General features: G+C 60.2%; 58 protein-coding genes and 1 pseudogene (2 of these 59 running past the window's edge). 40 read left to right on the top strand and 19 right to left on the bottom strand.

The genetic code is table 11. From position 1 onward, the window contains the following. The 17 genes from rplE to bfr all read left to right on the top strand — a co-directional run. Positions 1-36, top strand: partial view of a 50S ribosomal protein L5 gene (gene rplE, locus QYH43_RS16780; RefSeq protein WP_003210069.1) — the 3' portion only. 504 nt of this gene lie to the left of the window's left edge; 36 of the gene's 540 nt are visible here — the last part of the coding sequence; the start codon falls outside the window, past its left edge; it ends in the stop codon at positions 34-36. Positions 37-49: 13 nt separating this feature from the next. Next, positions 50-355, top strand: coding sequence for a 30S ribosomal protein S14 (gene rpsN, locus QYH43_RS16775; protein WP_003176414.1), 306 nt, complete (start codon positions 50-52; stop codon positions 353-355). 209 nt (positions 356-564) lie between these two features. Next, positions 565-957: a 30S ribosomal protein S8 gene (gene rpsH / locus QYH43_RS16770; protein WP_003186040.1), complete on the top strand. Its 393-nt coding sequence runs from the start codon at positions 565-567 to the stop codon at positions 955-957. Between the two features lie 12 nt (positions 958-969). Beyond that, positions 970-1,503 carry a 50S ribosomal protein L6 gene (gene rplF, locus QYH43_RS16765; RefSeq protein WP_003176412.1) on the top strand — a complete coding sequence of 178 codons (534 nt, stop codon included), beginning with the start codon at positions 970-972 and terminating at the stop codon, positions 1,501-1,503. Between the two features lie 10 nt (positions 1,504-1,513). Continuing rightward, on the top strand, positions 1,514-1,864 hold the full coding sequence (rplR, locus tag QYH43_RS16760; RefSeq protein ID WP_053162831.1) for a 50S ribosomal protein L18: 351 nt from the start codon (positions 1,514-1,516) through the stop codon (positions 1,862-1,864). 3 nt (positions 1,865-1,867) lie between these two features. Continuing rightward, on the top strand, positions 1,868-2,368 hold the full coding sequence (gene rpsE / locus QYH43_RS16755; RefSeq protein WP_003186035.1) for a 30S ribosomal protein S5: 501 nt from the start codon (positions 1,868-1,870) through the stop codon (positions 2,366-2,368). 2 nt (positions 2,369-2,370) lie between these two features. Next, positions 2,371-2,547 (top strand): 50S ribosomal protein L30, encoded by a 177-nt coding sequence (gene rpmD / locus QYH43_RS16750; RefSeq protein ID WP_003186033.1) that lies wholly within the window; start codon positions 2,371-2,373, stop codon positions 2,545-2,547. A 3-nt stretch (positions 2,548-2,550) separates the two neighbouring features. Continuing rightward, the gene (rplO, locus tag QYH43_RS16745; RefSeq protein ID WP_003228720.1) at positions 2,551-2,988 is read left to right on the top strand and encodes a 50S ribosomal protein L15; all 438 of its coding nucleotides are present in this window, start codon (positions 2,551-2,553) and stop codon (positions 2,986-2,988) included. Next, the gene (secY, locus tag QYH43_RS16740; protein WP_042610655.1) at positions 2,989-4,317 is read left to right on the top strand and encodes a preprotein translocase subunit SecY; all 1,329 of its coding nucleotides are present in this window, start codon (positions 2,989-2,991) and stop codon (positions 4,315-4,317) included. A gap of 27 nt (positions 4,318-4,344) precedes the next feature. After that, the gene (gene rpmJ / locus QYH43_RS16735) at positions 4,345-4,461 is read left to right on the top strand and encodes a 50S ribosomal protein L36 (RefSeq protein ID WP_002555468.1); all 117 of its coding nucleotides are present in this window, start codon (positions 4,345-4,347) and stop codon (positions 4,459-4,461) included. A gap of 130 nt (positions 4,462-4,591) precedes the next feature. Continuing rightward, positions 4,592-4,948, top strand: coding sequence for a 30S ribosomal protein S13 (gene rpsM / locus QYH43_RS16730; RefSeq protein ID WP_009045849.1), 357 nt, complete (start codon positions 4,592-4,594; stop codon positions 4,946-4,948). Between the two features lie 30 nt (positions 4,949-4,978). Next, entirely contained in the window at positions 4,979-5,368 is a 390-nt protein-coding gene (rpsK, locus tag QYH43_RS16725) for a 30S ribosomal protein S11 (protein WP_002555466.1), read from the top strand. An 18-nt stretch (positions 5,369-5,386) separates the two neighbouring features. Further along, a complete protein-coding gene (rpsD, locus tag QYH43_RS16720; protein WP_003176404.1) occupies positions 5,387-6,007 on the top strand; it encodes a 30S ribosomal protein S4 in 621 nt (206 codons plus the stop codon). A gap of 22 nt (positions 6,008-6,029) precedes the next feature. Next, on the top strand, positions 6,030-7,031 hold the full coding sequence (rpoA, locus tag QYH43_RS16715; protein ID WP_007970428.1) for a DNA-directed RNA polymerase subunit alpha: 1,002 nt from the start codon (positions 6,030-6,032) through the stop codon (positions 7,029-7,031). 42 nt (positions 7,032-7,073) lie between these two features. Then, positions 7,074-7,460, top strand: a complete 387-nt coding sequence (rplQ, locus tag QYH43_RS16710; protein WP_040071272.1) for a 50S ribosomal protein L17 — start codon at positions 7,074-7,076, stop codon at positions 7,458-7,460. A gap of 238 nt (positions 7,461-7,698) precedes the next feature. Further along, complete coding sequence (locus tag QYH43_RS16705) at positions 7,699-9,153, top strand: catalase (protein ID WP_301157483.1); 1,455 nt, start codon at positions 7,699-7,701, stop codon at positions 9,151-9,153. 148 nt (positions 9,154-9,301) lie between these two features. Next, positions 9,302-9,766, top strand: a complete 465-nt coding sequence (gene bfr / locus QYH43_RS16700) for a bacterioferritin (RefSeq protein WP_095059507.1) — start codon at positions 9,302-9,304, stop codon at positions 9,764-9,766. Between the two features lie 67 nt (positions 9,767-9,833). On the opposite strand, the gene uvrA is transcribed toward bfr, so the two are convergent. Then, positions 9,834-12,668 (bottom strand): excinuclease ABC subunit UvrA, encoded by a 2,835-nt coding sequence (gene uvrA, locus QYH43_RS16695; protein WP_301157481.1) that lies wholly within the window; start codon positions 12,666-12,668, stop codon positions 9,834-9,836. Between the two features lie 191 nt (positions 12,669-12,859). Here uvrA and QYH43_RS16690 point away from each other — a divergent pair, with 191 nt between their 5' ends. After that, complete coding sequence (locus QYH43_RS16690; protein WP_095152662.1) at positions 12,860-14,257, top strand: MFS transporter; 1,398 nt, start codon at positions 12,860-12,862, stop codon at positions 14,255-14,257. A gap of 9 nt (positions 14,258-14,266) precedes the next feature. Continuing rightward, positions 14,267-14,788 carry a single-stranded DNA-binding protein gene (locus QYH43_RS16685; protein WP_301157480.1) on the top strand — a complete coding sequence of 174 codons (522 nt, stop codon included), beginning with the start codon at positions 14,267-14,269 and terminating at the stop codon, positions 14,786-14,788. 96 nt (positions 14,789-14,884) lie between these two features. Here QYH43_RS16685 and QYH43_RS16680 read toward each other — a convergent pair whose 3' ends face one another. Continuing rightward, on the bottom strand, positions 14,885-15,433 hold the full coding sequence (locus QYH43_RS16680) for a cysteine hydrolase family protein (protein ID WP_095059458.1): 549 nt from the start codon (positions 15,431-15,433) through the stop codon (positions 14,885-14,887). 102 nt (positions 15,434-15,535) lie between these two features. On the opposite strand from QYH43_RS16680, the gene QYH43_RS16675 reads away from it, so the two are divergent. The 3 genes from QYH43_RS16675 (at position 15,536) to QYH43_RS16665 (ending at position 18,675) form a co-directional block, all read left to right on the top strand. After that, positions 15,536-16,528, top strand: coding sequence for a GlxA family transcriptional regulator (locus QYH43_RS16675; protein WP_095152664.1), 993 nt, complete (start codon positions 15,536-15,538; stop codon positions 16,526-16,528). A 289-nt stretch (positions 16,529-16,817) separates the two neighbouring features. Then, positions 16,818-17,927, top strand: coding sequence for a DUF3182 family protein (locus QYH43_RS16670; RefSeq protein WP_301157478.1), 1,110 nt, complete (start codon positions 16,818-16,820; stop codon positions 17,925-17,927). Then, positions 17,917-18,675 (top strand): S9 family peptidase, encoded by a 759-nt coding sequence (locus QYH43_RS16665; protein ID WP_095059455.1) that lies wholly within the window; start codon positions 17,917-17,919, stop codon positions 18,673-18,675. Before QYH43_RS16670 ends, QYH43_RS16665 begins: the two co-directional genes overlap by 11 nt. A 131-nt stretch (positions 18,676-18,806) precedes the next feature. On the opposite strand, the gene QYH43_RS16660 is transcribed toward QYH43_RS16665, so the two are convergent. The 4 genes and pseudogenes from QYH43_RS16660 to QYH43_RS16645 form a co-directional block, all read right to left on the bottom strand. Beyond that, the gene (locus QYH43_RS16660) at positions 18,807-19,793 is read right to left on the bottom strand and encodes a lysylphosphatidylglycerol synthase domain-containing protein (protein ID WP_301157476.1); all 987 of its coding nucleotides are present in this window, start codon (positions 19,791-19,793) and stop codon (positions 18,807-18,809) included. Beyond that, the gene (gene clsB, locus QYH43_RS16655) at positions 19,780-21,072 is read right to left on the bottom strand and encodes a cardiolipin synthase ClsB (protein WP_301157475.1); all 1,293 of its coding nucleotides are present in this window, start codon (positions 21,070-21,072) and stop codon (positions 19,780-19,782) included. Before clsB ends, QYH43_RS16660 begins: the two co-directional genes overlap by 14 nt. Beyond that, on the bottom strand, positions 21,069-21,866 hold the full coding sequence (locus QYH43_RS16650; protein ID WP_095152668.1) for an endonuclease/exonuclease/phosphatase family protein: 798 nt from the start codon (positions 21,864-21,866) through the stop codon (positions 21,069-21,071). Before QYH43_RS16650 ends, clsB begins: the two co-directional genes overlap by 4 nt. Then, positions 21,863-22,069: pseudogene (locus QYH43_RS16645) on the bottom strand (DUF72 domain-containing protein); the annotation flags it as partial. The gene QYH43_RS16650 and the pseudogene QYH43_RS16645, both read right to left, overlap by 4 nt. A 308-nt stretch (positions 22,070-22,377) precedes the next feature. On the opposite strand from QYH43_RS16645, the gene QYH43_RS16640 reads away from it, so the two are divergent. Continuing rightward, positions 22,378-24,501 carry a mechanosensitive ion channel domain-containing protein gene (locus QYH43_RS16640; protein ID WP_301157473.1) on the top strand — a complete coding sequence of 708 codons (2,124 nt, stop codon included), beginning with the start codon at positions 22,378-22,380 and terminating at the stop codon, positions 24,499-24,501. Positions 24,502-24,628: 127 nt separating this feature from the next. Here the strand turns inward: QYH43_RS16640 and QYH43_RS16635 are convergent, their stop codons facing one another. Then, entirely contained in the window at positions 24,629-28,951 is a 4,323-nt protein-coding gene (locus tag QYH43_RS16635; RefSeq protein ID WP_301157472.1) for a DEAD/DEAH box helicase, read from the bottom strand. Between the two features lie 234 nt (positions 28,952-29,185). Here QYH43_RS16635 and QYH43_RS16630 point away from each other — a divergent pair, with 234 nt between their 5' ends. Further along, a complete protein-coding gene (locus tag QYH43_RS16630) occupies positions 29,186-30,070 on the top strand; it encodes a sugar nucleotide-binding protein (protein ID WP_301157471.1) in 885 nt (294 codons plus the stop codon). After that, complete coding sequence (locus QYH43_RS16625) at positions 30,063-30,992, top strand: NAD-dependent epimerase/dehydratase family protein (RefSeq protein ID WP_301157470.1); 930 nt, start codon at positions 30,063-30,065, stop codon at positions 30,990-30,992. Before QYH43_RS16630 ends, QYH43_RS16625 begins: the two co-directional genes overlap by 8 nt. 183 nt (positions 30,993-31,175) lie before the next feature. Here QYH43_RS16625 and QYH43_RS16620 read toward each other — a convergent pair whose 3' ends face one another. The 5 genes from QYH43_RS16620 to QYH43_RS16600 all read right to left on the bottom strand — a co-directional run bounded on the left by QYH43_RS16620 (position 31,176) and on the right by QYH43_RS16600 (position 35,281). Continuing rightward, positions 31,176-31,874 carry an OmpW family protein gene (locus QYH43_RS16620; RefSeq protein ID WP_095152670.1) on the bottom strand — a complete coding sequence of 233 codons (699 nt, stop codon included), beginning with the start codon at positions 31,872-31,874 and terminating at the stop codon, positions 31,176-31,178. A gap of 198 nt (positions 31,875-32,072) precedes the next feature. After that, complete coding sequence (locus QYH43_RS16615) at positions 32,073-32,591, bottom strand: DUF3299 domain-containing protein (RefSeq protein ID WP_095152674.1); 519 nt, start codon at positions 32,589-32,591, stop codon at positions 32,073-32,075. Positions 32,592-32,602: 11 nt separating this feature from the next. Continuing rightward, positions 32,603-33,868, bottom strand: a complete 1,266-nt coding sequence (locus QYH43_RS16610; protein WP_095059446.1) for an ABC transporter permease — start codon at positions 33,866-33,868, stop codon at positions 32,603-32,605. A gap of 1 nt (position 33,869) precedes the next feature. Then, on the bottom strand, positions 33,870-34,580 hold the full coding sequence (locus QYH43_RS16605; RefSeq protein ID WP_095059445.1) for an ABC transporter ATP-binding protein: 711 nt from the start codon (positions 34,578-34,580) through the stop codon (positions 33,870-33,872). 131 nt (positions 34,581-34,711) lie between these two features. Continuing rightward, entirely contained in the window at positions 34,712-35,281 is a 570-nt protein-coding gene (locus QYH43_RS16600) for a DUF2796 domain-containing protein (RefSeq protein WP_301157469.1), read from the bottom strand. 136 nt (positions 35,282-35,417) lie between these two features. Here QYH43_RS16600 and QYH43_RS16595 point away from each other — a divergent pair, with 136 nt between their 5' ends. Then, a complete protein-coding gene (locus QYH43_RS16595) occupies positions 35,418-35,759 on the top strand; it encodes a hypothetical protein (RefSeq protein ID WP_301157468.1) in 342 nt (113 codons plus the stop codon). Positions 35,760-35,794: 35 nt separating this feature from the next. Here the strand turns inward: QYH43_RS16595 and trxA are convergent, their stop codons facing one another. Genes trxA through QYH43_RS16580 form a run of 3 tightly spaced genes read right to left on the bottom strand, consistent with a single transcriptional unit; the run spans position 35,795 to position 37,843 of the window. After that, positions 35,795-36,667 carry a thioredoxin gene (gene trxA / locus QYH43_RS16590; protein ID WP_095057323.1) on the bottom strand — a complete coding sequence of 291 codons (873 nt, stop codon included), beginning with the start codon at positions 36,665-36,667 and terminating at the stop codon, positions 35,795-35,797. A 58-nt stretch (positions 36,668-36,725) separates the two neighbouring features. Next, entirely contained in the window at positions 36,726-37,382 is a 657-nt protein-coding gene (locus QYH43_RS16585; protein ID WP_301157467.1) for a methyltransferase, read from the bottom strand. Next, complete coding sequence (locus QYH43_RS16580; protein WP_095057321.1) at positions 37,379-37,843, bottom strand: YbaY family lipoprotein; 465 nt, start codon at positions 37,841-37,843, stop codon at positions 37,379-37,381. The genes QYH43_RS16585 and QYH43_RS16580 overlap by 4 nt, the downstream gene beginning before the upstream one ends. A gap of 127 nt (positions 37,844-37,970) precedes the next feature. On the opposite strand from QYH43_RS16580, the gene nrdR reads away from it, so the two are divergent. From nrdR to QYH43_RS16520, 12 genes are all read left to right on the top strand, one after another. Next, positions 37,971-38,435 (top strand): transcriptional regulator NrdR, encoded by a 465-nt coding sequence (gene nrdR / locus QYH43_RS16575; RefSeq protein WP_003228656.1) that lies wholly within the window; start codon positions 37,971-37,973, stop codon positions 38,433-38,435. After that, positions 38,432-39,565, top strand: coding sequence for a bifunctional diaminohydroxyphosphoribosylaminopyrimidine deaminase/5-amino-6-(5-phosphoribosylamino)uracil reductase RibD (gene ribD, locus QYH43_RS16570; RefSeq protein WP_301157464.1), 1,134 nt, complete (start codon positions 38,432-38,434; stop codon positions 39,563-39,565). Before nrdR ends, ribD begins: the two co-directional genes overlap by 4 nt. 47 nt (positions 39,566-39,612) lie before the next feature. After that, a complete protein-coding gene (locus tag QYH43_RS16565) occupies positions 39,613-40,278 on the top strand; it encodes a riboflavin synthase (RefSeq protein ID WP_008059524.1) in 666 nt (221 codons plus the stop codon). Positions 40,279-40,294: 16 nt separating this feature from the next. After that, the gene (gene ribBA, locus QYH43_RS16560; RefSeq protein ID WP_095057319.1) at positions 40,295-41,386 is read left to right on the top strand and encodes a bifunctional 3,4-dihydroxy-2-butanone-4-phosphate synthase/GTP cyclohydrolase II; all 1,092 of its coding nucleotides are present in this window, start codon (positions 40,295-40,297) and stop codon (positions 41,384-41,386) included. A gap of 245 nt (positions 41,387-41,631) precedes the next feature. Next, the gene (ribE, locus tag QYH43_RS16555; protein WP_003228649.1) at positions 41,632-42,108 is read left to right on the top strand and encodes a 6,7-dimethyl-8-ribityllumazine synthase; all 477 of its coding nucleotides are present in this window, start codon (positions 41,632-41,634) and stop codon (positions 42,106-42,108) included. Next, positions 42,105-42,605 carry a transcription antitermination factor NusB gene (gene nusB, locus QYH43_RS16550; protein ID WP_095057318.1) on the top strand — a complete coding sequence of 167 codons (501 nt, stop codon included), beginning with the start codon at positions 42,105-42,107 and terminating at the stop codon, positions 42,603-42,605. The genes ribE and nusB overlap by 4 nt, the downstream gene beginning before the upstream one ends. Positions 42,606-42,623: 18 nt before the next feature. Next, on the top strand, positions 42,624-43,589 hold the full coding sequence (thiL, locus tag QYH43_RS16545) for a thiamine-phosphate kinase (protein ID WP_301157462.1): 966 nt from the start codon (positions 42,624-42,626) through the stop codon (positions 43,587-43,589). Beyond that, positions 43,586-44,089 carry a phosphatidylglycerophosphatase A gene (locus QYH43_RS16540; RefSeq protein ID WP_095057316.1) on the top strand — a complete coding sequence of 168 codons (504 nt, stop codon included), beginning with the start codon at positions 43,586-43,588 and terminating at the stop codon, positions 44,087-44,089. Before thiL ends, QYH43_RS16540 begins: the two co-directional genes overlap by 4 nt. A gap of 39 nt (positions 44,090-44,128) precedes the next feature. Next, on the top strand, positions 44,129-44,869 hold the full coding sequence (locus QYH43_RS16535; RefSeq protein WP_301157460.1) for an ABC transporter substrate-binding protein: 741 nt from the start codon (positions 44,129-44,131) through the stop codon (positions 44,867-44,869). 157 nt (positions 44,870-45,026) lie between these two features. Further along, positions 45,027-45,644 (top strand): GTP cyclohydrolase II, encoded by a 618-nt coding sequence (gene ribA / locus QYH43_RS16530; protein ID WP_150726901.1) that lies wholly within the window; start codon positions 45,027-45,029, stop codon positions 45,642-45,644. Beyond that, the gene (locus QYH43_RS16525) at positions 45,641-46,060 is read left to right on the top strand and encodes an MFS transporter (RefSeq protein ID WP_301157459.1); all 420 of its coding nucleotides are present in this window, start codon (positions 45,641-45,643) and stop codon (positions 46,058-46,060) included. The genes ribA and QYH43_RS16525 overlap by 4 nt, the downstream gene beginning before the upstream one ends. After that, positions 46,060-46,860, top strand: a complete 801-nt coding sequence (locus tag QYH43_RS16520; protein ID WP_301157457.1) for a cobalamin-binding protein — start codon at positions 46,060-46,062, stop codon at positions 46,858-46,860. The genes QYH43_RS16525 and QYH43_RS16520 overlap by 1 nt, the downstream gene beginning before the upstream one ends. Positions 46,861-46,898: 38 nt before the next feature. Here QYH43_RS16520 and QYH43_RS16515 read toward each other — a convergent pair whose 3' ends face one another. From QYH43_RS16515 to QYH43_RS16500, 4 genes are all read right to left on the bottom strand, one after another. Beyond that, complete coding sequence (locus QYH43_RS16515; RefSeq protein ID WP_301157456.1) at positions 46,899-48,785, bottom strand: TonB-dependent receptor; 1,887 nt, start codon at positions 48,783-48,785, stop codon at positions 46,899-46,901. Positions 48,786-48,915: 130 nt separating this feature from the next. After that, the gene (gene dxs / locus QYH43_RS16510) at positions 48,916-50,814 is read right to left on the bottom strand and encodes a 1-deoxy-D-xylulose-5-phosphate synthase (protein ID WP_301157455.1); all 1,899 of its coding nucleotides are present in this window, start codon (positions 50,812-50,814) and stop codon (positions 48,916-48,918) included. A 91-nt stretch (positions 50,815-50,905) separates the two neighbouring features. Beyond that, positions 50,906-51,793 (bottom strand): (2E,6E)-farnesyl diphosphate synthase, encoded by an 888-nt coding sequence (ispA, locus tag QYH43_RS16505; protein WP_095057309.1) that lies wholly within the window; start codon positions 51,791-51,793, stop codon positions 50,906-50,908. Next, positions 51,790-52,032, bottom strand: coding sequence for an exodeoxyribonuclease VII small subunit (locus QYH43_RS16500; RefSeq protein WP_007970180.1), 243 nt, complete (start codon positions 52,030-52,032; stop codon positions 51,790-51,792). Before QYH43_RS16500 ends, ispA begins: the two co-directional genes overlap by 4 nt. A 346-nt stretch (positions 52,033-52,378) precedes the next feature. On the opposite strand from QYH43_RS16500, the gene QYH43_RS16495 reads away from it, so the two are divergent. Together QYH43_RS16495 and QYH43_RS16490 are read left to right on the top strand one after the other, a co-directional pair. Next, the gene (locus QYH43_RS16495) at positions 52,379-53,170 is read left to right on the top strand and encodes a DUF2135 domain-containing protein (protein WP_301157452.1); all 792 of its coding nucleotides are present in this window, start codon (positions 52,379-52,381) and stop codon (positions 53,168-53,170) included. A gap of 36 nt (positions 53,171-53,206) precedes the next feature. Further along, a protein-coding gene (locus QYH43_RS16490) for a DUF2138 domain-containing protein (protein ID WP_301157451.1) crosses the window boundary here: on the top strand, positions 53,207-54,876 show its 5' portion. 28 nt of this gene lie beyond the right edge of the window; 1,670 of the gene's 1,698 nt are visible here — the first part of the coding sequence; its start codon is at positions 53,207-53,209; its stop codon lies beyond the right edge, outside the window.

The raw sequence follows: 54,876 nt of genomic DNA, 5'->3' as shown, positions 1-54,876 counted from the left end.
CTGCTGCGTGCGTTCAAATTCCCGTTCCGCAACTGATTGGAGTAGGACCATGGCCAAGATGAGCATGAAAAACCGCGAGCTGAAGCGTCAGCTCACGGTTGCCAAGTACGCCAAAAAGCGTGCAGCACTGAAAGCTATCATCGTTGATCTGAACGCAAGTCCAGAAGCGCGTTGGGAAGCTACAGTAGCTCTGCAGAAGCAGCCACGTGACGCAAGCGCTTCGCGCATGCGTAACCGCTGCCGCCTGACCGGTCGTCCACACGGCGTTTACCGCAAGTTCGGCCTCGGCCGTAACAAACTGCGTGAAGCTGCCATGCGTGGTGACGTACCGGGTCTGGTTAAAGCCAGCTGGTAAGTACTGTCAAAGTCTCGGTGTCCAGGATCGAAAGATCCTGACCACCGGTGGCCTTGAATCTGAAACAAGCCCCTTTTGGGGCTTGTTTCATTTCCGGAGTGTGTCTAGAATACCCGGCTCGCCTGAGCCCGTGTTTTTCATGCTCGGAGATTCTCGGCGACACGTAATAGCCGCAAGGCTAATTTTTTTGTATTAGGAGCGTCTAGCCCATGAGTATGCAGGACCCGTTAGCGGACATGCTAACTCGTATCCGTAATGCCCAGATGGCTGAAAAGTCCGTCGTAAGCATGCCATCTTCCACGTTGAAGGTAGCTGTTGCCAAAGTCCTGAAGGACGAAGGTTACATTGCGGGTTATCAGATCAGCAGCGAAATCAAACCACTGCTGTCCATCGAGCTGAAGTACTTCGAAGGCCGTCCGGTTATCGAAGAAGTGAAGCGCGTTAGCCGTCCAGGCCTGCGTCAGTACAAGTCCGTCGATGATCTGCCAAAAGTTCGTGGCGGTCTCGGTGTGTCTATCGTCTCCACCAACAAGGGTGTGATGACTGATCGTGCTGCGCGCGCTGCCGGTGTCGGCGGCGAAGTTCTTTGCACTGTGTTCTAAGGGGGGATAAGCATGTCTCGCGTCGCTAAGAACCCCGTTAAGCTGCCAGCCGGTGTCGAAGTAAAATTCGCAGGCCAACAGCTTTCGGTGAAGGGTGCCAAGGGCACTCTTGAACTGAACATCCATTCGTCCGTTGAGATCGTTGAAGAAGCCGGTGAGTTGCGTTTCGCTGCTCGCAATGGCGATCAACAAACTCGCGCAATGGCTGGTACCACTCGTGCGTTGGTAAACAACATGGTCCAAGGCGTAAGCCAAGGCTTCGAGCGCAAGCTCCAGCTGGTCGGTGTTGGTTACAAAGCGCAAGCAAAAGGCACAGTGCTGAACCTGGCTCTTGGCTTCTCGCATCCAGTGGATTACGAACTGCCGGAAGGCATCACCGCTGAGACTCCTAGCCAGACCGATATCCTGATCAAGGGCATCGACAAGCAGCTGGTAGGTCAAGTGGCCGCCGAGATCCGCGACTTCCGTCCACCAGAGCCGTACAAAGGCAAAGGTGTGCGCTACGCGGACGAAGTCGTCCGTCGTAAAGAAGCCAAGAAGAAGTAGGGCATAGCAAATGACCGACAAAAAAGTTACTCGACTGCGTCGCGCTCGCAAAGCACGCCTGAAAATGCACGAACTCGAAGTCGTGCGTCTCTGCGTGTTCCGCTCTTCGCAGCACATCTACGCCCAGGTCATTTCGGCCGACGGCAGCAAAGTCCTGGCAAGCGCCTCGACTTTGGATAAAGAACTGCGTGATGGTGCCACCGGCAACATCGACGCGGCCACTAAGGTTGGCCAGCTGGTCGCTACGCGTGCTAAGGCCGCTGGCGTCTCGCAAGTGGCTTTCGACCGCTCTGGCTTCAAGTACCACGGCCGCGTTAAAGCGCTGGCTGATGCTGCTCGTGAAGCTGGGCTGGAGTTCTAAGTTATGTCAAATAACGACCAAAAGCGCGACGAAGGCTACATTGAGAAGCTGGTTCAAGTTAACCGCGTAGCCAAAACCGTTAAAGGCGGCCGTATCTTCACTTTCACCGCGTTGACCGTGGTTGGTGATGGTAAAGGCCGTGTTGGCTTCGGCCGTGGCAAGTCGCGTGAAGTGCCTGCTGCGATCCAGAAGGCAATGGAAGCTGCTCGCCGCAACATGATCCAAGTTGATCTGAACGGCACCACTCTGCAGTACGCAATGAAGTCCGCTCACGGCGCTTCGAAGGTGTACATGCAGCCTGCTTCTGAAGGTACCGGTATCATCGCTGGCGGCGCTATGCGTGCTGTCCTCGAAGTTGCTGGCGTTCAGAACGTTCTGGCCAAGTGCTACGGCTCGACTAACCCGGTAAACGTGGTTCACGCCACTTTCAAAGGTTTGAAGGCTATGCAGTCTCCTGAATCCATTGCCGCCAAGCGTGGCAAAAGCGTCAAGGAGATCTTCTGATCATGGCTACCGTTAAAGTTACGCTGATCAAAAGCATGACCGGCCGCATCCCTAACCACAAACTGTGCGTTAAGGGTCTTGGTCTGCGTCGCATCGGTCACACTGTAGAAGTCCTGGATACTCCCGAGAATCGCGGGATGATCAACAAGGCTTACTACATGCTGCGTGTCGAGGGTTAATCGATGAAACTCAATGATCTGAGTCCAGCGCCGGGTTCCCGTCGCGAAAAGCATCGTCCGGGCCGTGGTATCGGTAGCGGTTTGGGTAAGACCGGTGGCCGTGGCCACAAAGGTCAGACCTCCCGCTCCGGTGGCACCATTGCTCCAGGCTTTGAAGGCGGTCAACAGCCGCTGCATCGTCGCCTGCCGAAGTTCGGTTTCGTTTCCCTGAAAGCCATGGATCGCGCAGAAGTGCGTTTGTCCGAGCTGGCTAAAGTGGAAGGCGACATCGTCACCGTGCAGTCCCTGAAAGATGCCAACGTGATCAACGTCAACGTACAGCGTGTGAAAATCATGCTGTCCGGTGAAGTGACTCGCGCTGTCACTATCGGCAAGGGAATCGGCGCCACCAAAGGTGCGCGTGCGGCTATCGAAGCAGCTGGCGGCAAGTTCGAGGAATAAATGGCTAAGCAAGGTGCTCTCTCTGCGCTCGGCAAAGGCGGTATGTCTGAACTCTGGGCTCGTCTGCGTTTTCTGTTCCTGGCGATTATCGTCTACCGAATAGGCGCACACATCCCGGTTCCAGGTATCAACCCGGACCGACTCGCGGACCTGTTTCGACAGAATGAGGGGACCATTCTTAGCTTGTTCAACATGTTTTCCGGCGGCGCGCTGGAGCGGATGAGCATCTTTGCACTGGGGATCATGCCGTACATTTCGGCATCGATCATCATGCAATTGATGACCGCCGTCAGCCCGCAGCTGGAGCAGTTGAAGAAGGAAGGTGAAGCTGGCCGTCGCAAGATCAGCCAGTACACCCGCTACGGCACTGTCGTTCTCGCTCTCGTTCAGGCTATTGGCATGTCCATTGGTCTGGCGGGGCAGGGCGTTGCGTTCACTGGTGACTTTGGCTTCCATTTCGTCGCGGTAACCACATTTGTGGCTGGTGCGATGTTCATGATGTGGCTGGGTGAGCAGATTACTGAGCGTGGTGTTGGCAACGGTATCTCGATGTTGATTTTTTCGGGTATCGTCGCCGGTCTTCCGAGAGCGATCGGGCAGTCTTTCGAGTCTGCACGTCAGGGCGATATCAACATCTTCGCCTTGGTTGCCATCGGTTTGCTGGCAGTAGCGATTATCGGTTTCGTGGTGTTCATTGAGCGTGGTCAGCGTCGTATTGCTGTTCACTACGCCAAGCGTCAGCAGGGCCGCAAGGTCTTCGCTGCGCAGACTAGCCACTTGCCGCTGAAGGTGAACATGGCCGGTGTTATTCCGGCTATTTTCGCGAGCAGCATTTTGCTGTTCCCGGCTTCGTTGGGTGCCTGGTTCGGTCAGTCTGAAGGTATGGGCTGGTTGCAGGACATCTCGCAGTCGATCGCTCCTGGTCAGCCGTTGAATATTCTGCTGTTTAGTGCAGGGATTATTTTCTTCTGCTTCTTCTATACGGCGTTGATGTTCAATCCGAAAGACGTAGCGGAAAACCTGAAGAAGTCCGGTGCCTTTATTCCGGGCATCCGTCCAGGTGAGCAGTCTGCGCGCTACATTGACGGCGTTCTGACTCGCTTGACCATGTTCGGTGCTCTTTACATGACGGCCGTGTGCCTGTTGCCCCAGTTCCTGGTGGTCGCAGCCAACGTTCCGTTCTACCTTGGCGGGACCTCGTTGCTGATCGTCGTCGTGGTTGTGATGGACTTCATGTCCCAAGTACAATCGCACCTCGTTTCGCACCAGTACGAATCCCTGATGAAGAAAGCCAACCTGAAGGGTTACGGCAGCGGCATGTTGCGCTGAGTACCCATAAGGTTCGAGGAGTTGGTGATGAAAGTTCGTGCATCGGTGAAAAAGCTGTGCCGTAACTGCAAGATTATTCGCCGCGAAGGTGTTGTTCGAGTAATTTGCAGCGCGGAACCGCGTCACAAACAGCGCCAAGGCTGAGTGTGATTGTGCTTCAAGCCCGGTAGCTAGTGCGCTACCGGGTTGATTATTTGTTATTACAGCGATATTATCTCGCGCCCTATTTCTTGGCTTCCGGGGCGTAGGTAGCTGTCAATTGGAGTCCCACTGAATGGCCCGTATTGCAGGCGTTAACATTCCAGATAACAAGCATACTGTTATCTCGCTGACCTACATCTATGGTGTTGGTCGCACTACTGCACAGAAAATTTGTGCAGAGACTGGGGTAAACCCAGCAGCAAAGATCAAAGATCTGAGCGACGAGCAAATTGAACAGCTGCGTGGCGAAGTGGCGAAGTTCACCACTGAAGGTGACCTGCGTCGCGAAATCAACATGAAAATCAAGCGCTTGATGGACCTCGGTTGCTATCGCGGTCTGCGTCATCGTCGCGGTCTTCCAGTACGCGGTCAGCGTACCAAGACCAACGCGCGTACCCGTAAAGGTCCGCGTAAGCCGATCCGCAAGTAATCGCCCCAGCGAATCGACAGGAATTTAATCATGGCAAAACCTGCTGCTCGTCCTCGTAAAAAAGTTAAAAAGACAGTGGTTGATGGCATCGCCCACATCCATGCATCTTTTAACAACACCATCGTGACCATTACCGACCGTCAAGGTAACGCTCTTTCCTGGGCTACCTCCGGTGGTTCGGGTTTCCGCGGTTCCCGCAAGTCCACCCCGTTTGCTGCTCAAGTAGCTGCTGAACGTGCTGGTCAAGCTGCGCTGGAATACGGCCTGAAAAACCTCGACGTCAATGTCAAAGGTCCAGGTCCAGGTCGTGAATCCGCAGTCCGCGCTTTGAACGGCTGTGGCTACAAGATCGCCAGCATCACCGACGTGACGCCAATCCCGCACAACGGGTGCCGTCCGCCGAAGAAGCGCCGCGTGTAATCCAGGAGATTGTAAAGAATGGCTCGTTACATTGGTCCAAAATGCAAACTCGCTCGTCGCGAAGGCACCGATCTCTTCCTGAAGAGCGGCGTGCGCGCGATCGAATCGAAGTGCAACATTGAAGCAGCACCTGGTATCCACGGCCAACGCCGCGGTCGCCAGTCCGACTACGGCACCCAACTGCGTGAAAAGCAGAAGGTCCGTCGTATCTACGGCGTTCTCGAGCGTCAATTCAGCGGCTACTACAAAGAAGCTGCTGGCAAGAAAGGTGCAACCGGTGAAAACCTGCTGCAACTGCTCGAATGCCGTCTGGACAACGTTGTATACCGTATGGGCTTTGGTTCGACTCGTGCCGAATCCCGTCAGCTGGTATCGCACAAGTCGATCAGCGTAAACGGTCAGACCGTTAACGTACCGTCCTACCAGGTTCGTGCTGGTGACGTGGTTGCTGTTCGCGAGAAAGCAAAAAATCAACTTCGCATTGTCCAAGCTCTCGATCTGTGTGCCCAACGTGGCCGCGTAGAATGGGTAGAAGTAGACACTGAGAAGAAGTCGGGCGTTTTCAAGAACGTTCCAGCTCGCAGTGATCTGTCCGCCGACATCAACGAAAGCCTGATTGTCGAGCTCTACTCCAAGTAAGGGCTAGAAAATAGGTGCATCCATGCAGATTTCGGTAAATGAGTTCCTGACACCCCGTCACATTGACGTGCAGGTTGTCAGTCCAACCCGCGCCAAGATCACTCTCGAGCCTCTCGAGCGTGGCTTTGGCCATACCCTGGGCAACGCGCTGCGCCGCATCCTGTTGTCCTCAATGCCCGGCTGTGCAGTAGTCGAGGCCGAGATTGACGGTGTGCTCCACGAGTACAGCGCCATCGAAGGTGTACAGGAAGACGTAATTGAAATCCTGTTGAACCTTAAAGGTCTGGCTATCAAGCTGCACGGTCGTGACGAAGTTACGCTGACCTTGTCGAAGAAGGGTTCGGGGGTGGTTACCGCTGCCGATATTCAGCTGGATCATGATGTCGAGATCGTTAATCCCGATCACGTAATCGCTAACCTGGCGTCTAACGGCGCCCTGAACATGAAGCTAGTAGTAGCTCGTGGTCGTGGTTATGAACCGGCAGACTCGCGTCAGAGCGATGAAGACGAAAGCCGCAGCATCGGTCGCTTGCAGCTTGACTCTTCGTTCAGCCCGGTTCGCCGTATCGCATACGTGGTGGAAAACGCCCGTGTCGAGCAGCGTACTAACCTGGACAAGCTGGTTATTGATCTGGAAACCAACGGTACCCTGGATCCTGAAGAGGCTATCCGTCGCGCTGCAACCATTCTGCAACAGCAGTTGGCTGCGTTCGTCGACCTCAAAGGTGACAGTGAACCAGTGGTTGTCGAGCAGGAAGACGAGATCGATCCGATCCTGCTTCGCCCGGTTGACGATCTGGAACTGACTGTACGTTCGGCTAACTGCCTTAAGGCGGAAAACATCTACTACATCGGCGACCTGATTCAGCGTACCGAAGTAGAGCTGTTGAAGACTCCGAACCTGGGCAAGAAATCCTTGACTGAAATCAAGGACGTTCTGGCCTCCCGCGGTCTGTCCCTCGGCATGCGCCTCGACAACTGGCCGCCTGCAAGTCTTAAGAAGGACGACAAGGCGACTGCCTGATCGTCGTAATCACCGAACGTAGTGTTTGGTAAGGAATGAACCATGCGTCATCGTAAAAGTGGTCGTCACCTGAGCCGCACCAGCTCGCACCGCAAGGCCATGTTTCAAAACATGGCGGTGTCGCTGTTCGAGCACGAGCTGATCAAAACTACTCTGCCAAAAGCTAAAGAACTGCGTCGCGTTGCTGAGCCGCTGATCACTTTGGCCAAGGTAGATAGCGTTGCTAACCGCCGTCTGGCTTTCGACCGTACTCGTTCGAAAGCTATCGTTGGTAAGCTCTTCAACGACCTGGGCAAGCGTTACGCTACCCGTGAGGGTGGCTACCTGCGCATCCTCAAGTGCGGTTTCCGCGCTGGCGACAACGCGCCTATGGCGTACGTCGAGTTGGTTGATCGTGCTACTGCCGGCGAAGCTGTATCCGCCGAGTAAGACGTCAGTCTGAAACAAAGGACCGGGCCTAGTGCCCGGTTTTTTGTGTCTGAAACAAATGTGTTGTTTGTTCAGGTCTCTTCTTCCTCCAAGCCGTCATGATGTAGTGGGGAGGATAAGTAGAAATTATCTATCGATGTCTGCGAGTTAATGAATTTGTAGGTGTCACATTGATGATCAATACTCCTCCTCAGCCGATTAGCCGGCAGTTCAAGACCGACAGAGGAAGGAAGATCGCATGAGTCAGAACACAACGCTTACAACCGCCAGCGGCGCTCCCGTTGCCGATAACCAGAATTCCCGTTCCGCCGGCCCCCGTGGCCCGTTGCTGCTCGACGACTTTCACCTGATCGAGAAGCTTGCCCACTTCAACCGTGAAAATATTCCGGAGCGTCGCGTGCACGCGAAAGGCTCGGGTGCATACGGTACGTTCACGGTCACTCGCGATATCAGTCAATACACCAGCGCGAAACTGTTTGAGTCGGTTGGCAAGCAAACCCCAACCTTCCTGCGGTTCTCCACTGTCGGTGGTGAACGCGGTTCGGCGGACACCGAGCGTGACCCCCGTGGTTTCGCGCTGAAGTTTTATACCGAGGAAGGCAACTGGGACATTGTTGGCAACAACACGCCGGTATTTTTCATCCGCGATCCGCTGAAGTTCCCTGACTTTATCCACACCCAAAAACGTCTGCCGCAAAGCAATCTGAAAAGCGCTCAGATGATGTGGGACTTCTGGTCGCATTCACCTGAGGCGCTGCACCAGGTCACGATCCTGTTTTCAGATCGGGGTATTCCTGACGGCTACCGTCACATGCACGGCTTCGGTAGCCACACCTATAGCCTGATTAGCGCGAGTGGCGAGCGTCATTGGGTGAAATGGCATTACAAAACCCAGCAAGGGATCAAGAACCTGGCTCCAGCGGATGCTGCGCGCCTGGCCGGCACTGACCCGGATTACGCCCAGCGCGATCTGTTCAATGCCATTGAACGCGGTGATTTTCCGAAATGGACTGTGTGCATTCAGATCATGACCGAAGCCCAGGCTGCCGCTCATCACGAGAATCCGTTCGACGTCACCAAGACGTGGTCGCAGAAAGAGTTTCCGCTGATCGAGGTGGGTGTTCTGGAGCTCAATCGCAACCCGCAAAATTACTTCGCTGAAGTTGAGCAGGCCGCATTTGGCCCCAGCAACATGGTGCCAGGCGTTGGTCTTTCACCGGATCGAATGCTGCAAGGTCGGGTCTTCGCCTACGCGGATGCTCATCGCTACCGTGTGGGGACCAATCACCAGCAGTTGCCGGTGAATGCGCCTCGTAGCCCGGTCAATACGTATCAACGTGATGGTTCGATGGCGTTTGGCGGCAATGGCGGCGCAGCGCCGAACTACGAGCCGAACAGCTATGTACAGTCGCCCAAACAGGCTCCTCATTTCGCTGAGCCTGCCTTGGCCCTGAGCGGCGCGGCCGATCGTTATGATCATCGCGAAGACACCGACTACTACAGCCATGCCGGCGCGTTGTTCCGCTTGATGACTGAAGAGCAAAAATCACTGCTGGTCAGCAACATCGCCGGTGCGATGGGCGGTGTTTCGAGTGATGTGGTGGATCGTCAACTTCAGCATTTCTACAAGGCTGATCCGGCGTATGGAGAAGCAATCGCAAAGCTGCTCAACGTACAGCTTAACGAAGTCTAAATGAGAAGCAGAACCGCCCTTATTTGGGCGGTTTTTGCGTTATTTAGGCTGGTTTTCTCTGAATATCTTCGCTTTTATTGCGTATTGCGAGTGACGTTATGGGCAGGGTGGTTCAAACTATAACTTTCAAGCAGGGAGATGTAGGGCGATGCAAGGCCACCCAGACGTAATCGATTACCTCAACACGTTGCTGACCGGCGAGCTGGCCGCGCGTGATCAATATTTCGTCCACTCGCGGATGTATGAGGACTGGGGTTTCACCAAGCTCTACGAACGAATCAACCACGAGATGGAAGAAGAAGCAGGGCACGCCGATGCGCTGATGCGCCGGATCCTGATGCTCGAAGGTACGCCGCGCATGCGTCCGGACGACCTCGATGTCGGCACCACGGTGACAGAGATGCTCGAAGCGGATTTACGCCTTGAATATAAAGTGAGAGCTGCGCTGTGCAAGGGCATCAAACTCTGTGAGCAGCACAATGACTATGTCAGCCGTGAGATGTTGCGAGTTCAATTACACGACACCGAAGAAGATCACACCTACTGGCTCGAGAAGCAGTTGGGTCTGATCAAGTTGATCGGTCTCGAGAATTACCTGCAATCTCACACCTGATTTGCAGCTCATACAAAAAAGCCCCTGTCACTGATGAAGTGACAGGGGCTTTTTCATGGGGGCCAGGTTAAGCCCGATCACGCTCCAGCAGCGGCTTGAGGTAGAAACCGGTGTGAGATTGCTTCATCTCGGCCACTTCCTCCGGGGTGCCGACCGCAATGATCTGGCCACCCTTGGAGCCGCCTTCCGGCCCCAGGTCCACCAGCCAGTCGGCAGTTTTGATCACGTCCAGGTTGTGTTCGATGACCACGACGGTATTGCCGTGATCGCGCAGTCGATGCAGCACGTCGAGCAATTGCTGGATATCCGCGAAGTGTAAGCCGGTCGTCGGCTCGTCGAGGATGTACAAGGTCTTGCCGGTATCGCGTTTGGACAGCTCGCGGGACAGTTTCACCCGTTGGGCTTCACCGCCTGACAGTGTGGTCGCCGATTGGCCCAGCTTGATGTACGACAGACCGACATCCATCAGCGTTTGCAGCTTGCGCGCCAGAGCGGGTACCGCGTCGAAGAATACCCGTGCTTCCTCGATGGTCATTTCGAGGGTTTCGTGAATGCTCTTGCCCTTGTACTTGATCTCCAGCGTCTCGCGGTTGTAGCGCTTGCTCTTGCAGACGTCGCACGGGACATAGATGTCCGGCAGGAAGTGCATTTCAACCTTGATCAGGCCATCGCCCTGGCAGGCCTCGCAACGTCCGCCCTTCACGTTGAAGGAGAAACGCCCCGGCCCGTATCCGCGGGAGCGGGATTCCGGCACGCCGGCGAACAGTTCGCGGATCGGCGTGAACAATCCGGTATAAGTCGCCGGGTTGGAGCGCGGTGTACGGCCGATAGGGCTTTGGTCGATGTCGACGACCTTGTCCAGGTGTTCCAGGCCCTTGATGCTGTCGTGCGCGGCAGCCTCGAGCGTCGTTGCACCATTAAGTGCCGTGGCGCTCAATGGGAACAGCGTGTTGTTGATCAGCGTCGACTTGCCCGAGCCGGACACGCCGGTGACGCAGGTCAGCAGACCAATCGGAATCTCCAGGTCGACATTGCGCAAATTGTTGCCGCGAGCACCCTTGAGGGACAGCGTCAGCTTTTTGTTGCGCGGCGTGCGGTTGGCCGGGACTTTGATCTTCACCCGGCCCGACAGATATTTGCCCGTCAGGGAGTCGGGGTGCGCCATGACTTCGGCCGGCGTACCTTCAGCGACGATATGCCCGCCGTGCACGCCAGCACCCGGCCCGATATCCACTACATAGTCCGCCAGGCGGATCGCGTCTTCGTCGTGCTCGACCACAATCACCGTGTTGCCGATGTCGCGCAGGTGCTTGAGGGTGCCGAGCAACCGGTCGTTATCGCGCTGGTGCAAGCCAATCGAAGGTTCGTCGAGGATGTACAGCACGCCGACCAGGCCGGCGCCAATCTGGCTGGCCAGGCGGATTCGCTGTGCCTCGCCGCCCGACAAAGTGTCGGCGCTGCGATCCAGTGACAGGTAATCCAGACCGACGTTGACCAGAAACTGCAGACGCTCGCGGATTTCCTTGAGGATCTTGTCGGCGATTTCGCCACGGCGGCCGGTCAATTTCAGCCCGCCGAAGTATTCGCAGGCATCGCCGATGGGCAGGTTGGTCACCGCCGGCAGGGTTTTCTCGCCAACCCACACATGCCGCGCTTCACGGCGCAGACGGGTGCCTCGGCAATCCGGGCAGGATTGGGTGCTAAGGAATTTGGCCAGCTCTTCGCGCACCGAAGCCGACTCGGTTTCGCGGTAGCGTCGCTCCAGGTTCGGCACGATGCCTTCGAACGGGTGCGACCGTTTGACGATGTCGCCACGGTCGTTCAGGTATTTGAAGTCGACGTTCTGTGAGCCGCTGCCGTGCAGGATGAATTTCTGCTGATCGGCTGGCAGTTCGTTGAACGGAACCTCCAGGCTGAACTTGTAGTGAGCAGCGAGCGACCCGAGCATCTGGAAGTAATAGACGTTGCGCCGATCCCAGCCGCGTATCGCACCTTCGGCCAGGGTCAATTCACCGTTGACCAGACGCTTGATGTCGAAGAACTGCTTCACCCCCAAACCATCGCAGGTCGGGCAGGCGCCGGCCGGGTTGTTGAAGGAGAACAGCTTGGGTTCCAGTTCGCTGATCGCGTGGCCGCAGATCGGGCAGGCGAAACGTGCGGAGAAGATCATCTCTTCGCCCGGCTCGTCGTCCATCGGCGCCACGAGGGCGATGCCGTCCGCCAGCTTCAGCGCGGTTTCGAAGGATTCGGCCAGGCGTTGTTGCAAGTCGGCGCGAACCTTGAAGCGGTCAACCACGACATCAATGGTGTGTTTTTTCTGTTTGTCGAGCTTGGGTGCTTCGTCCAGCTCATAGAGCTTGCCGTTGATTCGGGCGCGGACGAAGCCTTGTGCGCGCAGCTCTTCGAAGACCGACAGGTGCTCGCCTTTGCGCTCGCGGATGACCGGGGCCAGCAGCATCAGCCTGCGGCCCTCCGGTTCGGCGAGGACCAAATCAACCATCTGGCTGACGGTCTGCGCTTCCAGAGGGATGTCGTGATCCGGGCAGCGCGGAATACCCACGCGTGCATACAGCAGGCGCAGGTAGTCGTAGATTTCGGTGATGGTGCCGACGGTTGAGCGCGGGTTGTGCGAGGTCGACTTCTGTTCGATGGAGATCGCCGGCGACAGGCCTTCGATGGTGTCGACGTCGGGCTTTTCCATCATCGACAGGAACTGCCGGGCATACGCCGACAGCGATTCGACGTAGCGGCGCTGGCCTTCGGCGTACAGGGTGTCGAAGGCCAATGACGACTTGCCGGAGCCGGACAAGCCGGTGATGACGATCAGCTTGTCCCGTGGCAGGGTCAGGTCGATGTTCTTCAGGTTGTGGGTTCGAGCCCCACGAATCAGGATCTTGTCCAAAGTGGCCTCGCTCGGCGGGCGTCGAAAACGTAGGAGTATACGGCCAAATACTGGATGGATGCACACTATCAAACGAGTGGGTGACTGTCTTACATGAAGAGTGTGTCAGCAATGCGCGGCAAAGCGTCGCGATATATCCCGTCAATCGATGGGACTGGTAGAATCGCCGCCGGTTCACATGAGGTTTTTCCATGCACGATCCCCACAGCGAGCGTATGAGTGGCAGCGAGACCCGCGCAGCAAGCGGTCTGGCGCTGGTGTTCGCCTTCCGTATGCTTGGCATGTTCATGGTGTTGCCGGTGCTGGCGACCTATGGGATGGATCTGGCGGGTGCGACCCCGGCCCTGATTGGGCTGGCGATTGGCGCATACGGCCTGACCCAGGCTGTTTTCCAGATCCCGTTCGGTATCATTTCTGACCGTATCGGTCGCCGTCCGGTGATTTACCTGGGGCTGATTGTCTTCGCCCTCGGCAGCGTGCTGGCGGCCAATGCCGATTCGATCTGGGGTGTGATCGCCGGACGGATCCTGCAAGGCGCCGGGGCGATTTCTGCGGCGGTCATGGCGTTGCTGTCCGACCTGACCCGTGAGCAGCACCGGACCAAGGCCATGGCCATGATCGGGATGACGATTGGTCTGTCGTTCGCTGTCGCGATGGTTGTAGGGCCATTGTTGACCCGTGCTTTCGGCCTGTCCGGGTTGTTTTTCGCCACGGGCGGCATGGCGTTGTTCGGCATCTTGATCGTGATGTTCATGGTGCCGCGGTCCACCGGGCCGTTGCAGCATCGTGAATCCGGTGTGGCGCGCCAAGCGCTGATGCCGACGCTCAAGCATCCGGACCTGCTGCGCCTGGACCTGGGCATTTTTGTGTTGCACGCCATGTTGATGTCGAGCTTCGTTGCCTTGCCGCTGGTCCTGGTGGAAAAAGCCGGCCTGCCCAAGGAGCAGCACTGGTGGGTGTACCTGACTGCGCTGCTGATTTCTTTCTTCGCCATGATCCCGTTCATTATCTACGGCGAGAAGAAACGCAAAATGAAACGAGTTTTACTCGGCGCCGTCGTGACGCTGTTGCTCACTGAGCTATTCTTCTGGCAGTTCGGCGACAGCTTGCGAGCTCTGGTGATCGGTACGGTGGTGTTTTTCACCGCTTTCAATCTGCTGGAAGCTTCGTTGCCGTCGCTGATCAGCAAGGTTTCACCGGCAGGCGGCAAGGGCACTGCGATGGGGGTTTACTCCACCAGCCAGTTCCTCGGGTCAGCACTGGGCGGCATTCTCGGCGGCTGGATGTACCAGCATGGCGGTCTGTCGGTTGTGTTCCTCGGATGCGCCGGTCTGGCTGCCCTCTGGCTGGTCTTTGCTGTTACCATGCGTGAACCTCCCTACGTCACGAGCCTGCGCTTGCCGTTGTCGCCTGAGGCGATCCGCGAAGCGGGTCTGGTCGAGCGCCTGAAGGCGGTCGTAGGGGTAACAGATGCAGTGATCGTCGCGGAAGAAGCGGCTATTTACATCAAATTGGACACCGAACTATTGGATCGCACCACCCTTGAGCGCCTGGTGAACAACCCGGCCGGGGCAGCGTGCGTAGCCTAGGAGAACGTTATGGCCCGTGGGGTTAACAAAGTCATATTGGTCGGCACTTGCGGCCAGGATCCCGAAGTTCGCTACTTGCCTAACGGTAACGCCGTGACCAACCTGAGTCTGGCGACCAGCGAACAGTGGACCGACAAGCAAACCGGTCAGAAAGTCGAAAAGACCGAATGGCACCGTGTTTCGATGTTCGGCAAGGTTGCGGAAATCGCCGGCGAATACCTGCGTAAAGGTTCGCAGGTCTACATCGAAGGCAAGCTGCAGACCCGCGAGTGGGAAAAAGACGGTATCAAGCGTTACACCACTGAAATCGTGGTCGACATGCAAGGCACCATGCAACTGCTGGGCGGCCGTCCACAGGGTGACCAGCAGCCTCAGGGCGGCGGTAACAACTACCAGCAATCCGCTCCGCGCCAGCAGGCTCCACGTCCGCAGCAGTCGGCACCGCAACAGCGTTCGGCTCCGGCCCCACAACAGGCTGCGCCGCAACCGGCTCCGGATTTCGACAGCTTTGATGACGATATCCCGTTCTAGCAGCTGCAAGCCTCAAGCGACCAGCTGACAAAACAAAACCCGCGCTTCGGTCTGAAGTGCGGGTTTTTTTATGGCTGGTGAAACTTGGTTACAAACTCAGGCGGCGATGAATTCGTTGGTTGACACAACGCTGGCATAGGCAAACGCAAGGGCTGCCATGAACGCCGCATGAACCTGCGCAGCCGGAACCGCTACGCCATTGAACTCCAGGTCGCGGGTCGCGCAGGCATCGTGGATGACTGTGACCGTATAGCCAAAATCCGCGGCAGCGCGGGTGATGCCGTCGACACACATGTGGCTCATGCTGCCCACGACCACCAGTTCCTTGATGCCTTGTTCGTCGAGAATTGACTGTAGTTCGGTTTCGCGGAACGAGTTGACGAAGTGCTTGAGCACCACCGGCTCGTCGGCGCGGTTCAGGACTTTGGGGTGCAATTTGGCGCCTTCAGAGTTGGGGGTGAAGAACGGAGCGTCCTCGGAGGTGAACTCGTGGCGGATGTGCACCACCGAATCACCAGCGTCGCGGAAGGCCTTGATCAGGCGCACGGCGTTGTCTGCGGCGGCGTCGGCACCGACCAGCGGCCACTTGCCTTGGGGGAAGTAGTCGTTCTGGATATCGACTACGATGAGCGCTTGCTTGGCCATGACTGTTACCTCGAAGTGTGTGTTGGGTGTGGAATGAAGTATCCGGTGTGGCTGGCATTCCGAGGATTGGCCGCACCGACAATAAGAGGGGGAAAACTGACAATGGACGCACAAAGGGCAATCGCCGAACTGGGGGTGTTGATTTACCCCGGCGCGCAGATGGCGGCGGTGCATGGGTTGACGGACTTGTTCGGCGTGGCCAACCGGATCGCCGCCGAGCACCAGGCTGCGCAGCTGCCGTTATTGCGCGTCAGCCATTGGCAAGTTGTGGGCGACCAAGCACCGGAGCGCAGCTATGACAGCCATCCCGGCCCGGATTGCACCAGGGTGGCCGTGCTGATTCCGCCGTCGATTACCGGTTTCTCCGAAGGCCAGGCGCCGCAGGGTTTGATCCGCTGGTTGCGCGAGCAACATGCCAACGGCGCGACGCTGGGCGGGGTGTGCGTAGGGTCGATTCTGCTCGCTGAAAGCGGTTTGCTCGACGGCCGCAGCGCCACCACTCACTGGACCTCCGCGAAAGCCTTCGCCGAACGTTACCCGGCCATCAAGCTCAAGGCCGATACGCCCATTGTCGATGACGGTGACTTGATTACCACCGCCGGGTTGATGGCCTGGTCCGAGTTGGGTTTGCGCCTGGTCGACCGCTTGCTCGGGCCGAGTATCGCTACCAGCACGGCGCGGTTTCTGGTGGTGGAGCACAGCGACAGCGCCAGCGAATGCGGCAGCAATTTTGCGCCGATCCTCAGCCATGGCGATGCGTCGATTCTGAAAGTGCAGCACTGGTTGCAAAGCACCGGCGCGACTGATGTTTCGTTGTCGGCGATGGCAGAGCGGGCAGGGCTGGAAGAACGCACTTTCCTGCGGCGTTTCCGCTCAGCCACCGGGCTAAAACCCACCGAATACTGCCAGCATTTGCGGGTCGGCAAAGCCCGGGAAATGCTTGAGTTCACCAACGGCACCATCGATCACATCGCCTGGACCGTGGGCTATCAAGACCCGGGCGCGTTTCGCTCGACCTTCAAGAAAATCACCGGGCTGGCGCCGAGTGATTACCGGACGCGATTTGGGGTCACGCCGAGTGTTGCTGCACGCTAGGTGTTTCACCACAACCCTCTGTAGGAGCGAGCCTGCTCGCGATGACGTCGGAACCGTCAACATTGATGTCGCCTGACCCACCGCTATCGCGAGCAAACTCGCTCCTACAGGGCCGCGACTCGTGCAAAATACCTGAGCCTCAACAGGCGTCGTGCAGAATAAAACAGGCCTCTTGCCATCACGTTTTGCGCAAGTCATTGATTTGAAACCCATCGCGCCAACCCCTGCCTTGGCGTGATCTCTGCACCCCCTTCACTACATTCATCACACGCTGATTGAAGGGGGATGCATGACCCCGGTCAACCGCAATAAATTAGTGGTCGCTCATTCGGTTCACGCCGATGCGCCGCTGCATGAAGTCGAAACCAACCGGGCCCTGGCCCGATGGCTGGCGCAGATTCTCGGGCTCACGTACGCGGGCAGTCATGACGCCGATTTGCACGGTGGACAGGATTTGTATCTGTTGCCAACCCAAACCCTGGTGGGCGCTGCGGCGGCACGGGCGTTAGGGGTCAAGGGGCCGGAAGACTTGTGGGGCGGTTATGTCGACCATGATTTTATTTGCACCAAGGCCATCAGCCACGGTTTGCTGAACCACGACGCTCATGCGCCGCAAGGTTGGGCACCGTTGTTTTCCGAGCGGGTGCGCGGCGTGGTGCTCGACGGCCTCAGCGTGTTTTCCTTCGAAGATGCGCGGCCGGCGGCGGAGCATCTGCTGTACACCGGGCCGATTCGCCTCAAACCGATTTATGCCTGCGCCGGGCGCGGTCAGGAAGTGATCCAAAGCCTCGACCAATTCGATGACGTCCTTGCCAGGCCGGATGCCAAAAGCCTGTTCAAGAAAGGTATCGTGCTGGAGCAAGACCTGGAGCAGGTCATCACCCACAGCGTCGGCCAGAGTGTAGTCGGCGGCAAGGTGCTGAGTTACTGCGGTGAGCAATACTTGACCGAAGACGCGCATGGCGAGTCGGTGTATGGCGGCTCCGATTTGTTGGTGGTGCAGGGCAACTATGACGATTTGCTGAAACTCGACCTGGCGCAAGACGTGCGTTTGGCCATTCAGCAGGCCCAAGTGTTCGACCGCGCTGCGGACGAAGCCTATCCCGGGTTTTATGCGTCGCGGCGCAACTACGACATCGCTCAAGGGCTGGGCAGCGATGGCCGGCAACGCAGTGGCGTGCTCGAACAGTCCTGGCGCCTGGGCGGGGCCAGCAGCGCCGAACTTGCAGCGTTGCAGAGCTTTGTGAACGATCCGCAGATTCGTGCGATTTGCGTGTCCGCCGTCGAGACTTATATCGATCAACCGCTGCCAGCAAGCGCGATTGAGGTGTACCGCGGACCGGCGCAGGACAGTGATTTTCTACTCAAGTACGTAACGGTCAAATCCTATGACGGCTAGAAGCGAAAGCATTCAAATCGACATCGACGACGAACAGATGAGCGGGACGTTTCTGAGCCCCAAATCGAAAGTCCCCGGCGTGCTCTTCGTGCACGGTTGGGGCGGCAGTCAGGAGCGGGATCTGGAACGGGCCAAAGGCATCGCCGGACTGGGTTGCGTGTGCCTGACTTTTGATTTGCGCGGTCATACCGGCGGCACCGGCATTCCCCTGTCCCGGGTAACCCGCGAGGACAACTTGCGGGACTTGCTGGCGGCTTACGATCGGCTGCTCGCGCACCCGGCGCTGGATACCTCGGCGATTGCCGTGGTGGGCACCAGCTATGGCGGTTACCTGGCTTCGATCCTCACGTCGCTCAGACCGGTGCGCTGGCTGGCGCTGCGGGTGCCGGCGCTGTATCGCGACGATAAATGGCACACGCCCAAACGCGATCTGGACAAGCTCGATTTGCGCGATTACCGCAGCACCCTGGTGCGCGCCGAGGGCAATCGCGCCTTGCATGCCTGTTCGGCATTTACCGGGGATGTGTTGCTGGTGGAGTCCGAGACCGATGAATACGTGCCGCACTCAACGATCATGAGTTATCGCGCTGCGTGCCAGCAGACCCACTCGCTCACGCACCGCATCATCGATGGCGCCGATCATGCCTTGAGCGATCCGGTTTCACAGCAGGCCTACACGTCGATCCTGGTGGACTGGATCACGGAGATGGTGGTGGGTGAGCGGTTAAGCATTATTCAATCGCAGTGATTTTGGGTGCTGGACAGGGCGCCATCGCGAGCAAGCTTGTTCCTGCAGGGCTCGTCATTGAACACAAATGTTGTGATCACTGGAGATCCTTGTGGGCTTGCCCGCGATGGCGTCAGATCAAACACCACCACTCACTTGGGTTTCTTGCTGATCCGCAACGACTTGGCCTTGGCCTCGACGATCAGATACATCACCAAAGTGATCAACAGCGGCAGCAGAAAATAGATTGCCCGGTACGCCAGCAATCCCGCCACCAGACTGCCCCGTGACGCCTCGTGTTGCAGCAGCGCCACGAACACCGCTTCCAGCACGCCGAGCCCGGCGGGGATGTGCGTGATGACCCCGGCAATGGCGCTGATCAACAACACCCCAAGCACCAGCGGATAATCCAGTTTGCTCGGCAACAAGGTGAAAATGACCGCTGCCATCAGCGACCAGTTCAGCGCGCCGAGGCCCAGTTGCAGGATCGCCATGCGCAGTGACGGCAAGTTGATTTCCACCCCGCGTATCGACCATTCCCGACGGCTGGAAAAGCGACACGCCGCCAGATAGCCCGCACTCACCAGCAACAGCAAAACGCCCACCGCTTGCAGAGCGCCGCTGCTCAATTTCCAGCCCGGCGGCATGCTCACCCATCCACTGCTGAACACCACGCCGGCAATCAGCATGTAGCCGATCCAGTTGGTCGCCAGGCTCAGGCCGAGGATTTTCGCGATGTTGCTTTTGCTCACCCCGAGTCGTGAATACAGCCGATAACGCATGGCAATACCACCGACCCAGGCACTTAAGTTGAGGTTGAAGGCATAGCTGATGATTCCTACGGGGAGGATCTGTTTCCACGTCAGGTCCTGACGGATGTAGGTGCGCCCGATCAGATCGAAACAGGCATACACCAGGAAACTCACTACAGTCAGCGAGGACGCAATGATCAGCGTGCGTACCTTGAAGTCGGCCAGTGTTTCGAGCACTTCGGTCCATTCGATGCGCTGGGCAAACATCGTCAACAACACGATCAGCGCCAGAAAAAACAGCAGGGTCAGCGGTTTTTTCCAACGGCTCCAGCGCGACTTGGCCGGGTGATCGGTATGGGACGTCGACCCGGTCTCAGCGTGGCTCATGGAGATCGCTCCCGGTCGTCGGGGTGATGCGCTTCAGGCGCGGTTTATGGGCCGGCAACCAACCCGCCCACGCCGGGAAATGCCGCAAAAAGTGAAACACCAGAAAACCGACGGTCATGTGCCAGACCCACCCACTCGGGATTTTTTCGGATGACATCATCTTGCAGTGGTGGTCGCTGAGGTCTTCAAGTCGGTCGTACAGGTCGCGGTTGAACTGACGGTCACGGATCAGCACATTGGCTTCGAGATTCATCGACAGACTCAACGGGTCGAGGTTGCTGGAGCCGACGGTGCTCCAGTCTTCGTCCACCAACGCCACTTTGCCGTGCAGCGGACGGTCGCAGTATTCGTAGATCTTCACCCCGGACTTGAGCAAGTAGTCGTAGGTCATGCGTGCCGCGAGCCTGGCCACCATCATGTCCGGCTGGCCTTGCAGGATCAGCCGCACATCGACGCCACGGCGCGCCGCGTTGCGGATCTCGCGCAGTAACCGATAACCCGGAAAGAAGTAGGCGTTTGCGATCACCACCCGGCGTTGTGCGGTGCGCAATACCTGCCGGTACACCTCTTCAATGTCAGTCGGGTGTTCGCCGTTGTCGCGGTACACCAACCGCACCTGACCATCGTGATCGCTGAAGGCCAGTTCCGAGCGCCGTTGCCGCCGTCGTTGCCACCAGTATTTGGCCCGCACCGGGCGACCGCATTGCAGCAAGGCAAAGTGATGAATGTCGGCCACCACCGGGCCCTGGACTTCAACGGAGTAATCCTGCTTGGCTTCAGGGCCGAAGTCAGCCAGATGGTCGGCGGAAAAATTGATCCCGCCGATGAAGGCGACAGTGCCGTCCACCACCACGATTTTGCGGTGCAGACGGCGGAACCAGTTGGTGCGGATGCCCAGGCGTTTTGGCGCCGGATCGAACATCTGCAAATGCACGCCCGCGCCGCTCAGGGCGCTGAGAAATCCGCTGCTCAATTCGCCACAGCCAAAGCCGTCGAGGCTGACGGTGATGCGCACGCCCCGTTGCGCCGCTTCGATGAGAATCTGCTGCAGTTCATTGCCGACCTTGTCCTCGAACAGAATGAAGGTCTCCAGCAGGATCTCACTTTGTGCCTGGCGCAGGGCTTCGAACACCCGGGGAAAATACGCCTCACCGTTTTCCAGCAGTTCGACCCGATTGCTGCCTTGCCAGCTGTACTCGACATCGACCGCTGTCGGCTCGCGAATCGGCGGGGCGGGGATGTGTTCCACCGTGGATTTTTCCATCGACTGGCTGCTCATAGCTCGATCTCTACCGATAGCGGGACGTGGTCGGAAAGGTGGGACCAGGGGCGGTTCGACAGCACTTGCGGATGGCTGGCCTTGAGGTGACGCACGTAGATGCGGTCCAGGCGCAGGGCCGGTAAACGTGCCGGGAAGCTGCGCGCCGATTGGCCGTGGTGTTCGGCGAAGACCTCGCGCAAACCGCTGGGCTTGAGCAGTGCATCGGCGCGCAGGCGCCAATCGTTGAAGTCACCGGCGATGATGACCGGCGCGTCGTCGGGCAGCGCTTCCAGGCGTTGGACGAGCAATTTGAGTTGCGCGTTGCGGTGGGTTTCGCGCAACCCCAGATGCACACAAATGGCGTGCACCTCGCGACCGTCGCCGGGCAGGCGCAACACGCAATGCAGAAGCCCGCGGTTTTCGTGGCCGCTGATGGATACGTCGAGATTATCGTGGCGAATGATCTGGAATTTCGACAGCAGCGCATTGCCGTGATCGCCCGCCGGATAGACCGCGTTACGACCATAGGCGAACTGCGGCCAGAGGGTGTCGGCGAGGAACTCGTACTGCGGCATCGTTGGCCAATTGGAGTAGCGTTTTGGATGCTGCTCGTGGGTGCCGTGGACTTCCTGCAAAAACACCACATCGGCGGACACGCTGCGCACCGCTTCGCGCAGTTCCGGCAGGATGAAGCGCCGGTTGAGCGCGGTGAAGCCTTTGTGGGTGTTCACCGTCAGCACCGTGAAGCGATGCACGTGGGTGTCGAAGGGGGTCTGTTCGTCTGTCACGCCGACTGGCTCCGGAGTAGTCATGACAACACACCCTGCGCAGCAGGCTCAGCGGGCGTGGTGGCGAGGTTTTTGTCGAGGTGGAACCGCTCCAGCAAGCGGCGGGCATCGAAGGGCGCGCGGACTTTAATGACATTGTCGAAACAGCAGAACACTTTCCGGGGCAGGCGTGGCTTTGGCTGCTGGCGGGGGGCGATCAGTTGCGGATCACTTGGTTGCCGGCCGTGGCGCAGGCTCTTCGGGTAGAAATCCCCGCGGCAGGGCGTGTACCGCCAACCTGAAATACCGATATGAATCGCCGACATGTCGCCTCCGGTCCGATGAGCCCTGTCTTTGGAGGACTGCGCGGTGGCGACGAAAGTTTCGGTGGGGCTACGGACGGTTAACCGCCGCCGTGTGCAGCGTAGGAGCTGGCGCAGCATGCGTGCTAATGTCACCCCGAATATTTTCGACGATACATTTGTGGGCCAAGTGCGAACTTGCCCGGCAATTCTCGATCAGTTCCTTACAGTCACAGCCAACGGAGGGGGTGCTTTTGATCGGGCTCAAGACCGCGATATTAATGGGGTCATTGCTGTTTCTGGGCAGCGAGACGCTGGAAGCGGCAGCGATACCGGGGCTGCCGGCCGCCGCCACTACGCCATCGGCACACCCGGAGCCACTGGTGCAGGGCGGGTTGCTGGGCGCCATCAGCTCAAGCATTGACGAAGTCCAGAGCAAACTCGATCTCAACGAGCACCTGGTCGACACCTGGCGCCTGCGCGCCGATCGTGCGGTGGATGAAGTCGATGAGCTGGTCAATCGTCCATCATCCCGTTCGACCTGGGGCGTTGCCGGGGATTTCCTCCTGCTGACCTGCGTCTGGGTGGGTGTGTTTGCGCTGCTTTGGCTGTTTGGGCGACTGTTGGCCCGACGCCTGGGCGGGCACCGCTGGATGCTCAGCCGCGAGCGTGGCCAGGCGTTGCTTGGCTACATGCTGCCTTACACGATTCCGGCGGTGGTCAGTCTGACGCTGACGATTTATGCCAGCCAGTTTCTACAGGTGTCGGCCGGCCGGGCGCTGGCGCTGTGTTTTGCCTACGCGGCCAGCGCCGGTATTTTTGCTGCGTCGCTGGTGCTGTCTCTGGTGGTGATGTTCAACATCGGCCACAAGCGCTCGGCGGTGCGGATCATCCGTCAGCACAGTCCCCGGCCGCTGTTTTCAATCGGTTTTCTGGTGGCCTTGAGCGATGCTCTGACAAGCCCGCAGATCGCCCATCAACTGGGCAACAACCTCACCAGCAGCATTGCCGTATTCACCGGGCTCGCGGCTTCGATTTCGTTCGGTTTGCTGGTGATCCGCATGCGTCGGCCGGTGGCCCATGTGATCCGGATTCTGCCGCTGGCCCAGCGCGTCAATCAGCCGGCGTTGCGCGAAACCCTGCGGATATTTTCCGGGCTCTGGTACTGGCCGATTCTGTTGATGGTGCTGGTCTCGATCATCAACCTGATCGGTATTGGCGACGACAATCAGACGGTACTGCGCAGTGCGTTGTTCACCACCGTGTTGCTGATTGCCACGGTGTTTCTCAGTACCACGCTGCATCACCTGTTCAAGTCGCGCAGCGAATCGGATGCGCGGCGCGGCAGTGCCTACAAAGAACGATTCCTGAACCTGTCCCACGCGTTGTTGCGCATTGCCATGGCCGTCGTGTTCATCGATGTCCTGGGGCGTATCTGGGGCGTGTCGTTGTTCGAGTTCGCGGTGAGCAACGCAGTCGGGCGAGCGATCAGTGATTCACTGAGCCACATCGGCCTGATCTTCCTGGTGACCTGGATGGTCTGGGTGGTGCTCGACACGGCCATTCAGGAGGCCCTGAAACCACCGGCCAATAAACGCTCGGCGCGCCAACCGAGTACACGGGTGAAAACCATCCTGCCGTTGCTGCGCAATGCGGTCAAAATCATCCTGGTGGTGATCTGCGCGATCACCACCATGGCCAACCTGGGGATCAACGTTGCGCCGTTCCTGGCCGGTGCCGGGGTGGTGGGGCTGGCGATTGGTTTCGGTTCCCAGCAACTGGTGCAGGACGTGATCACCGGGCTGTTCATCATCATCGAAGACACCCTGTCCATTGGTGATTGGGTGGTGCTCGATTCCGGTCATGCCGGGACAGTCGAGGGCCTGACCATCCGCACCTTGCGCCTGCGTGACGGCAAGGGTTTTGTGCACTCGGTGCCGTTCGGCCAGATCAAGGCCGTGACCAACCAATCGAGGCAATTCGCCTACGCGTTTTTCTCGGTGCAATTCACCTATGACACGGATGTCGACAAGGCCATCGAGTTGATCCGCGAGGCCGGGCATTCGATCAGCAACGACCCGTTCCTGCGCTACAACCTGCAAGGGCCGCTGGATGTGTTCGGTGTCGACAAGATGGACCTCAACGGCGTGGTGCTGACCTCGCAATTCCGCACGGTGTCGGGCGGGCAGTATGCGGTGAGCCGGGCGTTCAACCAGCGTTTGAAAAAGCTTGTGGATAACAGCCCGTGGGTGCACTTCGCGCAGACTTATCCACAGCAGGCGCTGGTGCCGAGGCATCCGGTCGAACCACCGCCTGAAGGCGAGCCTGAACCGGAGCACTCGACGTTGTTGATGCCGGATGGGGCGCGGTCGCAGTAAGTCGCCCGGGAGATTTTTGTTGGTTTTTAGGGGCCCATCGCCAGCAAGCCGGCTCCTACAGGGATTTGCGCAGGTACATCAACCTGTAGGCGCTGGCTTGCCAGCGATGGGGCCTGCGCAGACGCCATCAATGCCGGATCAGTTTATTCCGAACCTCGTCACTGACTCGCTGATCCAGCTCCGCCCAAAACAAAGGCTTGCCGGCAATCTCGGCAGCCACCGGCAAACCATCGCGATACACCAGCCGATTGCTCGCCAGCGCCGGGACTTTCGCGCCGGGCAGCAGGGTGCCGGCGAGGTTCAGCGGATCGACCCCGCACACGGCGATCAGGCTGCCGTCCTTGGGGCGACGCCGCACTTCGCGCAATAACGGAATCGCCTCGGGCAGCGCGAATTGCTCCCCCGCCAGGCCACTGACAAACCGTCCGCCACGAATCTCGCCCCGGGCCTCGAGGCGATGAAACGTGCGCAGTAATTCGCGCCAGCTCGGCAGCCAATCCGCCTCACGCTCCAGCAATCGCCAGAACACCACGCCGTAGCGGCGCAGCAAGGTCATGGCGATGTGTTCCAGCGTATCGGCCGGGGTCGACGACGGACGCGGGTTATCAACAACCGGCGCGGCGTTTCCACGGCGTAACAACGCCCAGCGTCCAGCGTCGTCCATGCCGCCGATGAACGCCCCGCGCCCGTGGCGACTGCGGTGGTGCTGGCGCTTGCTGGCCGGGGTGATCAGCGCACGCAGCCCGGCGAAACTGTCGGCGTTCACCAGCCCGGCGCCCACCAGTTCCTGCAAGGCGATTTCCAGCTCCGAGCGCAGCAGGTGAGCTTCGTGAATCAGCTCATCGAAAAACAGTGCGCCGTGCTGGCTGAGGGCGGTGTGGACCTTTTGCGTTTTCGGTGACAGTTCGCTGACCGGCGTCTGCTCGGTCAGCCCGCTCCAGAGTCCGACCTGACTGCGCGGCAGCAGCACAATCGGTGTACTGCGCAACGCGGTGCCGGTGCCGGTGCCCTTGTTGCGTGCGGTCAGGCGTGTCCACACCAGTCTGCCGCTGCGGCACAACTCATCCAGCCAGCTCGCCGAGTAATCCTTGATCCGTGCCGGCAGGAGGTCGCTGTCCCAGGCGGACGCGGCGGCGGGGTAGCCTTCGAACTGACTGGCGATGGCGGGCAATACGGCCGCGCCTTGACCCTGAGTGGCACTGGAGACGTGCTGCCAGTCGAACAGAAACCGCATGAAATCCTGTAACGCCACCGGCTCGATTTCCCTACGCAGGCGCTTGACCGTGTAGCGATGAATGCGCGCGAGCAGATGACGCTCACACCATTCTTCCCCGTGGTTGCCCGGGGTGAATCGTCCACGCAGCACGTAGCCTTCGCGCTCCAGTTGCGCCAGCGCCTGGATCACTTGAAGGTCAGATAAACCGAGGGGGGCGGCAATGTCGTGCAGCGGTAACGGGCCGAAGGCGCTGAGCCGCGCACGGACCACTTCGACCACGGCTTCGTCCTGTTCCCAGACCTCATCGAAACCCGGCAACGCCTGCAAGGCTGGCGATAATTGCGCCTGTGGATAAATCGCCCGCAGGCAAGTCAGTCGCTCCAACGCCAGCCACAACGATTGCCCGTCGTTGATCTGTAAGCGGGTGGCGCGACCGCTCATGGCCAGCGCGTTGAGCCAGTCGCGCCACTGCGGATTGGCTTCGGCTTCTGCGTCGGTGATGCACGCCAGGCTCATCAGTGCCTCATGCATTTCATCGCCACCCGTGGGCGCAGGCCAGGCTTCTTCGCGCACGGCGTTGATCGCCTCGGTATCGAGTGCGCCGAGGTCGTCGGTCGATTGCGGGTCGCTCCAGCGCCGATTGAGCACGGCTTGGGTGCGGCGCTCTTCCAGCGGCGCATCGTCGAGAAAAGTGTAGGGCCTGGCGCTGAGAATCTCGGCCGCCAGCGGCGAGGGCGCCGGCAGCTCGCGGCTGATCAGGCGCACCTCGCCGCGCTCCATGCGCCGCAGCAAGGCGAGCCAGCCTTCGCTGTCCATGGCATCGTGCAGACAGTCGTCGAGGGTTTGTTCCACCAGTGGATGGTCGGGGATTTCCCGTTCACCGGCGAGATTTTCCACGCAGGCAATCTGATCGGGGAACACGCTGGCGATCAGGTCTTCGCTTTTCATCCGCTGGATTTGCGGCGGCACTTTGCGCCCGCTGCTGTAGCGCGGCAACGCCAGGGCCACCCCGGCATTCCAGCGCCAGCGCACGCCAAACAGCGGCGCGTCGAGCACGGCCTGAATCAGGAGGTGTTCGGCACTGTTGCTGTGCAGATAGCGCCAGACATCGTCCAGTTCGAAACTGTGGCTGGTGGAGAGTGACAACACGATGGCGTCTTCGCTGGCGGCGGCCTGCAATTCGAAGTTGAAGGTGCGGCAGAAACGCTTGCGCAGGGCCAGGCCCCAGGCGCGGTTGATGCGGCTGCCGTAAGGCGAGTGAATGATGAGTTGCGTGCCACCGGACTCGTCGAAAAAGCGCTCCATCAGCAACGTGTCTTGCGACGGCAGGGCACCCAGCGTCTGGAGCGCCGGGGCGAGGTATTCCACCAGTTGCTCAGCGCTGGCGAAGTTCAGGCCGAGGGTCTCGGTCAGCCAGTCGAGCGCCGGTTGCAGGTTGCCCGGCGTGTTACCGAGCAACGCGTCGAGGTGCGCTTGCAGGCGCGCCACCGCCGAAGACAATTCAGCGCTGCGCCCCGGCGCCTCACCCAGCCAGAACGGAATGGTCGGCGGCTGCCCCTGAGCGTCCTCGACCCGGACCTTGCCGGTTTCGACGCGCAGGATCCGGTAGGACGTGTTGCCCAACTGGAAGATATCGCCAGCGATGCTTTCCACCGCAAAGTCTTCGTTGATGGTGCCGATGTTCAGCCCTTGGGGTTCCAGCAGCACGCTGTAGTCGGCGTTGTCCGGAATGGTTCCGCCACTGGTCACGGCCGTGAGTTTCGCGCCTCGACGACCGCGCAGGGTGCGGGTCACGGCGTCGCGATGCAGGTAGGCGCTGCGAATACCCTGCCGCCCGTTGTAGCCCTCAGCGAGCATCTGCAGCAGCGCCTGATAATGTTTGTCGTCGAGTTCGGCATACGGCGAAGCGCGGCGAAACATGTCCAGCAACGCTTGCTCCTGCCACTCCTGGCAGCTGACTTCGGCGATGATCTGTTGCGCCAGCACGTCCAGCGGCGCTTGGGGAATCAACAAGGTATCGAGCTCGCCCCGCCGCACGCAGTCGAGCAGCGCGGCGCATTCAATCAGGTCGTCGCGGGTGGTGGCGAACAAACGTCCCTTGGGCGTTCCGCCGACCTGGTGGCCGGAGCGGCCGACCCGTTGCAGGAATCCGGCAATCGAGCGCGGTGATGCAATCTGGCACACCAGGTCGACGTCACCGATGTCGATGCCCAACTCCAGCGATGCGGTGGCGATCAGCACTTGCAAGTCGCCACGCTTGAGCCGCTGTTCGGCATCCAGCCGAAACTCCTTGGCCAGGCTGCCGTGGTGGGCGGCCACGGCGTGTTTGCCGAGGCGCTCGCTGAGGTGACGACTGAGGCGCTCGGCCAGCCGTCGGGTGTTGACGAAAATCAGCGTGGTGCGGTGTTTCCGGGCGAGGGCGGCGAGACGGTCATAGACGAGTTCCCAGACATCGTTGGCCATCACGGCCGATAGCGGTACCGGAGGCACTTCGATGTCCAGATCCCGTGGGCGGGCGTGGCCGATGTCGACAATCTCGCAAGGGCGATCGCGACCCACCAGAAAACGCGAGACCGCTTCGATGGGTTTTTGCGTGGCCGACAGACCGATGCGCACCAGTGGTGCGGCGCACAGCGCCTGCAAGCGCTCAAGGCTCAGGGCCAGATGACTGCCGCGTTTGCTGGCGGCGATGGCGTGGATTTCGTCGACGATTACCGTGCGGGTTGTCGCGAGCATCTGCCGCCCGGAATCGGAGCCGAGCAACACGTAAAGGGACTCGGGGGTGGTGACGAGTATGTGCGGCGCGATCTTGCGCATCGCCGTGCGGTCTTTTTGCGGCGTATCGCCGGTGCGTACGGCGGTGGTGATCTGCAATTCGGGCAGGCCCATCACGCGCAATTGCTCGGCAATCCCGGCCAAGGGGTTTTGCAGGTTGATCTGGATGTCGTTGGACAAGGCCTTGAGCGGTGAGACGTAGACCACCAGGGTTTCATCGGGCAGGCCGTCGGGGCTTTCAAGGCCTTGGTGGACCAGGTCGTCGATGACCGCGAGGAACGCGGTGAGGGTCTTGCCGGAACCGGTGGGCGCGGCAATCAATGTCGAGCGGCGCTGGCGGATCAACGGCCACGCCCGGGCCTGCGCGGCGGTGACCGCAGGGAAGGTGTGGTTGAACCAGGCGCTGACGGCGGGGTGAAAGCCTGTCAGGGCACTGTCTGCGGGGATGGGCAGGTTCATGGGGCAATTTATGCGGGGGAGGGCGCGAAGATGCAAGTACAAAACCATTGTAGGAGCCGGCTTGCTGGCGATGGGGGCCAGTTGCAGCGCCACAAATCTCGGACATCTACACTTTACGGATGACGGTTGCGCACTAAACCCGCAAAATGCAACGATTCCTGCAACTTTCAACGACATCGCCCGCAAGCGCTGTCGAAAAACCATCGTTCCAATCAGACTGGGCCTGCTGACTCTATGCGAATGCGCCTTATGTTACTGGGCGGCGGAAATGCCCTTGGGCAGGCGCTGATTCGCCTCGGTGCGGAGGAAGATATCGGTTTCCTCGCCCCCCGCCCGCCACAAGATGGCTGGGATGCCGCGAGCCTGACGCAACTGCTCGACGACACGCGCCCCGACGCGCTGATCAACCTCGCCTACTACTTCGACTGGTTCCAGGCCGAAGTGGTCAGCGAACAGCGCCTGGCCCAGCAAGAACGGGCCATTGAGCGCCTGGCCGAGCTGTGCCAACACCACAATATCGTGCTGCTGCAACCTTCGAGCTATCGGGTGTTCGACGGCTCCCGCGCCACCGCCTACAGCGAAAAAGACGAGCCGCTACCCTTGGGCCTGCGCGGTCAGGCGTTGTGGCGGATCGAGCAGAGCGTGCGCGCCACCTGCCCGCAACATGTGTTGTTGCGCTTCGGCTGGCTGCTCGATGACAGCCCCGATGGCACCCTTGGCCGTTTCCTGGCACGTGCTGAAAACCCCGAAGAGCTGTTGATGGCCGACGACCGCCGGGGCAATCCGACGCCGGTGGACGATGCTGCCCGCGTGATCATTTCGGTACTCAAGCAACTCGATTGCGCCGCGCCGCTGTGGGGTACGTACCACTACGCCGGGCATGAGGCGACCACGCCGCTGGCGTTGGGGCAGGCGATTCTCACCGAAGCCCGCAACCTGCATGAGTTGGCCATCGAAGCGCCGACCGCCCAGGCCCACGCCACGCGCCCGGATGCTGCCGAAGAGCCGCAACACGCGGTGCTGGCCTGCAAGAAAATTCTCCACACTTTCGGGATCAAACCCCGCGCCTGGCGTGCGGCACTCCCCGGTTTACTGGACAGGTTTTATCGCCATGGCTGACGGCCCCGTTTTAATCACCGGCGGTGCCGGTTTCATTGGTTCGCACCTGACCGACGCCTTGCTTGCCAAGGGCCATTCGGTACGCATTCTCGATGACTTATCGACGGGTAAGCGCAGCAACCTGCCGCTGGACAATCCCAAGGTCGAGCTGATCGTCGGCGACGTGGCCGATGCGGCGCTGGTTGCCCGGGCGATGGTCGGTTGCAGTGCCGTGGCGCACCTGGCGGCAGTGGCCTCGGTGCAGGCCTCGGTGGACGATCCGGTGAAGACGCACCAGAGCAACTTCATCGGTACGCTGAACGTCTGCGAAGCCATGCGTCAGGCCGGGGTCAAACGCGTGTTGTTTGCCTCCAGCGCTGCGGTGTATGGCAATAATGGCGAAGGTGAGTCCATCGACGAAGACACGCCAAAGGCACCCTTGACGCCTTATGCATCGGACAAACTCGCCAGCGAGCATTACCTGGATTTCTACCGACGCCAGCATGCACTGGAGCCAGTGATCTTCCGCTTTTTCAATATCTTCGGCCCGCGCCAGGATCCGTCCTCGCCGTACTCCGGGGTGATCAGCATTTTCAGCGAGCGCGCCCAGAAAGGGCTGCCGATCACGGTGTTCGGTGACGGCGAGCAGACGCGTGATTTTGTCTATGTCGAGGATCTGGTCGATTTGCTGGTGCAAGCCATCGAAAAACCTCAGGTCGAAAATGGCGCCGTCAACGTCGGGTGGAATCAGGCGACGACGCTCAAGCAGTTGCTCGAGGCCCTTGAAACGGTGATCGGCGCGTTGCCTGTGGTGAGCTACGGACCGGCGCGTTCCGGTGACATTCGTCATTCCCGGGCGAACAACCGGCGGCTGTTGGAGCGCTTTACCACGACAGAACAGACCCCTATGAGTGTGGGGCTGGCGCGGTTGTTGGGGCGATAAACGTTTCACGCGGACATGAAAAAGGCGCCTTTTTACAGGCGCCTTTTTCACGGCCGGAATGTGCGTTACAGCGTGTGCAATTCCTGTGGCGAGGGAGCGTGCTCCCGGTCGAGCGCAATGCGCTCGCCATCAGATCTAAGTCTGCTCGCCACTAAGCCAGGCTCACCACCACGTGAACGTTTTTTAGAACTTGTAACCCAGACCCACCATGTAGATGAACGGGTCCACATCCACGTCCACACGTGCCCGGGTGCCTGGGGCAATCGAATCGTTTTCGACGGTGGCGCGGGTATCGATGTCGATGTAGCGCACCTGGGCGTTGATCATGACATTGTCGGTCAGCATGTAGTCAGCACCGACCTGCCACGCCATACCCCAGGAGCTCTCTGCCTTGAAGTCGCTGAAACCAGCGGCTTCGGCTTCGCTGCTCACGTGTTCGTCGTAGATGTAGGTGTAGTTGATGCCGCCGCCCACGTACGGTTGGAATGCCGACTTCGGATCCAGCGGGTAGTACACCAGGCTCAGGGTTGGTGGCAGGTGCTTGATCGTGCCGAGTTTGCCGTTGGCCGCGCTCAGAGCGGTGCCCTTGAGTTTCACGTCATGCTCGAACGGGGTGGCTGCCAGCAGCTCGATACCCCAGTGGTTAGTGAGCATGTAGGCGAAGTTCAAGCCCAGCTGCGTGTCGCTGCTCAGGGTCGCCTTGCCACCCAGATCGGCACCTGCCAGCGGGCCTTGATCGACCTTGACGCTGGAGCTGTCGGCTTCCGGGTTAACGGTGATTGCGCCGGCGCGAATGAGAATGTCACCGGCCTGGTGGGCGTGGGCGAGCGGGGCTGCGAGCGCGAGGGCAACCAACGAGGCGCTGAGCAAGGACTTGTTCATGGGGGCTCCAGAGGATGTTGAAAATTTTCTATGTCCAATGGTAGCTGGCTAATGGTTTTGCGTTGTTGATTTAGCTCAATAAATTGCGCAAGGATGGATTTTTTTGATGATTTTACTGTCCCCATCGCGAGCAAGCTCGCGCCTACAGGGGGTTAATCGATCGATGACGGTCTGGCGGGCAACAAAAAACCAGCGGATTCACTCCGGCAACTCATACAAATAAATCTTGTCCGCTGCCATCTGGTACCCGGCATCCGCCAACTCGCTGCTGGACGCCTGGACCTGCAATGCACCTTCGATCCAGTACGGTTGATACAGTTCGTCGACCTTCACCCCGACTTCGCTTTTGACGTGCACGATCTGGTTCGACGGCGGTGGCGGCACATGGATGCAAGCGCCGAAATACGGCACCAGCAGAAACTCGGTGGTGCGTCCTTCCTCGTTCACTTCCAGTGGCACGATGTAGCCCGGCAAGCGGATGTTCTGACCGTCGAGCGCCTTGACCACCGGTGCGTTGGGCAGGTCTTGCCTGGCGGCCGGCGCCGATTCGGCCGACAACGTATCGCTCATCTTCGACAGATCGTGCAGCGGTGTCATGTTCGGCACTTCAGCCGGCGCGTCAGGCGGAATCATTTCCGACCAGGTCAGGTCTTTGGGCTGTGCCGCCCACAGGGGCAGGGCGACCAGCATCAACAGCGCAAGTACAGCGCGGGGCATTTTCAACATCCTCATAAACGGATCGACAGACCATCGGCCAACGATTGGCGATAGGCACGCCAGGCCGGCACGCTGCCCATCAGCAACGCGGCGATCAGGATGCCACCGAGCAGCGTCCATTCATATTCACTTGGCCAACTCAGTGGCAAATACAGACCGTAATTGGCTTGCACGTACCCTTGGGCTGCGGCGATGCACACATACAGCAGCGCCACACCGGCGATCACGCCCGATAGCGCCAACGCAAAGGCTTCCAGCACCAGCAACGTCGCGATGTGCCACGGCCTCGCACCCACGGAGCGCAGAATCGCCATCTCCCGGCGACGTTCGTTGAGGCTGGTGAGAATGGCCGTGAGCATGCCGATCAACCCGGTCAGCACCACAAACAGCGAGATCACGAACAAGGCTTTTTCCGCCGTGCCCATCAAGCTCCACAACTCTTGCAGCGCCACGCCCGGCAGGATCGCCAGCAGCGGTTCACCACGGAATTCGTTGATGTCGCGTTGCAGGGCAAACGTCGAAATCTTGTTGTTGAGGCCGAGCATGAACGCGGTGATCGCCTGCGGCGTCAGGTCCATGTTGCGCGCTTGATCGGCCGTGACGCGACCGTCACCGCGGGCCGGCACGCCGTTGTGCCAGTCGATGTGAATCGCTTCCATACCGCCGAGGCTGATGTGCAGCGTGCGGTCGACCGGGGTGCCGGTGCGCTTGAGAATACCGACCACGGTGAACGGTTTGTCATCGTGCTTGACCAGGCTGATCGCTGCCACACCATGGGCCAGCACCAGTTTGTCGCCCAGTTTGTAGTGCAGCGCCTCGGCCACTTCGGCGCCGAGCACCACTTCGAAAGGATCGGTTTCGAAGGCGCGGCCATCGCTCAATTGCAGGTGTTGCTGGCGCCCGTACTGGTAATGCTCGAAGTACGCTTCGGTGGTGCCCATCACCCGATAACCGCGATGGGAATCGCCGAGGGACATCGGGATCGCCCATTTCACTTTCGGGTTGTTGGCGAAATGCTCGAAGCTGTCCCAACGGATATTGTTGGTGGCGTTGCCGATGCGGAACACCGAATACAACAGCAGGTTCACCGAGCCCGAACGGGCGCCGACGATCAGGTCAGTGCCGCTGATGGTGCTGGCGAAACTGGCCTTGGCCTCGGTGCGCACGCGCTCGACGGCCAGCAGCAGGCACACCGACAAGGCAATGGCGAACGCAGTGAGGATCGCAGTGAAGCGGCGGTTAGCCAGGCTGGCCATGGCTAGACGGAACAAATACATCTCAGACCTCGGACGGGGTGGCGGCGCGATTGAGCTCGGCCAGCGACAGGTTGCGGTCGAACAGCGGTGCCAGGCTCTGGTCATGGCTGACGAACAACAGGCTCGAGCCGGCCTCGCGGCACTCGGCGAACAGCAGGCGAATGAAGTTCTCGCGGGCGTCGTAATCCAGCGCCGAGGTCGGCTCGTCGGCAATCACCAGCTCGGGCTGACCGATCAAGGCGCGTGCGGCGGCGACCCGTTGTTGCTGGCCGATGGACAGTGAGTCGGCGCGTCGACCGAGGATGCTTTCATCCTTCAAACCCAGGTGAGCGAGCAGGGTGGCTGCCGCTTTATCAACGCTGCCGTGACGCTGTTTCGCCCGTGCGGCGCGCAGTTTCGAGAAATGGCAGGGCAGTTCGACGTTCTCGCGCACTGACAAAAACGGCAGCAGGTTGAACTGCTGGAAGATGTAGCCAGTGTGATCGACGCGAAAGTGATCCCGAGCACCGGCTGATAGCGCGGTCAGTTCCTGGCCGAGCAGACGAATACTGCCGCGATCAGGCTTCTGCACACCGCCGAGCAGGCCGAGCAGGGTGGTCTTGCCGCTGCCGCTGGGGCCTTTGAGAAACAGCGTTTCCCCGCGCTCCAGGCGAAAGGCCGGAATGTCCAGCAGCGGCGGGTGACCGGGCCAACTGAAGCCCAGGTCCGACAGTTCGATAAGTGGTTGGGTCATTTAGTCGATTTCATGGGTGTTGATTGACCTGCGTAGGAGCTGCCGCAGGCTGCGATCTATTGATCTTTGAAGGTCAAAAGATCGCAGCCTCGTTTCACTCCGCAGCTCCTGCGGGGCGATCTTCGGTGAGTTTAGAATTTGAGGGCGGCCGCTTTGGCCGTCACATCAACCCCTTGCTGCCCGCTCGGGCCGATCAGTTGTACCTGAATTTTTTGGGTGGCCGGGAAACGGGTGAAAATGTTCGCCAGATCCAGGGTCTTCAACGCGTCTGGCGTGGCGCAGGTGAATTGGTAATGGGCGTGGATTTCGCTGTGGTCGTGGTGATGTTCGCCTTCATCGTGATCCTCGTCCGCATCAGGTTTGTCGCCGAACAACGGGCTTTCCAGTTCCTGTTTTTCCACCTCGCACCCTGCAGCTTTCGGCAGATTGAACAGCGCCTGTGGTTTCTCCAGCTGCGCACGGACGGCGGCGACTTTGGCTTTGTTGGCGTCGCTGGCGGCAGCGTGTTCGAAGCCCACCAGGTTCATCGCCGGGCTTTCCAGTTCCAGTTGCAGGGTTTGCCCGTCCAGCGCCGCGTTCAAGCGTCCGACGCCATGTTCGTGGGCACCGAGACTGCCGTGCTCGTGGTCATGTTCCTCGGCGGCGTGGGCGACAGCCAGCGGCAGCAAGGCAAACGGCAGGGCGAGAAGCAGACGGCGCATGGCAAATCTCCGGACGGTAAAATGAAGAAACTGTTATGTAATCTTATAACGTAAGCGCGGAGAGTTTGACTGCCTGCTTGGCGTTGCACAAGTCCCGTGGGAGCATGCAAGTGAAGAAAAGTGCTGGAGCGGACTTATGTTGCGAATACGCGGAAGCATCGGCGACTGGCCGGTGGATTTGACCCTGGAAATGGATGACAGCGACTGGGCACGGCTGGGTGCGCAGTTGCAGGTCGAGAAAACTGCCGTCAGCACGCCTGCGGCGAAACCGCTGAATCAGGACGAGGCGCTGTGGCAGGTTGCCAAGGACTTGTTGCGCAAGGCCGGGCAATTGAGTGGGCCGGAGTTGCTTGATCAGCTCGAAGGGCTGGCCGGCAGCGCGGCGGCGGGCAAGCGACTGTTGGTGCGTTTGCGCCACAGTCCGGAAGTCAAAGTGGTGAGCGGCGGGGATACGCCGCTCTACAGCTGGATCGAATAGACCGCAAAAGATCGCAGCCTGCGATCTTTTGATTTTTAATACAGCGCAGCAAACAACTTGCGACGGTACGTGCTCACCAGCGGGTGATCATTGCCCAGCAGTTCGAACACTTGCAGCAAGGTCTTGTGCGGCAAGCCTTCGCTGTAGCTGCGGTTGCGGGTGAACAACTTCAGCAGAGCATCCAGCGCAGCGTCGTATTGCTGACGGGCCAGTTGCTGGATCGCCAGTTGATAAACCGCTTCGTCGTCCTGTGGATTTTTCGCCAGGCGTGCTTTCAGATCGGCGGCATCCGGCAGGTCCCTGGCCAGACCCAGAAACTTGATTTGCGCCTTGGCACCGGCCAACGCCGCTTTATGTTCGTCGCTTTTGACCGCATCCAGCACGGTTTGCGCTTCGCCCAGTTCACCGCGTTCGGTGAGGCAGCGGGCATAGAGAATCAGCGCCTTGGCGTTGGTGTTGTCCTCGCCCAGCAGCACGGTGAGGATGGCTTCGGCGTCGGCGAAGCGGCTGTCGTCAAACAGCGCCTGAGCCTGTTCGAACGGATCGGCGGCGGCCGGTGGCGGCATCTGCACATGGGGCTCCAGCAGAGCGCGTACAGCAGACTCCGGTTGTGCGCCGGCAAAACCGTCTACCGGCTGACCATCCTTGAACAACACCACGGTCGGCAGGCTGCGAATGCCAAAGCGGGCGACGATGTCTTGCTCGAGGTCGCAGTTGACCTTGGCCAGCAGCAACTCACCTTGATAGCTCTCGGCAATGGTCTGCAGCATCGGCATCAGCACTTTGCACGGCGCGCACCATTCGGCCCAGAAATCCACCAGCACCGGTTTGTGGAAGGAGTTCTCGATCACCGACTGATCGAAATCGGCCGTCGTGGCGTCGAAGATGTACGGCGTTTGCTGACTCATGAGGGATCTCGTAAAAGCGTGAATGTGCTCACTATAAGGGCTGCGATCTTTTTCGGCTTCAAGTCCGACGCGCGTGGTACAGGCTCACATGCCGAAACTCTTCCGGCTCGGCCAGATCCGGCAGGGTCATGGCCTCGAGCATTTCAATGCGACGGTACAACGGATGACGGAAATCCCGGACTCGGGAATCCGCCACCAGCGCTTCCCGGCCACGACTGAGGAATTCGTCGAGCAGCGGCAGGTTCGCCCGGTCGTACAGCACGTCCGCCACCAGGATCAGATCGAAGCGATCGGCCTCGGCGAAAAAGTCGGTCGAATAATTCAGCTGTACGTCATTGAGCTCGGCATTCGCCCGGCAGGCGGCAATCGCCAGCGGATCAAGGTCGCACGCCACCACTTCGAGCGCCCCGGCCTTGACCGCCGCAATCCCCGCCACGCCAGAGCCGGCGCCAAAATCCAGCACCCGTTTGCCCTCGACCCAATGCGGGTTGTCGGCGAGATAACGGGCTATGGCCAACCCGCTGGCCCAGCAAAAACTCCAGTACGGCGGCTCATACAGGATGCGCCGGGTTTCTTCCGGGCTGAAGGCGCGGTCCATGTTATCGCCGTCGATCAGCCACAGCTTCAGGTCGGTCCCCGGCAACCCGCACGCCACCAGTTGCGCATCGCCCAGCAGTTCACCCAAGGCCTGTTGCAGGTCGAGCGGTGCACTCATGGGGCTTTGACGAACTGCATTTGGCCCAGGGCCTGGGTGGTCGGCTGCGTGATCGTTCGCGACGGCAGATGCAGGATCAACTGCCCGGACTGGCTGGCGCGGCCACGCAGTTCAACGCGGGCACCGGCCGGAAATGAATCCGGGTTGAAGCGCAGGCGAAACGGCAGGGCCTGATTGGTACCGATCAGGCTGGAGCTGGCGATCAATTGTTGCGGTCGGTCTTTATCGTCGATCACCAGCAGCGCCAGTTCGACTTCGGCGCCGTCCGGTACACCTTGCAAGGTGCCGCTCAATTCGCGCTGATACGCGGGCAGCGGACCGAGTTCGGCGGCTTCCCGGGCTTTTTTCTGCGCTTGTTGAGGCGCGGGGCCGGGTGTTGGCGGCTGGGGTTGGGGTGCATCGCTGCTGCAGGCCGCCAGCAGGCTGAAAACACTGAGCAAAATGAGCGGACGTAACGACATTGGTGGCTCCATAAAGCTGAATTCCATGGATCAAGTGATCATCCCGTCTGTATACCGCAAACCCTATGGCTTGTCTTGCCACCGGGATGCGCTACCATGGCCCTCCCTTTTTTTGTTGCCTGCCACCATGCACTGTCCCTTCTGCGGTGCCAACGACACCAAGGTCATCGACTCGCGTCTGGTCGCCGAGGGCGAACAGGTGCGCCGCCGGCGTGAATGCCTGGCCTGCGGCGAGCGCTTCACGACGTTCGAGACGGCTGAACTGGTGTTGCCGCGCCTGATCAAAACCGACGGCAGTCGCCAGCCGTTCGACGAAGAAAAACTCCGTGCCGGCATGCAGCGGGCGCTGGAAAAGCGCCCGGTGAGTGTAGAGCGCCTTGAATCGTCGCTGGTGCACATCAAACATAAACTGCGTGCCACCGGCGAACGCGAGGTCAAATCCCTCGTGGTCGGTGAACTGGTGATGGCCGAGCTGCAAAAGCTCGACGAAGTCGCCTATATCCGCTTCGCTTCGGTGTATCGCCGCTTCCAGGACCTCAACGAGTTCCGCGAAGAGATCGATCGCCTGGCCCGTGAGCCGGTGAAAGAATGACCACGCCTACCGAACAAGCCATCCTCGACGCGCATTTCATGGCCCGCGCCCTGGAACTGGCGCGCAAAGGTCACTACACGACGCACCCCAATCCACGGGTTGGCTGCGTGATCGTGCGTGACGGGCAGATTGTCGGCGAAGGCTGGCATGAGCGCGCCGGCGAGCCCCACGCCGAAGTCCACGCCTTGCGCGCGGCCGGTGTACAGGCGCGTGGCGCCACCGCTTACGTGACGCTGGAACCCTGCAGCCACCACGGCCGCACGCCGCCCTGCGCCGATGCGCTGGTGAATGCCGGCGTGGCGCGGGTGGTCGCGGCCATGCAGGACCCGAACCCGGAAGTCGCCGGTCGTGGTCTGCAACGCCTGGAGCAGGTCGGTATCGCCACCGAAAGCGGCGTGCTGGAAGGCGAGGCGCGCAAGCTCAATCAAGGGTTCCTGAAACGCATGGAACACGGCTTGCCGTTCGTGCGGGTCAAACTGGCGATGAGTCTGGACGGTCGCACCGCGATGGAAAGCGGCGAAAGCCAATGGATCACCGGCCCCGCAGCGCGTTCGGCAGTTCAGCGTCTGCGTGCTCAGGCCAGCGTGGTGCTGACCGGTGCCGACACGGTACTGGCGGATAACGCCCGTTTGACCGTACGTGCCGATGAACTCGGCCTGGATGCCGAACAAACGGCACTGGCCATGAGCCGACCGCCGTTGCGTGTGTTGGTCGATGGGCGACTGCGCGTGCCGCTGGATGCGCCGTTCTTCAAGGCTGGCCCGGCGCTGGTCGCGACCTGTGTGGCGGTGGAGGAGCAATATGCCAATGGCCCGGAATGCCTGATCGTGCCCGGCTACGATGGTCAGGTCGATCTGCGCCAGCTGTTGGTCGAGCTTGCCAACCGTGACGTCAACGAAGTACTGGTCGAGGCCGGTCCACGGCTGGCGGGTGCCTTTGCCCAGCTCGGTCTGGTGGACGAGTTCCACATCTTCATTGCCGGCAAGTTCATGGGCTCTTCGGCGCGACCACTGCTGGACTGGCCGCTCGCGCAGATGAAGGATGCACCCGAGCTTGAAATCATCGAAATTCGCGCCGTGGGCGATGACTGGCGAGTCATTGCCATTCCTGCGCCAGCCGCGAGCGTATAATTCCCGGCCAACGCTAAAGCGCTGGCTTTGTTCTCGAGGAGAACCCCATGTTCACCGGCATCATCGAATCCATCGGCAGTATCCGTGCACTGACCCCAAAGGGCGGTGATGTGCGGGTTCACGTCGAAACCGGCAAGCTCGACCTGAGCGACGTCAAACTGGGCGACAGCATCGCGGTCAACGGCGTGTGCCTGACGGCCGTTGAATTGCCGGGCAACGGCTTTGCGGCGGACGTCAGTCGCGAAACCCTCGACTGCACCGCCATGAACGACCTGAAAAGCGGCAGCCCGGTCAATCTGGAAAAAGCCCTGACCCCGACCACTCGCCTCGGCGGGCATTTGGTCAGCGGTCACGTCGATGGCGTGGGCGAAGTGGTTGCCCGTACCGAAAATGCCCGCGCCGTGGAATTTCGCATCCGCGCGCCGAAAGAACTGGCCAAGTACATCGCCCATAAAGGCTCGATCACCGTCGACGGCACCAGCCTGACCGTGAACGCGGTCGATGGCGCCGAGTTCCTGCTGACCATCATTCCGCACACCCTGAGCGAAACGATCATGGCGTCGTATCAGCCGGGTCGCCGGGTGAACCTGGAAGTGGACTTGCTGGCCCGTTATCTGGAGCGCCTGCTGCTGGGCGACAAGGCCGCTGAGCCGACTGCCGGCAGCACCATTACCGAAAGCTTTCTGGCCGCCAACGGCTACCTCAAATCCTGACTCAAGGGGGTGCCTTGTGGCGCTCAATAGCATCGAAGAACTGGTTGAAGACATCCGCCAAGGCAAGATGGTCATCCTCATGGATGACGAAGACCGCGAGAACGAAGGCGACCTGATCATGGCCGCCGAGTGCTGCAAGCCCGAGCACATCAACTTCATGGCCAAGCACGCCCGTGGCCTGATCTGCATGCCGATGAGCCGGGAGCGCTGCGAACTGCTCAAGCTGCCATTGATGGCGCCACGCAACGGTTCCGGTTTCGGCACCAAGTTCACCGTGTCCATCGAAGCTGCCACCGGCGTGACCACCGGCATCTCCGCTGCCGACCGCGCGCGCACCGTGCAAGCGGCGGCCGCCCGTGATGCCAAGGCTGAAGACATCGTCAGCCCGGGCCACATTTTTCCGCTGATGGCCCAGGCCGGCGGCACGCTGGCCCGCGCCGGCCACACCGAAGCGGCCTGCGACCTGGCGCGCATGGCCGGTTTCGAGCCGAGCGGCGTGATCTGCGAAGTGATGAACGACGACGGCACCATGTCCCGTCGCGCAGAACTGGAAGCCTTTGCGACCGAACACAACATCAAGATCGGCACCATCGCCGACCTGATTCACTACCGGATGATCCACGAACGTACCGTTCAGCGGATTGCCGAGCAGCCACTGGACAGCGAACTGGGCCAATTCAACCTGGTGACCTATCGTGATTCCGTGGAAGGCGACGTGCACATGGCACTGACCCTGGGCAATGTCTGCGCCGAAGAACCGACCCTGGTTCGCGTGCACAACATGGACCCGCTGCGCGACCTGTTGATGGTCAAGCAACCGGGCCGCTGGAGCCTGCGCGCCGCCATGGCCAAGGTTGCCGAGGCTGGCAGCGGCGTGGTGCTGTTGCTCGGTCACCCGCTCGATGGCGACGTATTGCTCGCGCATATCCGCGAAACTGCCGACCAGCAAGCGGTGAAAAAACCGACAACCTACAGCACTGTCGGTGCCGGTTCGCAGATCCTGCGCGACCTCGGTGTGCGCAAAATGCGCCTGATGTCGGCACCGATGAAATTTAATGCGATATCCGGTTTCGATCTGGAAGTTGTAGAATACGTGCCCTCCGAATAGGGCACCGGGTTTTGGCATCGTTGTTCACTTAAGGCTTGTTTGATTTACTGTGGCGAGGGAGCTTGCTCCCGCTTGGGTGCGCAGCGCCCACAAGAGGGGCCGCTACGCAGCCAGCGGGAGCAAGCTCCCTCGCCACGACGATCGCAAGTGAACGCCGATGTAGAATTCCGACGCTGTATTCGCGGTTCAAATATCACTGAGGGATGCGTACGAGACGCGTCCCGGCTCTTTAAGAGATCTATCGAATGACCCTGAAGACCATCGAAGGTACCTTCATCGCCCCTAAAGGCCGCTACGCTTTGGTAGTGGGCCGTTTCAACAGCTTCGTCGTTGAAAGCCTGGTAAGCGGTGCTGTTGATGCCCTGGTTCGCCACGGCGTGAGCGAAAGCGACATCACCATCATCCGCGCACCTGGCGCCTTCGAAATCCCGCTGGTTGCGCAGAAAGTCGCCCAGAAAGGCGAGTTCGCAGCAATCATCGCCCTGGGCGCGGTCATTCGTGGCGGCACTCCGCACTTCGAATACGTGGCTGGCGAGTGCACCAAGGGCCTGGCCCAGGTGTCCATGGAGTTCGGCGTTCCGGTCGCTTTCGGCGTCCTGACCGTTGATTCCATCGAGCAAGCCATCGAACGTTCCGGCACCAAGGCCGGTAACAAAGGTGCTGAAGCTGCCCTGTCCGCTCTGGAAATGGTCAGCCTGCTGGCGCAGTTGGAGGCCAAGTGATTAGCGACGAAAGCGATCGTTTCAACCCGCGCGATCCAAAGCCTGCGGATGCCGGCAAGCCATCGAAAAGCGTCAAGCGTCGCGAAGCCCGTCAGCTCGCGACTCAGGCGCTGTACCAATGGCACATGGCCAAGCAGTCGCTGAACGAGATCGAAGCGCAGTTCCGGGTCGATAACGATTTCAGCGATGTCGACGGCGCTTACTTCCGCGAGATCCTGCACGGGGTTCCGCAGTTCAAGACCGAAATCGACACCGCGCTCACGCCATGCCTGGACTTGACCATCGAAGAGCTGGACCCGGTTGAACTGGCCGTTCTGCGCCTGTCCACCTGGGAACTGCTCAAGCGCGCCGACGTGCCGTACCGCGTTGTGATCAACGAAGGTATCGAACTGGCCAAGGTCTTCGGTTCCACCGACGGCCACAAGTTCGTCAACGGTGTGCTCGACAAGCTGGCCCCGCGCCTGCGTGAAGCTGAAGTCAAGGCGTTCAAGCGCTGATCGGCGCTTGCAACTGCAATGGGTGAGTTTGAGCTGATCCGCAATTTCTTCGCCGCCGCGCCTTGTGCGCAGGGCGGCGAAGGCGTTGCTCTCGGGATCGGCGATGACTGCGCCTTGCTGGCTGTTCCCCCGGGGGAACAGTTGGCGATCTCTACCGATACGCTGGTGGCCGGTGTGCATTTCGCCGACCCCTGCGATCCGTTTCTGCTCGGTCAGCGCTCGCTGGCCGTCGCGGTCAGCGACCTGGCCGCCATGGGCGCTACGCCGATTGCCTTTACCCTTGCCCTGACCTTGCCGACGGTGACTGCCGATTGGCTGCAAGCCTATGCCCGTGGATTGAACCTCATGGCGCAAAGCTGTGGCGTGGCGTTGGTCGGCGGCGATACCACCCGCGGGCCGTTGAGCCTGACGATGACCGTGTTCGGCCGTGTGCCGGGCGGATTGGCGTTGACCCGCAGCGGTGCGCAACCGGGTGATCTGCTGTGCGTGGGCGGCCATTTGGGCAATGCCGCGGGTGCGTTGCCATTGGTGCTGGGCCAGCGGACAGCCGAAGCGCGCATTGCCGAGCCGTTGCTCGCGCATTACTGGTCACCGCAACCGCAGCTCGGTTTGGGCCAGGCGTTGCGTGGCAAGGCCACGTCGGCCATGGATATCTCTGACGGGCTACTCGCGGATTGCGGGCATATCGCGCTGGCCTCGAAGGTCGCTATTCACATCGATCGGGAGCGCTTGCCACTGTCGCCGGCATTGGTCGCGTTTCTCGGTCAAGCGGACGCACAAGTGGCGGCCCTGAGCGGCGGCGATGATTACGTACTGGCCTTCACTCTACCGTCCGTCGAATTGCCGCTCTTGCTGGCCGACGGCTGGCCGATCCATGTGATCGGGCGCGTCGTGAACGGGCAAGGCGTGACACTGCTCGATGCCAGCGGACAAGACATCACCCCGCAAACCCGGGGTTATCAACATTTTCGGGAGTCACCGTGACAGATCACCCCAAACAGGTCCCGGCAGAGTTTGTACCGCCGTCGGTCTGGCGCAATCCGTGGCACTTTCTGGCGTTCGGCTTCGGCTCGGGCACCTTGCCAAAGGCACCGGGCACTTGGGGTTCGTTAGTGGCGCTACCCTTTATCCCGATTTGGCAGATGCTGCCGGATTGGGGTTACTGGCTGATGCTGGGCATCACGATGCTGTTCGGCTTCTGGCTGTGCGGCAAAGTGGCCGACGATTTGCGGGTACACGACCATGAAGGCATCGTCTGGGACGAAATGGTCGGGATGTGGATCACCCTGTGGCTGGTGCCGGAAGGCTGGCAGTGGTTGCTCGCGGGTTTTCTGATGTTCCGCTTCTTCGATATTCTCAAGCCGTGGCCGATTCGCTGGATCGACCGGCATGTACACGGCGGTGTCGGGATCATGCTCGATGACGTCCTGGCCGGGGTATTTGCCTGGTTGGCGATGCAAGGGTTGGTATGGATGTTCGCCTGACCTGAATGGGTCATGGGGTGATAAGTGGGAGGATCAGGGATGGCTGGGCGCGGTTTGATGGCGATGGTGTTCGTCTTGTTTTGCTCTCTCGTTCAGGCGGGGGAAGCGACGACGCCGTCCGTGATTCACTTGGCCAGCGAAGATTGGGAAGACTACACCGCTGCCGATGGCCGTGGCCTGGGTTGGGACGTGCTGCGGCAAGTCTTCGAGCCTGCGGGTGTCAAAGTGGACATTCGTACCGAACCCTATGTGCGTTCAATGGGCCTGGCCGAGCGTGGAGAGGTCGATGCTTGCGTCGGTTCGTACAGCAAAGAATCCGAAGACGTGCTCTATCCCCGTTGGAACTTCGACACGGATCACATCTACGCCTTGGGGCTGGCGAGCAGTCCGGTGCCAACCCTGGAAACCCTGGGTCTTTACAGGCTGGCGTGGATCCGTGGGTACGACTATCAGAATTACCTGCCCAACGTGCGCCGCTATGACGAAGTGATCCGGCGCACCGGTATCGTGTCGATGCTGACTCACAATCGCGCGGACTTTTACATTGATGCCCAGACCGAGGTCGATTACGTCTTCAACCGGGCCAAGGATCCGTCGCAGTTGCGCCGCACCCATATCGCCGAACTGCCGCTGTATCTGTGTTTTGCCAAGACCGACAAGGCCCGCACATTGATGGCGTTGTTCGACCAGCGCATGGATCAACTGGTGAAAAGCGGCGAGCTCAAACCGATTTTCGAGCGCTGGAAGCAGCCGTATCCGTTTGACGACCCTCAAAGGTAGGCGCAGCCTGCGGCAGCGCCTACCTTGATGGCAGATCTGTAGCTATCAAACTTTTTGATAGTTATCGCCGATAATTCAGCCTAAGCGTCGGCCGGAAGCTGCTGGTACAATGCCCGCTTTCTGCGAACTTCAGAATCTTTCAATCAGGAGCACACCGGTGCCTGTCGTTTTTGTCGCCGCTTCCAAGCTGCCAACGCCTTTTGCGCAATTCACCATGCATGGTTTTCTCGATGAGGCCACCGGCCGCGAGCACGTCGTGCTGAGCCTGGGTGAATTTGCCGACGGTGCCCCGGTACTCGGCCGGCTGCATTCCGAATGCCTGACGGGCGATGCCTTGTTCAGCCAGCGTTGCGACTGCGGCTCGCAACTGGAGGCGGCCTTGCAGGCCATCGCCCGTGAGGGGCGTGGCGTGTTGCTTTACTTGCGTCAGGAAGGTCGTGGCATTGGCCTGCTGAACAAGATCCGCGCCTACGAATTGCAGGACGGCGGTGCCGACACCGTTGAAGCCAACGAGCGCCTGGGCTTTGCCGCCGACCAGCGTGATTACGCCATGTGCCTGCCGATGCTGGAGCATCTGGGCGTGAAATCCCTGCGCCTGATGACCAACAACCCGCGCAAGGTCAAAGCCTTGACCGACATGGGTATCGTGGTTGCCGAGCGCGTGCCGCTACACACCGGGCACAACCCGCATAACCGACTCTACCTGGCGACCAAGGCCAGCAAGCTCGACCACATGATGGGCAACGAGCATCAGGGCGAGGTAGACCGGGCGTGACCCGCGGTCAGGTGCGGCGGCGACTGTCCGTCAATTGGTGGCAATACCTGGCGCTGGCGTTGTTGCCGTTGTTCGTGATCAACGCGGTGTTTGGCCAGAGCGAGGCGATCCTGCCGGTGCTGGCCATGCCGCTGTTCATCGCCGGTGTGGCCTCGATGTTTGTCAGCCTGAAGTTCTTCGGCGCTTATAAACACGCGCTGATCGCCACCCAGAAAGCCCTCGATACCCCAGAAGAACCTGCCGCCTGGGTCAGCCTGGCGGCCAAACGCCGCACGGCATTTCTCGCGGCTGGTCTGCCGGCGTGGATCGGTGCGCTGGCAGTGTTCGTCGGGCTTGAAGCCGTGCCGCTGGTGCTGCTGGCACTGTCGACCACGGTGCTGTTCTACCTCTACCGTATTCCGCGTCAACTCGGTTGATGCGCCCTGTCTGGCTGGCGGTTCTGCTGCTGGCCATCAGCAACGCGGCCGCGGGTATCGAACGCGTTGTCAGCCTTGCACCTTCGCTTTCTGAAATCGTCGTTGAACTGGGCTCCGCAGACCTTTTGGTGGGTGTGCTGGATGCCGGTGAGCGCCCGGCAGAACTCAAGGACCTGCCCTCGGTGGGGCGTTACGGTCAGCTGGACATGGAACGGTTGCTCAGCCTGAAACCTGATTTGCTGTTGCTCTGGCCCGGCAGTGTCGGCCCGGCCCAGCGTGACCAGCTCAAGCGTCTGAACATCCCGACTTTCGTCGCCGAACCCCAAAGCCTGGACCAACTCGCCGCACAGATCGAGATCATTGCCGCTCAACTCGGCCGGCCTGAACGCGGAATTTCATTGGCCGGCGATTTACGCCAGCGGCTGGGTGAACTGCGCCAACGCTATCGTCGAGAGGTGCCGTTACGCGTGTTCTATCAAGTTTGGGATCGACCGCTGTACACGGTGGGGGGAGGGCAGATCATCAGTGATGCGCTGGACGTCTGCGGGGCGAAGAACGTGTTTGCCGATCTGCCGCTGCCAGCACCGCAAGTCAGCGTAGAGGCCGTGCTTCAGCGCAATCCCGAGGTGATTCTGGCCAGTGATCAGGCGCAGCTCGAGGCGTGGAAAGCGTGGCCGCAAGTAGCGGCGGTCAAGCAGCAGCAATTGCGCTTAGTGACAGACAAAGGCCTGGAGCGGCCGAGCGGGCAGATGGTCGAGGCGACTGCAAAGCTGTGTCAACTGATCGATCCTGAGCGCTGAGTTGCGATGTACCGACACACTGCCTCCTACAACGGATCTCAGTGGAACTCCGGCGTCCACGTCACCCCGAACATCCACGCCCGACCTTCCTCGCGATACCCGTACTGACTGCCTTCATGGCTATACATCGCCCGGCTGTAACCCTTGTCCAGCAGGTTATCCACCTTCAGCTCCAGCTTGATTTCACGATTGAGTGCCCAATTGCCGCGCAGTCCCAATAGTGCATAACCCCCCAACGGCTGCTGATTGTTCAAATCGTCATAGCTGCTGCTGACCGCTTGCCAACTGGCGCCGAGGCCCAGGCGATCGAACTGCCGATCCAAATCCAGGCTCAACGTGCGTCGTGCGCGGCGGGCCAGGGTGTGGCCGGTGTCGCGGTCTCGTGGGTCGATGATCGCCACGCCAAGGTTGCTCTGCCAGCCGAACAGCTCCTGTTTCAACGCGGCTTCGAAGCCGTTGATTCGTGCCGAGGCGACGTTTTCAGGCTGTGAATTGCTGCCGAAGATGATCGCGTCTTCGAGGTCTGTCCGGTAGAGCGAAGCCTCCAGGCGACTGTTCTCGGTCAGCTGACTGCGCCATTGCAGTTCATAGCTTTTCGACGTCTCGGGCTTCAGGTCCGGGTTGCTGTAATCCGGGTAATACAGGTCGTTGAAGGTCGGCGCGCGGAAGCCTTCGCTGTAACTCAGCAACACTTCGTTGTCCGGATTCAGTGGCAGGGTGAAGGTGCCGCTCCAGGTGTTCTGGCTGCCGAACTGCTGGTTGTCGTCGTGACGCAAGCCCAGCTCCGTGGAAAAACGGTCGGCCCGATAGCGATGCTGGATAAATGCCGCGCGGTTCCAGCGACTGTCTTCATCGAACGCGGTGCTGCTGTTGACCCTGTCCTCGTACCAGTCGCCACCGATCATCAGGCTGTTGCGCTCAGTGAGGGTCAGATCGTTCTGCCAGTTCACCGAGTCGCGGTAGGTGTTGAACACGCTGCGTTCATCGCTGAGCTTGTCCAGCGTCTTCTCGCGGTTTTCGCTGTGGCCGAGTTCGACGCGGGTATTCCACGCCGCGTTGACCCGGGCGTCGACGTAGCTGCTGACACTGCTGATATCGAATTCGTTGTAGGGCTGCTGTTGATAAGAGTTGCCCGTGACGTAGTCGTAACGGCCGAACGGACTATCAAACTCGCTCTTGCCACGGTTCTCCAACACGTTGGCGCCGATTTCGACGTCGTCGTTCAGAGCATGGCTCAGGCTCAGGCTGAACGATTTGTTGCGGTACGCGTCATGGTCACCATCACTCGGATACGACTCGTGGGTGCGGTTGATCCCGGCGGTCTCATCAAGGCTGGCGCCGAGGTTGAAGCGGGTTTGTTCATCGCCACCGGACAAGCCGAGGCTGCGCTCCCACGTCTGGTTGCTGCCAACGCCGACATGAAGCTGCGGTCGCAACCCGGGTTCGCCGCCACGGCGGGTGAAAATCTGGATCACCCCGCCAATTGCGTCGCTGCCATAAATCACCGAACGGGAGCCACGCAACACTTCCACGCGCTCGACCTGTTCGATGTTGATGTGTTGCAGGTTGCTGTCGCCGGAGGTCGAGCTGCCGATGCGTTGGCCGTCCACCAGCACCAGGCTCTGCGCCGATTGAGTGCCTCGGATGTAGACCCCCGGCAAACTGCCGCGTCCGCCGCTTTGTGCCACTTGAACGCCAGGCACGCGACGCAGCAGGTCGGTGACGCTGTTGGGTTGCAGGCGGTCGATGTCTTCGCGGGTGAACACGGTATTGGCGGCGCTGCTGTCGTTGCGCGCTTCGACCTGACGGTTGGCACTGATCAGCACGTCGGGCAGTTTCAGGGCTTGATCGCGTTCGAAGGTGTCGGCCAGCAGTGGGCCGGCTGGCAGCAGGGTCAGCGTCAGGGCGAGGCGGAAGAAATTCATAGTTTTTTCGTAGAAACGCAGGAGTACACAGTCCCTGTAGGAGCTGGCTTGCCAGCGATGGCGTCCTTGGACGCGCCATCGTCGGAACGCCGCCCGCAGCAAGCCGGCTCCTACAGGTGTGGTATCGGGGTTAGAGGTTGAGCAGTTGCAGGCGTTCGCGAATGGACGCTTCAATCCCGGCTTCATCCAGCCCGCATTCGGCCAGCATCTGTGCAGGCTTGGCGTGTTCGACGTAGATGTCCGGCAAGCCCAGGTGCAGCATCGACTTGAGGATGTTCTCGCGGGCGAGGAATTCGCTGACCGCACCACCGGCACCGCCCATGATTGCGTTCTCTTCGACGGTCACCAACAGATCATGGCTGGCCGCGATTTCGCGTACCAGCTCTTCATCCAGTGGTTTGACGAAGCGCATGTCGACCACGGTCGCATCCAGCTTCTCGGCGACTTTCAGTGCCTCGGCCAGTTGCACGCCGAACACCAGCAGGGCGACCTTGCTGCCCTGACGGCGAATCACGCCCTTGCCGATTTCAATCGGTTCGAGGTCTTTTTCAATCGTCGCGTTCGGGCCGTTGCCGCGTGGGTAACGCACCGCCGCCGGGCCGTTGTACAGGTGACCGGTGGTGAGCATTTTGCGCAGTTCGTTTTCGTCGCTCGGGGTCATCACCAGCATGCCGGGGATGCAGCGCAGATAGGACAGGTCGAAGCTGCCAGCGTGAGTCGGGCCGTCTTCGCCCACCAGGCCGGCGCGGTCGATGGCGAACAGCACGTCGAGGTTCTGCACCGCAACGTCATGCACCAGTTGGTCGTAACCGCGTTGCAGGAACGTCGAGTAGATCGCCACCACCGGTTTCGCGCCTTCGCAGGCCATGCCGGCGGCAAACGTTACCGCGTGCTGCTCGGCAATCGCCACGTCGAAGTAGCGCAGCGGGAAACGCTCGCTGAACGCCACCAGGTCCGAGCCTTCCTTCATCGCCGGGGTAATGCCCACCAGTCGCGAGTCGGCAGCCGCCATGTCGCACAACCATTCACCGAACACGCCGGAGTACTTCGGCCCGCTGGCCTTTTTCGGCGCAACGGCCGGGGCGTCCAGTGGTTCGAGTTTGGTGATGGCGTGGTAACCGATCGGGTCGACTTCCGCCGGGGCGAAGCCTTTGCCTTTCTTGGTGACGACATGCAGGAACTGCGGGCCCTTCAGATCGCGCATGTTGCGCAGGGTGGCGATCAGGGTCGGCAGGTCGTGGCCATCGATCGGGCCGATGTAGTTCCAGCCGAGTTCTTCAAACAACGTGCCGGGGACCAGCATGCCTTTTGCGTATTCTTCGGTACGGCGGGCGATTTCCCAGGCGCCGGGCAGGCGCGACAGCACTTTCTTGCTGCCTTCGCGCATGCTCGCGTAGGTGCGGCTGGAAAGGATCTTCGCCAGATAGTTCGACAAACCGCCGACGTTGCGCGAGATCGACATGTCGTTGTCGTTGAGGATCACCAGCATGTTGGCGTCCACTTCCGGCGCATGGTTCAGCGCCTCGAACGCCATGCCCGCGGTCAACGCACCGTCGCCGATCACAGCGATGGCTTTGCGATCGCTGTTTTGCAGGCGGGCGGCAATGGCCATGCCCAGCGCTGCGCTGATCGAGGTGCTGGAGTGGCCGACGCCGAAGGTGTCGTACTCGCTCTCGGAGCGGCGCGGGAAAGCGGCAATGCCGTCTTTCTGGCGCAGAGTGACCATGCGCTCGCGGCGACCGGTGAGGATCTTGTGCGGATAAGCCTGATGACCCACGTCCCACACCAGCCGGTCGTCCGGGGTGTCGAAGACGTAATGCAATGCGATGGTCAGCTCGATCACGCCCAGCCCGGCACCGAAATGCCCACCGGTCTGGCCGACCGTGTAGAGCAATTCCAGGCGCAACTCATCGGCCAGGGTTTCCAGCTCGGCTTCGCCTAACCGGCGCAGGCCGTCCGGCGTATTCGCGCGGTCGAGCAGGGGCGTGGTTGGGCGCTTGCGGGGAATCTCATGAAACGTCGTGGGCATCAGGCGAATCGTTATAGGTATAAAAGATGCGGCAGTTTACCTGATGCATCGCCCCCTGCCCACGCGTAGGTCTTTTTTGGCGCAATCGCCGTCAGCTGCGGCGATCGACGATATAACGGGCCAGATCGCGCAACGGCTCGGCCGCCGCGTCAAACGGTCGCAGCGCGTGCAGGGCCTGATCGCGCAGTTCCAGGGCGTAGGCCTTGGCGGCTTCAAGACCGAGCAGGGCCGGGTAGGTCGGTTTGTCCCGTGCGATGTCGGCGCCCTGGCGTTTGCCGAGGGTGGCGGTATCGCTTTCGACGTCGAGAATATCGTCCTGGACCTGGAACGCCAGGCCGATGGCCTGTGCATAAGTCTGCAAGTATTTCAGCTCGTCCTCCTCGGCACGGCCACTGGCCAGGGCGCCGAGTTTGACGCTGACCTCGATCAGCGCGCCGGTCTTGTGCCGGTGCATGTATTCAAGGGCTTTCTGATCCAGCTTCAGGCCGACCGAGCCGAGGTCGATGGCCTGACCGCCGACCATGCCCGCCGGGCCTGCGGCCAGTGCGAGGGCGCTGACCATTTGCAGGCGGATCTCGGCGTCCGATGAACTCAGGCGCGGGTCGAGCAGGGCGCTGAAGGCCAGGCTCTGCAAGCCGTCACCGGCGAGGATCGCGCAGGCTTCGTCGAATTTCTTGTGGGTGGTCGGCTGGCCGCGACGCAGGTCGTCATCGTCCATGGCCGGCAAATCGTCATGCACCAGCGAGTAGGCGTGGATCAACTCCACGGCACAGGCTGCGCCGTTGGCTTGCTCGGGCTTGCCGCCCAACGCTTCGCACGCGGCGTAGGCCAGCAACGGACGAACGCGTTTGCCGCCGTTCATCACGCTGTAGCGCATGGCTTCGTACAGTCGCGCCAGCTCTGGACTTGGGGCGGTGAACAGGGTTTCCAGGGCTGCGTTGACGCGGGCCTGACTGCTTGCCGAGTACGCTGCGATCATTCTGGTTGATCCGCGTCGAAGGGTTCCTCGGCCAGCTCGCCATCACGCTCGAGCAGCACCTGAACCTTTTGCTCGGCCTGGGCCAGCGCCGCCTGGCAATCGCGGGTCAGACCGATACCTTGCTCGAAAGCGGCCAGCGAGTCCTCCAGCGACAATTCGCCATTCTCCAGACGCTCCACCAGCGTTTGCAGGTCGGCGAGGGATTGTTCGAAATCCAGTGCAGCTTTTTTGCGGGCCATGGCGGCGATTTCCGGTTGACGTTAAACCGGCGCGACACTAGCAGATAGGGGGTTCATGGGCAAACTCACGGCGACGCACTCTCCTTGTAGGCGCAGCCTTCGGCAGCTCCTACAGTGGCGAGTTATCAGGATAGCGAATCTGATAGCGCGTACTGCGCCCACCACAGGTCGTGAATCCATGCGCACTTTGAGACACATCCGATTGTTAAAAAACATCCCAGTGGCTAACCTTCGCTCTATCTACGACCCGACACGCATGGGTCTTTCAGACGAAACGCAGTATTCACCTCTGTAACGCGCCGAGGATCGGGCGCAAGGTTTCGTCATGCATGGCAGGAGGCGTCGCATGCGCTCATTTCTTTTGTTGCTGATCGGGCTGGCCTGCGCGCCAATGCTTGCGGCCGCGCCGAGTGCCGAGTTGTCGGAACCGGTGGGCGGCTGGCGTTTCAACGGTTTGCTGGACCGTAGCGAAAACCCGCGAGTCGCCTATCCCACGCCGCCGATTGATCGGGGCGTGCAGCGCAATCGCACGATGATCGAAGGCAGACTCAAGGCCCTTGGCACCCAGCGCGGGCCACACACCCTGGCGGTCAACGGCAATCCCTTGAACCTGTACACCGACGATCAAGGTCGTTTTGCCCGACCGTACGCGTTCGGTGCCGGTTCCAACAGTGTCGAAGTGCGCAGCGCCGAAGGCCAGTCCCTCAAACGCGTTCAATTCTATGAAGCCAACAACCTGCGCACGCCTGCACGGATTCGTGTGGTGCTGGGTTGGGATGATCCCAAGGCTGAACTCGATCTGCATATCGTCACACCTGACGGTCAGCATGCGTTCTGGGCCCACTCGGCCTTGACCAACGGCGGTGGCCTCGACCCGGACGGCGTCGACGGCCCGGGTCCGGAAATGTTCACCATGACCGCACCGCTGCACGGCACCTATCTGGTTTACGTGAACTACTGGGGCAACTTCGGCAGCGGCGGCTATAACTTCGATGAGGCCGGCAACCAGAACGAGGTGATCACTTCACAGATCAACCTGGTGCTCAACGAAAACACCGTCGACGAAAAACGCGAGACCTTCATCGTGCCCCTGCGCGCGATCGGTGACCTGCTGCTGGTCAAGACTTTCAACTATTAAGCATCCCGCTCCACGGATGAACTGGGTTTTGTGAATATGAGCGAAAACACTGCAACGCCGGCCGCCAAACCGTCCCGCCGTTGGCCAGCCATTGTCGTCGGGCTGTGCCTGGTCGCGGGCGTGGTCGCCGGCATGGGCTGGCTGATGCAAAAAAACAAAGCCCCGGCACCGCAACTGGCGGCGGAAAAACTCGGCATGAGCCGCCCCGACGGTTTGCTCGAAACCCATTCCTTGAGCCAGTTGCCCAAGGACCTGCTGGCCGTGCCGTTCCTCAAGGAAACCCTGACTGAGGATTTTGTTTTCTACTACGAAACCCACGCCGATCGCCTCGGGTTGATCGGCAGCTTGCGGCGGATCATTTACGAGCATGACCTGAAGTTTCAGGACACGCTGATCGAGCAACTGTTCGATCAACCGGCAGATGTGGCGTTGTGGCGCGGAGTGGATGGCCGGCTCAAGGATTTCCTGCTGGTGATGGATCGTGGCGGCCTGGCCAAGGTGCTGGAACCGCTGGCGAAAGTGGCGCTGGATGATTCGCAGCTGAGCAAAATCGCAGATGTGAAAGTCGGTGCCGACGATGTGGCGCTCTATCAACTCAACTACAACGCCAGCAAGGCGCTGCTGTTCGCTTCCCATGGCGACAAACTGGTGGTGTTGTCCAATCCGGCGAAACTCTACGACCCTCAAGGCGGTGCCGTCGCGGAACCAGGCGGTGTCTCGACTACCGCACTTGCCGCGTTGCTCAACGGCGAAAAACTGTTCCCCGAAGCCTTCGGCCTGCCACCCCGCGCGCCGGACGTGAAACAACGCCTGTCGGTCAATGCCAGTGTGTTGGCCATGGGGTATCAGCGTTTCATTCCAAATTTCGCCGGCCTGCGTTTCGACATGGACGACAAGGGCTGGCACAGCTTTCTGGCCATGGACGAGCTGGACAATCAACCCGACTTCGATTTCAAGCCGATCTGGCAAGCCATGCCCATGGGCGCCAGCGCTTGCGTAGCGCTGCCGCTGGCGGCGGAACAGCAGAAACCGCTACTGGTGAAACTCGGTGCCGAAGACCGCGTGGCCAAAGCGTTGACCGAACAGATGGCCGGCGCGGCGGGCCTGTGCTGGTACGCCGATTCGCGGCTGTACACGCCGTTGCTGGTGGCCAGCCTGAATGATGAGGATGGCGAAAAACTCGATGGCGATCTGGGCCAGTTGTTTGGTTCGATGGTCGGCGCCTATGAAAGCAACGTCGACGAGCACGTGTTCCCGGTTGTGGAAAAACAGGAAGCGCAGAGCCATCAGTGGCAGCGGCAAGTCAGTTCCAGTTTTGGCCCCTACAAAGCCAAGGACGCCGAGAATCCGGAGGCGATCAGCGGCAAGGCGTTCATGCGTGTAAGCCTGGCGCGGCACGGTTCGACGCTGCTGTTTTCCCTCGACGACAAACTCGTCGACAAGGCCCTCGGTACCCTCGACAAACGCTTCCCGCCGATGGCCGATGTGGTGCCCAAAGACCTGCTGATGCCGGTGTACTTCGGCCCGGAATCCATGGCGCAACTGATGCAGCAGGAAACCCTCGACAGCCTGCCCCAGGACATGGAACCGGTGTTCTTCAACGCCGCGCAAACCTACCTGATTCCGAAACTGCGCAAGCTCGGCGGTTACGGCAAATATGCGCTGACCTTGCCCGAAGGCAGTGAGCCCGACGGCCATTGGCAATG

The sequence above is a fragment of the Pseudomonas sp. C32 genome (genome assembly GCF_030417915.1).
Taxonomy (GTDB): domain Bacteria; phylum Pseudomonadota; class Gammaproteobacteria; order Pseudomonadales; family Pseudomonadaceae; genus Aquipseudomonas.
The sequence above is the reverse complement of the archived record's forward strand: the minus strand, read 5'-3'. Positions and strand labels throughout refer to the sequence as shown.

What these genes read in the sequence shown, in the direction of transcription:
- rpsN (WP_003176414.1), top strand. Translation starts at nt 50, where the DNA reads ATGGCCAAGATGAGCATGAAAAACCGCGAGCTGAAGCGTCAGCTCACG.
- rpsH (WP_003186040.1), top strand. Translation starts at nt 565, where the DNA reads ATGAGTATGCAGGACCCGTTAGCGGACATGCTAACTCGTATCCGTAAT.
- rplF (WP_003176412.1), top strand. Translation starts at nt 970, where the DNA reads ATGTCTCGCGTCGCTAAGAACCCCGTTAAGCTGCCAGCCGGTGTCGAA.
- rplR (WP_053162831.1), top strand. Translation starts at nt 1,514, where the DNA reads ATGACCGACAAAAAAGTTACTCGACTGCGTCGCGCTCGCAAAGCACGC.
- rpsE (WP_003186035.1), top strand. Translation starts at nt 1,868, where the DNA reads ATGTCAAATAACGACCAAAAGCGCGACGAAGGCTACATTGAGAAGCTG.
- rpmD (WP_003186033.1), top strand. Translation starts at nt 2,371, where the DNA reads ATGGCTACCGTTAAAGTTACGCTGATCAAAAGCATGACCGGCCGCATC.
- rplO (WP_003228720.1), top strand. Translation starts at nt 2,551, where the DNA reads ATGAAACTCAATGATCTGAGTCCAGCGCCGGGTTCCCGTCGCGAAAAG.
- secY (WP_042610655.1), top strand. Translation starts at nt 2,989, where the DNA reads ATGGCTAAGCAAGGTGCTCTCTCTGCGCTCGGCAAAGGCGGTATGTCT.
- rpmJ (WP_002555468.1), top strand. Translation starts at nt 4,345, where the DNA reads ATGAAAGTTCGTGCATCGGTGAAAAAGCTGTGCCGTAACTGCAAGATT.
- rpsM (WP_009045849.1), top strand. Translation starts at nt 4,592, where the DNA reads ATGGCCCGTATTGCAGGCGTTAACATTCCAGATAACAAGCATACTGTT.
- rpsK (WP_002555466.1), top strand. Translation starts at nt 4,979, where the DNA reads ATGGCAAAACCTGCTGCTCGTCCTCGTAAAAAAGTTAAAAAGACAGTG.
- rpsD (WP_003176404.1), top strand. Translation starts at nt 5,387, where the DNA reads ATGGCTCGTTACATTGGTCCAAAATGCAAACTCGCTCGTCGCGAAGGC.
- rpoA (WP_007970428.1), top strand. Translation starts at nt 6,030, where the DNA reads ATGCAGATTTCGGTAAATGAGTTCCTGACACCCCGTCACATTGACGTG.
- rplQ (WP_040071272.1), top strand. Translation starts at nt 7,074, where the DNA reads ATGCGTCATCGTAAAAGTGGTCGTCACCTGAGCCGCACCAGCTCGCAC.
- QYH43_RS16705 (WP_301157483.1), top strand. Translation starts at nt 7,699, where the DNA reads ATGAGTCAGAACACAACGCTTACAACCGCCAGCGGCGCTCCCGTTGCC.
- bfr (WP_095059507.1), top strand. Translation starts at nt 9,302, where the DNA reads ATGCAAGGCCACCCAGACGTAATCGATTACCTCAACACGTTGCTGACC.
- QYH43_RS16690 (WP_095152662.1), top strand. Translation starts at nt 12,860, where the DNA reads ATGCACGATCCCCACAGCGAGCGTATGAGTGGCAGCGAGACCCGCGCA.
- QYH43_RS16685 (WP_301157480.1), top strand. Translation starts at nt 14,267, where the DNA reads ATGGCCCGTGGGGTTAACAAAGTCATATTGGTCGGCACTTGCGGCCAG.
- QYH43_RS16680 (WP_095059458.1), bottom strand. Translation starts at nt 15,433, where the DNA reads ATGGCCAAGCAAGCGCTCATCGTAGTCGATATCCAGAACGACTACTTC.
- QYH43_RS16675 (WP_095152664.1), top strand. Translation starts at nt 15,536, where the DNA reads ATGGACGCACAAAGGGCAATCGCCGAACTGGGGGTGTTGATTTACCCC.
- QYH43_RS16670 (WP_301157478.1), top strand. Translation starts at nt 16,818, where the DNA reads ATGACCCCGGTCAACCGCAATAAATTAGTGGTCGCTCATTCGGTTCAC.
- QYH43_RS16665 (WP_095059455.1), top strand. Translation starts at nt 17,917, where the DNA reads ATGACGGCTAGAAGCGAAAGCATTCAAATCGACATCGACGACGAACAG.
- QYH43_RS16660 (WP_301157476.1), bottom strand. Translation starts at nt 19,793, where the DNA reads ATGAGCCACGCTGAGACCGGGTCGACGTCCCATACCGATCACCCGGCC.
- clsB (WP_301157475.1), bottom strand. Translation starts at nt 21,072, where the DNA reads ATGAGCAGCCAGTCGATGGAAAAATCCACGGTGGAACACATCCCCGCC.
- QYH43_RS16650 (WP_095152668.1), bottom strand. Translation starts at nt 21,866, where the DNA reads ATGACTACTCCGGAGCCAGTCGGCGTGACAGACGAACAGACCCCCTTC.
- QYH43_RS16635 (WP_301157472.1), bottom strand. Translation starts at nt 28,951, where the DNA reads ATGAACCTGCCCATCCCCGCAGACAGTGCCCTGACAGGCTTTCACCCC.
- QYH43_RS16630 (WP_301157471.1), top strand. Translation starts at nt 29,186, where the DNA reads ATGCGAATGCGCCTTATGTTACTGGGCGGCGGAAATGCCCTTGGGCAG.
- QYH43_RS16625 (WP_301157470.1), top strand. Translation starts at nt 30,063, where the DNA reads ATGGCTGACGGCCCCGTTTTAATCACCGGCGGTGCCGGTTTCATTGGT.
- QYH43_RS16620 (WP_095152670.1), bottom strand. Translation starts at nt 31,874, where the DNA reads ATGAACAAGTCCTTGCTCAGCGCCTCGTTGGTTGCCCTCGCGCTCGCA.
- QYH43_RS16615 (WP_095152674.1), bottom strand. Translation starts at nt 32,591, where the DNA reads ATGCCCCGCGCTGTACTTGCGCTGTTGATGCTGGTCGCCCTGCCCCTG.
- QYH43_RS16610 (WP_095059446.1), bottom strand. Translation starts at nt 33,868, where the DNA reads ATGTATTTGTTCCGTCTAGCCATGGCCAGCCTGGCTAACCGCCGCTTC.
- QYH43_RS16605 (WP_095059445.1), bottom strand. Translation starts at nt 34,580, where the DNA reads ATGACCCAACCACTTATCGAACTGTCGGACCTGGGCTTCAGTTGGCCC.
- QYH43_RS16600 (WP_301157469.1), bottom strand. Translation starts at nt 35,281, where the DNA reads ATGCGCCGTCTGCTTCTCGCCCTGCCGTTTGCCTTGCTGCCGCTGGCT.
- QYH43_RS16595 (WP_301157468.1), top strand. Translation starts at nt 35,418, where the DNA reads ATGTTGCGAATACGCGGAAGCATCGGCGACTGGCCGGTGGATTTGACC.
- trxA (WP_095057323.1), bottom strand. Translation starts at nt 36,667, where the DNA reads ATGAGTCAGCAAACGCCGTACATCTTCGACGCCACGACGGCCGATTTC.
- QYH43_RS16585 (WP_301157467.1), bottom strand. Translation starts at nt 37,382, where the DNA reads ATGAGTGCACCGCTCGACCTGCAACAGGCCTTGGGTGAACTGCTGGGC.
- QYH43_RS16580 (WP_095057321.1), bottom strand. Translation starts at nt 37,843, where the DNA reads ATGTCGTTACGTCCGCTCATTTTGCTCAGTGTTTTCAGCCTGCTGGCG.
- nrdR (WP_003228656.1), top strand. Translation starts at nt 37,971, where the DNA reads ATGCACTGTCCCTTCTGCGGTGCCAACGACACCAAGGTCATCGACTCG.
- ribD (WP_301157464.1), top strand. Translation starts at nt 38,432, where the DNA reads ATGACCACGCCTACCGAACAAGCCATCCTCGACGCGCATTTCATGGCC.
- QYH43_RS16565 (WP_008059524.1), top strand. Translation starts at nt 39,613, where the DNA reads ATGTTCACCGGCATCATCGAATCCATCGGCAGTATCCGTGCACTGACC.
- ribE (WP_003228649.1), top strand. Translation starts at nt 41,632, where the DNA reads ATGACCCTGAAGACCATCGAAGGTACCTTCATCGCCCCTAAAGGCCGC.
- thiL (WP_301157462.1), top strand. Translation starts at nt 42,624, where the DNA reads ATGGGTGAGTTTGAGCTGATCCGCAATTTCTTCGCCGCCGCGCCTTGT.
- QYH43_RS16535 (WP_301157460.1), top strand. Translation starts at nt 44,129, where the DNA reads ATGGCTGGGCGCGGTTTGATGGCGATGGTGTTCGTCTTGTTTTGCTCT.
- QYH43_RS16520 (WP_301157457.1), top strand. Translation starts at nt 46,060, where the DNA reads ATGCGCCCTGTCTGGCTGGCGGTTCTGCTGCTGGCCATCAGCAACGCG.
- QYH43_RS16515 (WP_301157456.1), bottom strand. Translation starts at nt 48,785, where the DNA reads ATGAATTTCTTCCGCCTCGCCCTGACGCTGACCCTGCTGCCAGCCGGC.
- dxs (WP_301157455.1), bottom strand. Translation starts at nt 50,814, where the DNA reads ATGCCCACGACGTTTCATGAGATTCCCCGCAAGCGCCCAACCACGCCC.
- ispA (WP_095057309.1), bottom strand. Translation starts at nt 51,793, where the DNA reads ATGATCGCAGCGTACTCGGCAAGCAGTCAGGCCCGCGTCAACGCAGCC.
- QYH43_RS16500 (WP_007970180.1), bottom strand. Translation starts at nt 52,032, where the DNA reads ATGGCCCGCAAAAAAGCTGCACTGGATTTCGAACAATCCCTCGCCGAC.
- QYH43_RS16495 (WP_301157452.1), top strand. Translation starts at nt 52,379, where the DNA reads ATGCGCTCATTTCTTTTGTTGCTGATCGGGCTGGCCTGCGCGCCAATG.